At 42.6% G+C, this 57,671-nt stretch carries 54 protein-coding genes and 4 pseudogenes; 45 read left to right on the plus strand and 13 right to left on the minus strand.

The genetic code is table 11. The annotated features are described in order from the left end of the window. Both MBEAL2_RS09430 and MBEAL2_RS09435 read left to right on the plus strand, forming a co-directional pair. Nucleotides 1–901: phage antirepressor KilAC domain-containing protein (locus MBEAL2_RS09430; RefSeq protein WP_369405488.1), on the plus strand; the 901-nt coding region annotated here is incomplete at its 5' end. Between the two features lie 372 nt (nucleotides 902–1,273). After that, nucleotides 1,274–2,776, plus strand: a complete 1,503-nt coding sequence (locus tag MBEAL2_RS09435; protein ID WP_047152067.1) for a malate:quinone oxidoreductase — start codon at nucleotides 1,274–1,276, stop codon at nucleotides 2,774–2,776. A gap of 483 nt (nucleotides 2,777–3,259) precedes the next feature. Here the strand turns inward: MBEAL2_RS09435 and MBEAL2_RS09440 are convergent, their stop codons facing one another. Next, complete coding sequence (locus tag MBEAL2_RS09440) at nucleotides 3,260–3,457, minus strand: hypothetical protein (protein ID WP_047152068.1); 198 nt, start codon at nucleotides 3,455–3,457, stop codon at nucleotides 3,260–3,262. A gap of 454 nt (nucleotides 3,458–3,911) precedes the next feature. On the opposite strand from MBEAL2_RS09440, the pseudogene MBEAL2_RS32795 reads away from it, so the two are divergent. From MBEAL2_RS32795 to MBEAL2_RS09495, 12 genes and pseudogenes are all read left to right on the plus strand, one after another. Beyond that, a pseudogene (locus MBEAL2_RS32795) lies at nucleotides 3,912–4,250 on the plus strand (LytS/YhcK type 5TM receptor domain-containing protein); the annotation flags it as partial. A gap of 24 nt (nucleotides 4,251–4,274) precedes the next feature. Beyond that, nucleotides 4,275–4,451: pseudogene (locus MBEAL2_RS31720) on the plus strand (ATP-binding protein); the annotation flags it as partial. A gap of 214 nt (nucleotides 4,452–4,665) precedes the next feature. Further along, on the plus strand, nucleotides 4,666–4,866 hold the full coding sequence (locus MBEAL2_RS09450) for a cold-shock protein (protein WP_047152070.1): 201 nt from the start codon (nucleotides 4,666–4,668) through the stop codon (nucleotides 4,864–4,866). Between the two features lie 401 nt (nucleotides 4,867–5,267). Further along, the gene (locus MBEAL2_RS09455; RefSeq protein ID WP_047152071.1) at nucleotides 5,268–5,468 is read left to right on the plus strand and encodes a cold-shock protein; all 201 of its coding nucleotides are present in this window, start codon (nucleotides 5,268–5,270) and stop codon (nucleotides 5,466–5,468) included. Nucleotides 5,469–5,635: 167 nt separating this feature from the next. Continuing rightward, entirely contained in the window at nucleotides 5,636–7,060 is a 1,425-nt protein-coding gene (cshA, locus tag MBEAL2_RS09460) for a degradosome RNA helicase CshA (RefSeq protein WP_047152072.1), read from the plus strand. 15 nt (nucleotides 7,061–7,075) lie between these two features. Beyond that, a pseudogene (locus MBEAL2_RS09465) lies at nucleotides 7,076–9,155 on the plus strand (RNA degradosome polyphosphate kinase). A 107-nt stretch (nucleotides 9,156–9,262) separates the two neighbouring features. Next, nucleotides 9,263–9,526: a hypothetical protein gene (locus tag MBEAL2_RS09470; RefSeq protein ID WP_047152073.1), complete on the plus strand. Its 264-nt coding sequence runs from the start codon at nucleotides 9,263–9,265 to the stop codon at nucleotides 9,524–9,526. A gap of 278 nt (nucleotides 9,527–9,804) precedes the next feature. Further along, nucleotides 9,805–10,203, plus strand: coding sequence for a mercury resistance transcriptional regulator MerR (merR, locus tag MBEAL2_RS09475; RefSeq protein WP_047152074.1), 399 nt, complete (start codon nucleotides 9,805–9,807; stop codon nucleotides 10,201–10,203). A 460-nt stretch (nucleotides 10,204–10,663) separates the two neighbouring features. Continuing rightward, nucleotides 10,664–12,853, plus strand: coding sequence for a GH25 family lysozyme (locus MBEAL2_RS29130; protein WP_052947619.1), 2,190 nt, complete (start codon nucleotides 10,664–10,666; stop codon nucleotides 12,851–12,853). A gap of 203 nt (nucleotides 12,854–13,056) precedes the next feature. Further along, the gene (bioF, locus tag MBEAL2_RS09485; RefSeq protein ID WP_047152075.1) at nucleotides 13,057–14,289 is read left to right on the plus strand and encodes an 8-amino-7-oxononanoate synthase; all 1,233 of its coding nucleotides are present in this window, start codon (nucleotides 13,057–13,059) and stop codon (nucleotides 14,287–14,289) included. After that, entirely contained in the window at nucleotides 14,270–15,028 is a 759-nt protein-coding gene (locus MBEAL2_RS09490; RefSeq protein ID WP_082129863.1) for a 6-carboxyhexanoate--CoA ligase, read from the plus strand. Before bioF ends, MBEAL2_RS09490 begins: the two co-directional genes overlap by 20 nt. 52 nt (nucleotides 15,029–15,080) lie before the next feature. Next, the gene (locus MBEAL2_RS09495; protein ID WP_047152207.1) at nucleotides 15,081–15,527 is read left to right on the plus strand and encodes an SgcJ/EcaC family oxidoreductase; all 447 of its coding nucleotides are present in this window, start codon (nucleotides 15,081–15,083) and stop codon (nucleotides 15,525–15,527) included. Between the two features lie 212 nt (nucleotides 15,528–15,739). Here MBEAL2_RS09495 and MBEAL2_RS09500 read toward each other — a convergent pair whose 3' ends face one another. Beyond that, nucleotides 15,740–16,291 carry a general stress protein gene (locus tag MBEAL2_RS09500; protein ID WP_047152077.1) on the minus strand — a complete coding sequence of 184 codons (552 nt, stop codon included), beginning with the start codon at nucleotides 16,289–16,291 and terminating at the stop codon, nucleotides 15,740–15,742. A gap of 203 nt (nucleotides 16,292–16,494) precedes the next feature. Here MBEAL2_RS09500 and MBEAL2_RS31040 point away from each other — a divergent pair, with 203 nt between their 5' ends. Beyond that, the gene (locus MBEAL2_RS31040; protein WP_439644848.1) at nucleotides 16,495–16,650 is read left to right on the plus strand and encodes a lmo0937 family membrane protein; all 156 of its coding nucleotides are present in this window, start codon (nucleotides 16,495–16,497) and stop codon (nucleotides 16,648–16,650) included. Nucleotides 16,651–16,754: 104 nt separating this feature from the next. Here the strand turns inward: MBEAL2_RS31040 and MBEAL2_RS09505 are convergent, their stop codons facing one another. Beyond that, nucleotides 16,755–17,978, minus strand: coding sequence for an alpha/beta hydrolase family protein (locus MBEAL2_RS09505; RefSeq protein ID WP_236692746.1), 1,224 nt, complete (start codon nucleotides 17,976–17,978; stop codon nucleotides 16,755–16,757). Between the two features lie 227 nt (nucleotides 17,979–18,205). Here MBEAL2_RS09505 and MBEAL2_RS09510 point away from each other — a divergent pair, with 227 nt between their 5' ends. From MBEAL2_RS09510 to MBEAL2_RS09550, 9 genes and pseudogenes are all read left to right on the plus strand, one after another. After that, the gene (locus MBEAL2_RS09510) at nucleotides 18,206–18,745 is read left to right on the plus strand and encodes a PadR family transcriptional regulator (RefSeq protein WP_047152078.1); all 540 of its coding nucleotides are present in this window, start codon (nucleotides 18,206–18,208) and stop codon (nucleotides 18,743–18,745) included. Nucleotides 18,746–19,254: 509 nt separating this feature from the next. Further along, nucleotides 19,255–21,264, plus strand: a complete 2,010-nt coding sequence (locus MBEAL2_RS09515) for a sigma 54-interacting transcriptional regulator (protein WP_052947620.1) — start codon at nucleotides 19,255–19,257, stop codon at nucleotides 21,262–21,264. A 351-nt stretch (nucleotides 21,265–21,615) separates the two neighbouring features. Further along, nucleotides 21,616–22,967, plus strand: a pseudogene (locus MBEAL2_RS09520) (NCS1 family transporter). Nucleotides 22,968–23,058: 91 nt separating this feature from the next. Then, nucleotides 23,059–23,943: a polysaccharide deacetylase family protein gene (locus tag MBEAL2_RS09525; RefSeq protein ID WP_047152079.1), complete on the plus strand. Its 885-nt coding sequence runs from the start codon at nucleotides 23,059–23,061 to the stop codon at nucleotides 23,941–23,943. A 96-nt stretch (nucleotides 23,944–24,039) separates the two neighbouring features. Next, the gene (locus MBEAL2_RS09530) at nucleotides 24,040–24,408 is read left to right on the plus strand and encodes a hypothetical protein (RefSeq protein WP_052947621.1); all 369 of its coding nucleotides are present in this window, start codon (nucleotides 24,040–24,042) and stop codon (nucleotides 24,406–24,408) included. Continuing rightward, nucleotides 24,405–25,415, plus strand: coding sequence for a CobW family GTP-binding protein (locus MBEAL2_RS09535; RefSeq protein WP_047152080.1), 1,011 nt, complete (start codon nucleotides 24,405–24,407; stop codon nucleotides 25,413–25,415). Before MBEAL2_RS09530 ends, MBEAL2_RS09535 begins: the two co-directional genes overlap by 4 nt. Before the next feature lie 78 nt (nucleotides 25,416–25,493). Further along, nucleotides 25,494–25,880 (plus strand): amidase family protein, encoded by a 387-nt coding sequence (locus tag MBEAL2_RS33550; protein ID WP_269082458.1) that lies wholly within the window; start codon nucleotides 25,494–25,496, stop codon nucleotides 25,878–25,880. Then, entirely contained in the window at nucleotides 25,858–26,916 is a 1,059-nt protein-coding gene (locus MBEAL2_RS09540) for an amidase (RefSeq protein WP_269082460.1), read from the plus strand. Before MBEAL2_RS33550 ends, MBEAL2_RS09540 begins: the two co-directional genes overlap by 23 nt. Nucleotides 26,917–27,598: 682 nt before the next feature. Beyond that, entirely contained in the window at nucleotides 27,599–30,316 is a 2,718-nt protein-coding gene (locus MBEAL2_RS09550) for a M14 family metallopeptidase (protein WP_047152082.1), read from the plus strand. A gap of 62 nt (nucleotides 30,317–30,378) precedes the next feature. On the opposite strand, the gene MBEAL2_RS09555 is transcribed toward MBEAL2_RS09550, so the two are convergent. Next, the gene (locus MBEAL2_RS09555) at nucleotides 30,379–31,164 is read right to left on the minus strand and encodes an enoyl-CoA hydratase/isomerase family protein (RefSeq protein ID WP_047152083.1); all 786 of its coding nucleotides are present in this window, start codon (nucleotides 31,162–31,164) and stop codon (nucleotides 30,379–30,381) included. Between the two features lie 220 nt (nucleotides 31,165–31,384). Between MBEAL2_RS09555 and MBEAL2_RS09560 the strand changes: the two genes are divergently transcribed. The 5 genes from MBEAL2_RS09560 to MBEAL2_RS09580 are packed head-to-tail and all read left to right on the plus strand — an operon-like array spanning nucleotide 31,385 to nucleotide 36,683. Next, nucleotides 31,385–32,122: a FadR/GntR family transcriptional regulator gene (locus MBEAL2_RS09560; RefSeq protein ID WP_047152084.1), complete on the plus strand. Its 738-nt coding sequence runs from the start codon at nucleotides 31,385–31,387 to the stop codon at nucleotides 32,120–32,122. 46 nt (nucleotides 32,123–32,168) lie between these two features. Further along, entirely contained in the window at nucleotides 32,169–33,539 is a 1,371-nt protein-coding gene (locus tag MBEAL2_RS09565) for an FAD-binding oxidoreductase (protein ID WP_173427704.1), read from the plus strand. Next, nucleotides 33,536–34,837: a (Fe-S)-binding protein gene (locus tag MBEAL2_RS09570; protein ID WP_047152085.1), complete on the plus strand. Its 1,302-nt coding sequence runs from the start codon at nucleotides 33,536–33,538 to the stop codon at nucleotides 34,835–34,837. Before MBEAL2_RS09565 ends, MBEAL2_RS09570 begins: the two co-directional genes overlap by 4 nt. Before the next feature lie 27 nt (nucleotides 34,838–34,864). Further along, nucleotides 34,865–35,281 (plus strand): VOC family protein, encoded by a 417-nt coding sequence (locus MBEAL2_RS09575; protein ID WP_047152086.1) that lies wholly within the window; start codon nucleotides 34,865–34,867, stop codon nucleotides 35,279–35,281. A gap of 16 nt (nucleotides 35,282–35,297) precedes the next feature. Then, a complete protein-coding gene (locus tag MBEAL2_RS09580; RefSeq protein ID WP_047152087.1) occupies nucleotides 35,298–36,683 on the plus strand; it encodes a hypothetical protein in 1,386 nt (461 codons plus the stop codon). An 84-nt stretch (nucleotides 36,684–36,767) separates the two neighbouring features. Here the strand turns inward: MBEAL2_RS09580 and MBEAL2_RS09585 are convergent, their stop codons facing one another. The 4 genes from MBEAL2_RS09585 to MBEAL2_RS31725 all read right to left on the minus strand — a co-directional run bounded on the left by MBEAL2_RS09585 (nucleotide 36,768) and on the right by MBEAL2_RS31725 (nucleotide 38,787). Next, nucleotides 36,768–37,238, minus strand: a complete 471-nt coding sequence (locus tag MBEAL2_RS09585) for a DinB family protein (RefSeq protein WP_047152088.1) — start codon at nucleotides 37,236–37,238, stop codon at nucleotides 36,768–36,770. Nucleotides 37,239–37,357: 119 nt separating this feature from the next. Next, the gene (locus MBEAL2_RS29135; protein ID WP_082129864.1) at nucleotides 37,358–37,774 is read right to left on the minus strand and encodes a DUF3231 family protein; all 417 of its coding nucleotides are present in this window, start codon (nucleotides 37,772–37,774) and stop codon (nucleotides 37,358–37,360) included. After that, nucleotides 37,771–38,376: a DUF3231 family protein gene (locus tag MBEAL2_RS29140; protein WP_052947623.1), complete on the minus strand. Its 606-nt coding sequence runs from the start codon at nucleotides 38,374–38,376 to the stop codon at nucleotides 37,771–37,773. Before MBEAL2_RS29140 ends, MBEAL2_RS29135 begins: the two co-directional genes overlap by 4 nt. Before the next feature lie 246 nt (nucleotides 38,377–38,622). After that, nucleotides 38,623–38,787 carry a hypothetical protein gene (locus MBEAL2_RS31725; protein WP_161798196.1) on the minus strand — a complete coding sequence of 55 codons (165 nt, stop codon included), beginning with the start codon at nucleotides 38,785–38,787 and terminating at the stop codon, nucleotides 38,623–38,625. A gap of 205 nt (nucleotides 38,788–38,992) precedes the next feature. Here MBEAL2_RS31725 and MBEAL2_RS09595 point away from each other — a divergent pair, with 205 nt between their 5' ends. From MBEAL2_RS09595 to MBEAL2_RS09620, 7 genes are all read left to right on the plus strand, one after another. Further along, nucleotides 38,993–39,601: a trimeric intracellular cation channel family protein gene (locus tag MBEAL2_RS09595; protein ID WP_047152089.1), complete on the plus strand. Its 609-nt coding sequence runs from the start codon at nucleotides 38,993–38,995 to the stop codon at nucleotides 39,599–39,601. Between the two features lie 143 nt (nucleotides 39,602–39,744). Continuing rightward, complete coding sequence (locus MBEAL2_RS32800) at nucleotides 39,745–40,140, plus strand: aminotransferase class V-fold PLP-dependent enzyme (protein ID WP_052947624.1); 396 nt, start codon at nucleotides 39,745–39,747, stop codon at nucleotides 40,138–40,140. Beyond that, nucleotides 40,049–40,657 carry an aminotransferase class V-fold PLP-dependent enzyme gene (locus tag MBEAL2_RS30110; RefSeq protein ID WP_236692747.1) on the plus strand — a complete coding sequence of 203 codons (609 nt, stop codon included), beginning with the start codon at nucleotides 40,049–40,051 and terminating at the stop codon, nucleotides 40,655–40,657. The genes MBEAL2_RS32800 and MBEAL2_RS30110 overlap by 92 nt, the downstream gene beginning before the upstream one ends. Nucleotides 40,658–41,078: 421 nt before the next feature. Then, complete coding sequence (locus tag MBEAL2_RS29155) at nucleotides 41,079–42,359, plus strand: YsnF/AvaK domain-containing protein (RefSeq protein ID WP_052947626.1); 1,281 nt, start codon at nucleotides 41,079–41,081, stop codon at nucleotides 42,357–42,359. Between the two features lie 611 nt (nucleotides 42,360–42,970). Then, on the plus strand, nucleotides 42,971–46,249 hold the full coding sequence (locus tag MBEAL2_RS09610; protein WP_047152090.1) for a DEAD/DEAH box helicase: 3,279 nt from the start codon (nucleotides 42,971–42,973) through the stop codon (nucleotides 46,247–46,249). Nucleotides 46,250–46,885: 636 nt separating this feature from the next. Then, nucleotides 46,886–48,115, plus strand: coding sequence for a benzoate/H(+) symporter BenE family transporter (locus tag MBEAL2_RS09615; protein WP_047152091.1), 1,230 nt, complete (start codon nucleotides 46,886–46,888; stop codon nucleotides 48,113–48,115). A gap of 224 nt (nucleotides 48,116–48,339) precedes the next feature. Continuing rightward, nucleotides 48,340–49,044, plus strand: coding sequence for a 3'-5' exonuclease (locus MBEAL2_RS09620; protein WP_047152092.1), 705 nt, complete (start codon nucleotides 48,340–48,342; stop codon nucleotides 49,042–49,044). Between the two features lie 95 nt (nucleotides 49,045–49,139). Here MBEAL2_RS09620 and MBEAL2_RS09625 read toward each other — a convergent pair whose 3' ends face one another. Next, complete coding sequence (locus MBEAL2_RS09625; RefSeq protein WP_047152213.1) at nucleotides 49,140–49,604, minus strand: hypothetical protein; 465 nt, start codon at nucleotides 49,602–49,604, stop codon at nucleotides 49,140–49,142. A gap of 143 nt (nucleotides 49,605–49,747) precedes the next feature. Beyond that, on the minus strand, nucleotides 49,748–50,092 hold the full coding sequence (locus MBEAL2_RS09630) for a winged helix-turn-helix transcriptional regulator (protein ID WP_047152093.1): 345 nt from the start codon (nucleotides 50,090–50,092) through the stop codon (nucleotides 49,748–49,750). A gap of 121 nt (nucleotides 50,093–50,213) precedes the next feature. Here MBEAL2_RS09630 and MBEAL2_RS09635 point away from each other — a divergent pair, with 121 nt between their 5' ends. Next, the gene (locus MBEAL2_RS09635; protein ID WP_236692748.1) at nucleotides 50,214–51,158 is read left to right on the plus strand and encodes an NAD-dependent epimerase/dehydratase family protein; all 945 of its coding nucleotides are present in this window, start codon (nucleotides 50,214–50,216) and stop codon (nucleotides 51,156–51,158) included. Nucleotides 51,159–51,323: 165 nt separating this feature from the next. Further along, complete coding sequence (locus tag MBEAL2_RS09640; RefSeq protein WP_047152094.1) at nucleotides 51,324–51,635, plus strand: hypothetical protein; 312 nt, start codon at nucleotides 51,324–51,326, stop codon at nucleotides 51,633–51,635. A gap of 32 nt (nucleotides 51,636–51,667) precedes the next feature. On the opposite strand, the gene MBEAL2_RS09645 is transcribed toward MBEAL2_RS09640, so the two are convergent. After that, nucleotides 51,668–51,853, minus strand: coding sequence for a DUF6954 family protein (locus MBEAL2_RS09645; RefSeq protein WP_047152095.1), 186 nt, complete (start codon nucleotides 51,851–51,853; stop codon nucleotides 51,668–51,670). 204 nt (nucleotides 51,854–52,057) lie between these two features. On the opposite strand from MBEAL2_RS09645, the gene MBEAL2_RS09650 reads away from it, so the two are divergent. Further along, complete coding sequence (locus tag MBEAL2_RS09650) at nucleotides 52,058–52,609, plus strand: DJ-1/PfpI family protein (RefSeq protein ID WP_047152096.1); 552 nt, start codon at nucleotides 52,058–52,060, stop codon at nucleotides 52,607–52,609. Nucleotides 52,610–52,759: 150 nt separating this feature from the next. Here MBEAL2_RS09650 and MBEAL2_RS31730 read toward each other — a convergent pair whose 3' ends face one another. Continuing rightward, complete coding sequence (locus MBEAL2_RS31730) at nucleotides 52,760–52,915, minus strand: hypothetical protein (protein WP_161798197.1); 156 nt, start codon at nucleotides 52,913–52,915, stop codon at nucleotides 52,760–52,762. Nucleotides 52,916–53,109: 194 nt separating this feature from the next. Between MBEAL2_RS31730 and MBEAL2_RS09655 the strand changes: the two genes are divergently transcribed. The 3 genes from MBEAL2_RS09655 to MBEAL2_RS09665 all read left to right on the plus strand — a co-directional run bounded on the left by MBEAL2_RS09655 (nucleotide 53,110) and on the right by MBEAL2_RS09665 (nucleotide 55,149). After that, nucleotides 53,110–53,736 (plus strand): LysE family translocator, encoded by a 627-nt coding sequence (locus MBEAL2_RS09655; protein ID WP_047152097.1) that lies wholly within the window; start codon nucleotides 53,110–53,112, stop codon nucleotides 53,734–53,736. A gap of 37 nt (nucleotides 53,737–53,773) precedes the next feature. After that, entirely contained in the window at nucleotides 53,774–54,439 is a 666-nt protein-coding gene (locus tag MBEAL2_RS09660) for an HAD family hydrolase (protein ID WP_047152215.1), read from the plus strand. Nucleotides 54,440–54,741: 302 nt separating this feature from the next. Continuing rightward, nucleotides 54,742–55,149, plus strand: a complete 408-nt coding sequence (locus MBEAL2_RS09665; protein WP_047152098.1) for a GNAT family N-acetyltransferase — start codon at nucleotides 54,742–54,744, stop codon at nucleotides 55,147–55,149. Nucleotides 55,150–55,203: 54 nt separating this feature from the next. On the opposite strand, the gene MBEAL2_RS09670 is transcribed toward MBEAL2_RS09665, so the two are convergent. After that, complete coding sequence (locus tag MBEAL2_RS09670; protein WP_047152099.1) at nucleotides 55,204–55,500, minus strand: spore morphogenesis/germination protein YwcE; 297 nt, start codon at nucleotides 55,498–55,500, stop codon at nucleotides 55,204–55,206. Between the two features lie 306 nt (nucleotides 55,501–55,806). Here MBEAL2_RS09670 and MBEAL2_RS09675 point away from each other — a divergent pair, with 306 nt between their 5' ends. The 3 genes from MBEAL2_RS09675 (at nucleotide 55,807) to MBEAL2_RS09685 (ending at nucleotide 57,556) form a co-directional block, all read left to right on the plus strand. Further along, entirely contained in the window at nucleotides 55,807–56,100 is a 294-nt protein-coding gene (locus MBEAL2_RS09675; protein WP_047152100.1) for a WXG100 family type VII secretion target, read from the plus strand. A gap of 14 nt (nucleotides 56,101–56,114) precedes the next feature. After that, nucleotides 56,115–56,675, plus strand: a complete 561-nt coding sequence (locus MBEAL2_RS09680; protein ID WP_047152101.1) for a YfjB-related protein — start codon at nucleotides 56,115–56,117, stop codon at nucleotides 56,673–56,675. 77 nt (nucleotides 56,676–56,752) lie between these two features. Beyond that, nucleotides 56,753–57,556, plus strand: a complete 804-nt coding sequence (locus MBEAL2_RS09685) for a YfjC family protein (protein ID WP_047152102.1) — start codon at nucleotides 56,753–56,755, stop codon at nucleotides 57,554–57,556. Nucleotides 57,557–57,671 lie beyond the last annotated feature (115 nt).

The raw sequence follows: 57,671 nt of genomic DNA on the forward strand, positions 1-57,671 counted from the left end.
GGAGAAAGTCGTGTCTATAAAAACGAAATTTCTTTCAACAACTGCTTTATCAAAAGAGATAAAGATGGCAGGAAAGGACTTATTTAATTTACTTCAAGAGAATGGATGGATTGAACGTAAGGATGATACATGGGTATTAACTCAAAAAGGAATAGATAAGGGAGGAATTACAAAAACTGATACCAAAATAGGCTCCTGGATTGCGTGGCCAGAGGAAATTAAAAATGAGTCTCTGTTTAATAAGAAGGAAGAAGAAACTAAATTACTAAATGCAACTTATCTAGCCCAGAAATTCAATATTTCCAAGTTTCGACTAAATCCTATTCTTTCTGAATTAGGGTGGATTGAAAGAGAAAGAAAAGGATGGATTTTGACTAAACTTGGGCAATCAGTGGGTGGAAAACAGTTTGAGCATGAAAAAACTGGAATCCCTTTTGTATGTTGGCCTCAAAATATTTTAGAAAATAAAAGATTACTGGAAACATTTAAAGAAGTACAGGGCGAAAACCAGGAAGAGAAAATAGAAGAAACAGTAGGAGAGGTTGGTTTTAGGGAAAAGTTTGAAGCAAAATTGAGAACAGCAGATGGGCACTATGTACGCTCAAAAGCTGAAATGCTTATAGATAACTGGCTTTATATGTCTGAGATAGTTCATGCTTATGAACGTAAATTGCCTGTAGAAGAAGATGTATATTGTGACTTTTATCTTCCGGTTGGCAAAGTATATATAGAATATTGGGGACTAGAAAATGACGAGAAGTATGCTAATAGAAAAGACAAAAAGATTCAAATATACAATAAGTATGGATTTAACCTAATTGAATTGAATGATACAGATATACAAAATCTAGATGATGTTTTACCAAGAAAACTTTTAAAGTTTGGAATCCAAGCATATTAAAGGGACTAATAAGTAACGGTACTCCAACCAACCCCCTCTGATGTAAGTTTAGTCATTTTCTATCATAGGAAAGAGAGATAGAATTGGAAATTAAACGGCTCATTTTTTATGTGATCAAACTATTGAAAAATGGCTCAATATTAAATTATCAAATACAACAGGTGGCTTTTTTATTGCCCATTATTCAGAGAGTATGCGTTTTGCAATACCCTCTATTATATAATTGTAAAAAATATTTTTAATCTGTAAATAATAGTGATAAACTATTATAGAGTTATAATTGATCCAGAAAGGGTGTGTGACTAGGTCGCGCCTGGCTTGCTGTGGCGCCTACATCCTTTCTGCAAATCTTAGGGTAGAAGGACGGTAAAAATGAGTAACAGACAAACTACAACAGACGTTATCTTAATTGGTGCCGGAATCATGAGTGCGACTTTGGGAACACTACTGAAAGAATTAGTACCGGACTGGAAAATTACAGTGCTTGAGAAGCTCGCAAACGCAGGAGAGGAAAGTTCTAACGAATGGAATAATGCGGGAACGGGGCATTCAGCACTGTGCGAACTTAACTACACCGTCGAAAAACCGGACGGATCCATAGATATTAGCAAAGCTGTAAAAATTAATGAACAGTTTCAGCTTTCAAGACAGTTTTGGTCTTATCTTGTAAACAGCAATCTGATACGTAATCCGCAGGACTTTATCATGCCATTGCCTCATTTGAGTTTAGTAGAAGGGGAAGAAAATGTAACGTTTTTAAAAAAACGTTTTGAAGCGCTGTTAAACAATCCCCTGTTCCAAGGGATGGAATTTTCCGATGACCCTCGAAAACTGATGGAATGGATTCCGCTTATTATGAAAGACCGTAAATCGAATGAACCTATAGCGGCAACAAAAATCGACTCTGGAACTGATGTCAATTTTGGCGCTTTAACACGCATGTTGTTTGACCACTTAAAGAATAAAAACGTCGATATAAAATTCAAACATAATGTTGATGATATTAAACGTACTAGCGACGGCTCGTGGGAATTGAAAGTGCGTAATGTCGATAGCGGTACCGTCGAACGCCATACTGCAAAATTCGTCTTTATCGGCGGTGGCGGAGGAAGCCTGCCTTTACTGCAAAAATCCAATATTCCTGAAGGAAAACATATTGGAGGATTCCCGGTAAGCGGACTATTTATGGTGTGTAATAATCCGGATGTTGTAGCGCAGCATCATGCAAAAGTATACGGTAAAGCTAAGGTTGGTGCTCCTCCAATGTCTGTTCCGCATCTTGACACAAGATTTATCGACAATAAAAAATCGTTGCTCTTTGGACCGTTTGCCGGCTTCTCACCAAAGTTTTTAAAAACCGGTTCAATGTTTGATTTGTTAGGTTCCGTAAAACCGAATAATGTCTTAACTATGTTGGCAGCAGGCGCAAAAAACGTTCCATTGACAAAATACCTGATCCAGGAAGTTATGTTATCGAAAGAAAAACGCATGGAAGAGTTACGCGAGTTTATCCCGAACGCCAAAAGCGAGGATTGGGATATAGTGGTAGCGGGCCAACGTGTGCAAGTTATCAAAGATACTGCCCGCGGCAAAGGAACGCTTCAATTTGGTACGGAAGTTATTAGTGCCGCTGATGGCTCGATAGCTGCATTGCTCGGCGCTTCTCCGGGTGCTTCTACCGCCGTTTTTGTCATGCTTGAGTTAATAAAAAAATGCTTCCCGCAACATATAAAAGCTTGGGAACCGAAAATAAAAGAAATGATTCCTTCTTATGGCGTGTCACTATTGGAAAACCCAGATCTTATCCATGAAATTCATACTTCAACAGCGCAGACGCTTGGCTTAGCGGGTAAAAAACAGTACGCATACGCATAGAGACGGTCCTTATTTGTCACGACCATGCCGGATACAGGGGGAAGAACATCTCTACCCACTGATATAAACCAAAGAGGTGCTGGACCATAAAAGAGGCTGCTAGGTTTTATCTAGCATGCCTCTTTTCTTTCCTATTCAGGAATTTATTGGGAGCATAGGTAGCCTCTTTAATATAAAGGAGATAACTTAAATACAACTGTATTTGTACTCACTCTTCAACATCATAGCCTAGATTTTTATGAACTATCTTCGCACTCAATCCTTGTTTATTCATGAAACCACTAAAATCCTCACATAGTAAATTACAGCAAAACTCATTTATAGCAAGTGGCATCCAAATCCTTTGTTCACGCATATTTTCGACCCAAGCATACCGAGACCCAAGCAACCAAATCCCGAAGGATAAAAAACATATATTTTCCCCTGACTTACAATTATGTACCGGTTTTAAAATTCTGAATATTTTAAGGGGCGTAAAAGAATTTATTTATAACTAAATTTAAATTGGGATGATTGTTTTAACTCCTCTATTCGTTCGTTAATCAGTTGCACCTCGTAATATAACCCAATACGTTCTGTCCAATATACTGGTTGAAATATCTTGGATTTAATTTCTTCCTTTAATAATACCAATACCTCAATGTCATTGATGGCGATTAATTCTTTAATGAACTCTTCCAATTGCTTAATCCTCCTGACTACAAGGAATATTTTGTAACTATCATATTGTAGTAAACGTTTTCCATTCAACTGGAAATATAATACAGGAAAAATCTATAAAGGCAGATGAAAAATCTCATATAGGACAGGAGTTATAACACAAGTATGAATAGGTAGATGCCACTTTCTGAGTGGATACGTTTTAAGCCAATATACTTTAATAACGTCGGAGTATTATATGGGGGATTAACCATTTATATGGGCTTTTTCTTCATTCGAATAATCCTTAAGTTTAATATAATTCATGATATAATACAATAAATCGCAATCTTATATATAATTTTTCTTTTTATAACTGAGCAGATAGTGATAATAAAGGTTCGTAACTTTTTGCTATTCTGAAATCTCAGTGATACTAAGAGGAGTATAACGCATGGCAAGTTATTTGATCGTCAATGTTGCCCTGTTTTTGTCGATGGCATTTATTATTCATTATTATATTTGTAAGGAACCCGTTTTCAAACATTCTCCACTAAAGTGGAGGTTAATTCTTGGTTTTAGTTATGGATGCGTAAGTATGGTTCTCATGTTTTTTCGTTATCAAGTTGAGAATGGGTTAGTTGATCTTAGACACCTTCCTATTTTATTAGCTGCTTTCTATGGGGGATGGGCTTCCGCTATTCCTGCATGGATTGTCGCGTCTGTGGCGCGATTCTTTTTGCTTAATCAATTAGGCAGTTATTCTATACCTATTCTTATTCTCGCGCTAGACGCTATCATGGGAGTCGTGCTTCCTCAAATGATTCGGTCTCACCATTTCAAATGGGTTATAACACGTATTCCTAAAGATAGAATTAACAAACTGGGAGAGCCGTTTTATAGTTTGAAGGAAAAAGGGACAGGGCTGGGGATTACTATCTGTAAAAAGATCATTCAAAATCATAATGGAGATATTTCGTTCCATAGTAAGTTAGGGGAAGGGACAGTCGTACATCTTACATTACCGTTGAGCTAGAGGATTTAACAAAGTGGCCTTTTTAGAAAATCAAGAAATACTAAGGGTAACTTATTATGAATGGTTTGATTCCTATCGTGCAGATGATAGAAGAGATGTGCGTTTCTGAGAATTATTCACCCATCAAGTGTTAAAAAATATTAACCTGGGTAAAATAAATTAAGAAAGATTAAGTATAAATTTGTGTGTTTTTACATGCTAGGAGGCGATAAAAATGGAACGCGGTAAAGTAAAATGGTTTAACGGTGAAAAGGGCTTTGGATTCATTGAGCGTGAAGGTGGAGAGGATGTATTTGTGCACTTTTCAGCGATTCAAGGTGAAGGATTTAAATCATTAGACGAAGGGCAAGAAGTTGAATTTGACGTCGAAAATGGTCAACGTGGACCGCAAGCGGCAAATGTACGTAAAGTATGAGTAACGAAACAGTAAACAGACCCTACTTTCAGGGTCTGTTTACTGCTTCACTTGTGGTAAAGTAAAGACCCCTACTCAAAAAAACAGTAGGGGTAAGCATATTACAAGTAAAATGGTTTCTATTAGTATAGCACTATCCTTGAAAATACATACCTATTAGTTCTTGAACCTCTTTGGATGGCAACCAAAGCAGCCCTTCTAGTTTTATTCAATTTAATTGTTGTTATTTGGAAATGAATGTGCTATACTACATTTAAGACTTAATCATGTATTGATATTTATAATTCACATGTTATCAGGGGTTATATTTTCAGTGTGTATGTGACCCGTGATAATATGTGAATTTTTATTTTCTACGGCAAATATCAGCAGCATATTAACTAAACTTTTGGAGGTTCTTCATGAACACAGGTACAGTAAAATGGTTTAACGCAGACAAAGGATTTGGCTTTATTGAATTTGAAGGTGGGGACGATGTATTTGTACATTTCTCTGCCATTACGGGAGATGGCTTCAAATCTCTTGAAGAAGGACAACGAGTAAGCTTTGATATTACGCAAGGAAACCGTGGCGCTCAAGCTGCCAACGTTGTTAAGTTATAAAAGAATAGCAAAAAAGGCTGCTGACAACATCATGTTAGCAGCCTTTTTTGCTAAATAAAATAAGATGATTTCATTTTTGGAGCCTCTACTTCAACGTCAAATGTATGCATAGTACCAAGTAGTTTGGATTATTATAAAATATAAACAAAGAGAAGGTGTTTTTGAGTATGACAACATTTCATGAACTAGGTATAAGCGAACCCATACAAAGAGCGATTACGGCCATGGGTTTTGAAGAAGCGTCTCCCATCCAGGAGAAAGCGATCCCGATTGCCTTGACAGGGAAAGATATTATTGGACAAGCACAGACAGGTACGGGTAAAACAGCAGCCTTTGGTATACCGATTTTACAAAAAATTGACACCGATAATGAATCGGTTCAAGCCATTGTCATCGCACCTACCAGAGAATTAGCCATTCAGGTTTCAGAAGAGATAAACCGCTTGGCGAAATATACGGGGATCCGTTCCCTCCCTATTTATGGGGGACAGTCCATTGAACGTCAAATTAAAGCGTTAAAAAACCGTCCGCAAATCATCACGGGAACACCAGGCAGACTACTGGACCATATCAAACGGAAAACGCTGAGGTTGCATCATATTTCAATAGCTGTACTGGATGAAGCAGATGAAATGTTGGATATGGGATTCCTAGAGGATATTGAGCGAATCCTCAAAGAGACACCGAAAGAAAAACAAACCTTATTGTTTTCTGCGACCATGCCGCGACCTATTCAGAGTCTTGCAGAAAAATTCATGAACCATCCAGAAATCATTAAAATTCAAGCGAAGGAAGTCACGTCTCCAACAGTGGAGCAAGTTTATTATGAGGTAAGCGAGCGTCAAAAGTTTGATGTTCTTTCCCGTTTGTTGGACGTTGAAAACCCAGAATTGACGATCGTATTTGGACGAACAAAAAGGCGGGTAGATGAATTAAATGACGCATTAAATAAGAGAGGATACATGGCCGATGGCTTACATGGGGATCTGAATCAGAATCAGCGGGATGTTGTGATGAAGAAATTTCGTGAGGGAAGCATCGAAATTTTAGTTGCGACAGACGTTGCTGCCAGAGGGATTGATGTTTCAGGGGTGACGCATGTCTACAATTTTGATATCCCTCAAGATCCAGACAGCTATGTTCACCGCATCGGCAGAACAGGTCGAGCGGGTAAGACAGGGGTAGCTGCCACCTTTGTTACGCCGAGGGAAATCGGTCAGCTTCGGACCATCGAAAAAGCTTCAAAAAGCAAAATACATCGCAAATCGGTTCCGACCGTTGCACAAGCCATGGAGTCAAAACAACAGGTAGCGTCAGAAAGGATCATTCAATTAGTTGAAGAGGGTCACCATTCACAGTTTAAGCAAACAGCAAGCGAATTACTCGATCAGTACGATTCAGTTGCCTTAGTTTCAGTTGCCTTGAAGCTGCTGACAAAGGAACAGACAGATGCAGCTATTCAGCTTACTGCAGAAGAACCTCGCCCTTCGAAGAAGCCTGAAAGGAAAGCAAGAAGGAACTATAATGAAAATAAAGGGTTTACGGGAAGAAGCAGAAAAGGTAAGCGAGGGTCCTCTAGCTCATCGTTATAAAGAGGAGATGCTAGAATGAAAGAAAAAACAAATGAAATCGTTGATTTAAGTAATCCGGATTTTTATAACAATAGGGAATTAAGCTGGCTAGCCTTTAATGAACGAGTTCTTCAGGAAGCGATAGACCAGCAAAATCCCTTGCTTGAGCGATTAAAGTTCCTGGCTATTTTTAGTTCTAATTTAGATGAATTTTTTTATGGTGAGGGTAGCCGGGTTAAAAGGCCAGGCTAAGGCTGGATTCAATAAACCGGAAAATAAAGCAGGATTAACCCCCAAACAGCAGTTGGCTCGAATTTCCCAAGAAAATCATCGTCTTGTTAGAATGCAATATGATACTTATCGTCAAAAACTTTTACCAGAACTTCTGGAAGAAAAGATTCGTCTTGTTAACATACTAGATATAACAGAAGCCCAGCACCATTATTTAGAACGGCTATTTGATGAAAATATTTATCCTGTACTTACTCCGATGGCCATTGATGCTTATCATCCGTTTTATATGATGTTAAATAAAAGTATTAATCTTGCAGTATCAATAGGAAGAAATGGAGAAGAAGGAAACAAACTTGCTATCGTACAAGTTCCTGCTGTTCTTGACCGATTTATCAAATTACCAAACGGGGAACAAAATGATTGTTTTATTTTGCTTGAAGAAGTAATTAGCCACTTTATCCATAAATTATTTAAAGGATATGTTGTGCGATCCATTTCAGAATTCCGCATTACACGTAATGCTGATTTGATTATCCATGAAGAGGGAGCAAGGGATTTATTAAAGGAAATCGAAAATGAATTGAAAAAGCAAAAGTGGGGGGAAGCTATCCGGTTAGAAATAACGCAAAATATGGATAAGGATATACTCCGTTATTTACTGAATGTCCTCGAAATTCATAAAAATGACGTATACATTGTAAATGGCCCGCTTGATTTAACTTTTCTGTTCAAGTTTTACGGCAAATTAGCCGATGAGAGGGAACATCTTATTTATGAATCGTACATTCCTCGAATACCGGAAGCTTTAATGGAAAATCATACTATTTTTGAGGTTCTCTCAAAAAAAGATATACTTTTGCACCATCCTTATGACTCCTTTGCCCCCGTTATCGATTTTATTGTTCAAGCAGCTGAAGACCCTTATGTTCTCGCCATTAAACAGACGCTGTATCGGGTTAGTGGGGATTCGCAGATAATTGAAGCATTAAAAAGAGCAGCGGAAAACGGAAAACAAGTAACCGTTCTTGTTGAATTGAAGGCTCGTTTCGATGAAGAGAATAATGTTCAATGGGCCAGAAAATTGGAAAGAGCGGGCTGCCATGTCATTTATGGAGTAAATAATTTAAAAACACACAGTAAAATCACGCTGGTGGTTCGGCAGAAAGAAGGAAAAATAGAGAGATTTGTTCACCTGGGGACAGGTAATTACAATGATATGACAGCTAAAATCTATACTGATATGGGCTTATTAACTTCCAATCCGGAATTTGGTGTTGATGCAACCGACTTTTTCAATTATTTAAGCGGCTACCTTGAAAAGCCAGCCTTCCATCATATATCAACCTCGCCGTTTGATATTCGAGAAGATTTAATTCAATTAATCGACCGAGAAATCGACTCTCATAAAAAGTCAGGAAACGGAAGAATTATTGCACAAATGAATTCCATTACCGATAAGTCCCTTATTATGAAACTATACGAGGCATCCCAGGCAGGAGTGGAAATTGATTTAATCGTAAGAGGAATTTGCTGCCTTCGCCCTGGAATTAAAGGGGTAAGCGAAACGATCCGGGTCCGTAGTATTGTTGGCAGATTTCTTGAACATAAGAGGATTTATTATTTTTATCATGATGGAAAGGAACAAACATATCTTTCCTCTGCTGATTTGATGACTCGTAACATGGAAAATCGTGTGGAAATTCTCTTTCCGATTTGTGCTCCCTATTTAAAGCAGTATGTGAAAAGAATTCTAGATATAATATTAAACGATAATGTAAAGGCACGCCAACAGGATCACTGTGGTCGGTATCATTATGTAGAACGGGGCCATAACGAAGAAGTAATCAATAGTCAAAAGATGTTATTTAATATAGCATATTAGGCATTAATTATAAACAAGATAGCAAATTGGATTTAATGCTGCTGACAACATCATGACAGTAGCTTTTTTATTGCTAAAATAGGATGAAATAAAAGGGATGCTATCATATGGCTAAAATAAATGAAGTCAGGTTAACGGAAGCTGAAAAGAAGTTAATCGAATGGTTGCGAGAAGAAATGTATGTTGATACGTTGCTTGATATACATACGGGCATCCAAAACGAAGCCCGGGAACTGGCTTGGCTGGCGCAGGGATCTTTGAAGAAATTTCCAGACGAGGCAGACAAATTGGCAATTAGAAGTGCAAAAATGCACCAGTTTACAGAAATAATAAAAGAGGCCAGTATTGCCAATATAAATCAGAAAAGCTAAATTACATCCAAAACCCTACCACAATGGGATGAAATTATTTAGTGCCTCATATCATTCAAAGTATAATAAACGTTTTCCATAATATCAATTTCTAAAAAGAAAACCAGTATTTGGTCACATTCAGCCGAATACTGCTTTTTTTTCATCTCAATTATGTAAAAATAGTGGGGTCATTCTAAAAGTCTTGGGGTAGTAAATTTTGCTGTAGCCATATTAGATTTAGATAATAACAGGTTATATATATAAAATATGAATATAATGTATGTGAGGTGAAAAAAGTGGAATTTCGTATTGGAGAACTGGCTGAAAAGTGTAGCGTTAACAAAGAAACCATTCGATATTATGAACGGATAGGTTTAATCCCGAAACCTTCTCGTACCGATTCGGGATACCGGATGTATTCGGAACAAATGATTGACCGGATAAATTTGATTAAACGTATGCAGGAATTAGGGTGTGCATTAAATGAAATTGAAAAATTGCTAACTCTTTTTGACAAAGATGAAGTGAGATGCAAGGATATGTACGATTTCATTGTCCAAAAGTTAGAGAACATACAACATAAAATTGAAGAGCTTAAAAGAATTGAACAGATACTCTTGAATCTAAAAGAAGAGTGCCCTGAAAATAAAGATATTTATGGATGCCCTATTATTGACACATTAACGAGAAAGTAATACGTATTGTCTTTTGTAATAGGTACCAAACATAGTTAAGGAAAAAGATCTATAGCTATAACGGGGGTTACCATAAATAAGCAGGAAATTGATATAAATGAAAATTTGTTAAAGGCAATATTCGTTTTCCTCCTCCGTTGTTTAATTCGCTTTATTTTAAACGTAGACAAATCAACTGTAAATGTTTGGATTTCCACATTTTTTGCTAGTATATTTTCTCTATTATTATATCGTTTGGTTGAAAATTATTTTCCATCATTTACACCTTTAAAAGACAACAGGTTCTCTCTCTTTTTGTAGTATGATTACGTAGGAAAAACATGTTTCATGCCAAAAGCGTGAAGGGAAGGGAAGAGAGAGCCTGAAGACGTTTCATAGATTTAAAAATCTAGTATTATCATTCATACTAATACTAGCCACCCTTAGTTTATTCATCACGAATATTTATGCAGCGGATAATTTGAAAGGTGTTGATCTTTCTCATTGGCAGGGGAACGTTGATTTTGCGAAAATAAAAGCGAGCGGTGTCCAATTTGTTTATGTAAAAGCAACGCAAAGCACAACCTTCACAGATCCAACGTTTGCTACTAATGTAAAAAATGCACGAGACGCCGGCATGCCGATCGGAGCCTATCATTATGCAAAACCAACCGCGCCTTTGAACCTGACCGAGGCGAAAAACCAGGCGACATTTTTTGTCAACACAATGAAAAACAGCGGGTTAACGGATTTTGGTGATGTGATGCCAGTTCTGGACCTTGAAGAACCTAGCACTGTTGGAACGTTAACAGGTGATGATTTAGCGGCATGGGCAAGAACGTTTGTCGACACCGTAAAACAGCAAACAAATCGCCAGGTCCTTCTTTATACAGGTTCGTGGTTTATCGATCTGTATGGAGGTTTTAACGGGAAACTATCCGATCTTCCACTATGGGTTGCAGACTACCAATCTAGCACATCACCAACTCTACCACCAAAGGGCGGCTGGACAGTGTGGACAGTTTGGCAGTACACAGATAAAGGTAGTGTGAACGGAGTAACAGGTACCGTTGATTTAGATGAGGGTCCCGCATCGCTCGAACAGCTTCGCGGCTATATCCCTCCTGGTGCTGCAACTGGTCTTGCTTCGTCAAATGTCAGCTATAATAATGTTACACTTTCTTGGAATGCGACAAGTGCAACGGATAGCTATCTTGTCACAAGAGACGGTGTTTCTGTCTATAGCGGAACAAATACAAGCTTTACCGACAACACCGTATCACCAAAAACAACCTATACATATAACGTCATCTCAAAAAATGTATATGGAAAGACGACAAGTGAAAATTTAACCGTTACAACCAAAGTCGCTCCGCCGGCGGTACCCGCGAACTTTACCGGGATAAGCACGTCAAATACTATATCTTTAACATGGAATCTAGTAACCGATGCAGATAATTATGTGATAGCAAGAAATGATGCTGTTGTTTATACAGGATCTGCCACTACATTTGTTGATTCAAATCTATCACCGAATACAAGTTATACTTATTCTCTTGTTGCAAAAAACGTTTCTGGTGTGAGCAGTGGTACAACGACAACCATTGCGACAAAGCCACCGATTCCAGACAATATAGAAAACCTAACTGCAACAAGTACAACCAACAATGTTTCACTTTCCTGGAATCCATCCACTTATGCTAGCAGTTATGACGTAATAAAAAATGGAGACGTGATTTATTCAGGATCATCAACATCCTTTACAGACAACGCATTAACGGATGATACAGCGTACACCTACCAAGTTGTAGCTAAAAATAGTTCTGGAGAAAGCCCGCATAGTGAGACCACAATCAAAACAAAAATTGCCATCCCAGCTGTTCCGACAAACATCAAAGGATCAAGCAGTTCAAACGCTGTTACCCTTTCATGGCCGGCAGTAGCGAAAGCTGAAAACTATGTGGTCAAACGAAAGGGCAGCGTGATTTACACCGGTCCGAACACAACTTTTACGGATTTAAATCTTACAGGCAGCACAAGTTATACCTATGAAATCGCTGCGCAAAATGTTTCCGGAACAAGCAATGCGGCATCCATTGTTGTCGCAACCAAAACGCCAATTCCCACAACCCCAACTGGAGTTACGGCAACAAGCACGACGAATTCCGTTTCTCTTTCATGGGCACCTTCAAAGTATGCAACCAGTTATAAGGTGATAAGAAGCGGCGTTGTTCTTTATCAAGGATCTGCCATAAGTTTTAAAGACGTAAATGTAAAAGCAAACACGCTCTATACGTATACCATCACGGCGAGCAACGCTCAGGGGGCAAGCCCGCCTGTTACTAAAAAAATCGCAACAAAGCCCATCACCTATATAGTAACAGCAAAAACAACCTATGCTGCTTACTACAGCGGTAATAGGGCAAAAGTGACGGTAACCGTAAAAACAAACGAAGGAAAAGTTGTGAGCGGCGCAAACGTGGCCATGACGATTAAATCACCGAGCGGATCTGTCACAACCATGACAGGAAAAACGGACGCAAGTGGAAACTTTATTTCTGTCTACACCACTGCAAAAAAACCAATCGGAACTTATATTGTAACCGCCAAAACCATATTAAACGGTGTGAATCTTCCGATTGCAACCTGTACGTTTAAAACCGTTTACTAAAAAAACTGCCATTTGGCAGTTTTTTTTCATCGTTCTGCGTTCTGCGGTTTCCTTTTTCAAACGAACCACTCTTGATTCAGTGGATGAATTTCGTTCGCTTTGGTATACTTCCACTAATATTGTCAGAAGCTTTTGGATGTGATAGCGTAGTTATTGTCAACCTAGCATTTTTTTGAGTTAACAATTTATCGGAGGTGTTGGAAGTGAGTGGCTCATCCTATACATATGAGGAACCTGCAGAGAAAAATAGATCCTATCTACAAGAAGCGCTAAACGAGTTAACGAAAAAGGGATTATATCGACAATTGCGACGCATAGAGAGCGCGGCTTCCCATCGGGTTATTATGGAAGGCCGTGAGATGCTGATGTTTGCTTCTAATAATTATCTTGGATTGGCAAATGACCCTAGACTAATCCGGGCCGCTTGCCAGGCAATCGAAAAGTATGGCACAGGATCTTCGGGATCACGTTTGACTACGGGGAACACGATATTGCATGAGCAACTCGAAGAGCGTCTCGCCCATTTTAAAGGCACCGAATCGGCTATTGTTTTCAATACGGGGTATATGGCAAACATCGCAGCCTTGACTTCGTTAGTCGGTGAAGGTGATGTGATCTTCTCGGATGCTTTAAATCATGCAAGCATTATCGATGGCTGCCGCCTTTCGCGGGCACAAACGGTTATTTATCGTCATTCCGATATACTGGATTTGGAGGAGAAATTGAAAGCATCATCTCATTTTCGCCGGCGGCTCATTGTGACAGATGGTGTGTTTTCAATGGATGGAAACATAGCCCCGCTGCCGGATATTGTGTCTCTAACGGAAAGATATAAAGCCTTTGTTATGGTGGATGATGCCCATGCCACAGGGGTGTTAGGCAGCAGCGGCAGGGGAACAGCCGATCACTTCGGGTTAAAAGATAAGATTTCTGTTCAATTAGGAACGTTGTCCAAAGCACTGGGAGCAGAAGGTGGGTATATTGCCGGGAAGAAAGAGTTGATTGACTTTTTGCTGAATCGCGCAAGACCGTTTATTTTTTCTACTGCCCTATCTCCCGGTGTAATGGCAAGTGCCCTCGAAGCCCTGAATATTGTTGAAAATGAACCGGAACGAAGGAAGAGATTACATCATTCTAGTTTGTACGTGCGGCAAGAATTGAGCAGAATGGGTTTCCGGGTCCTGGACGGCGAAACTCCCATTCTTGCTGTACTCATAGGAGAAGCAGAAACTGCTGTTGCTTTTTCTAAGAAACTGGAAACGAATGGGATATTTGCTCCTGCCATTCGTCCCCCCACGGTTCCAGCTGGATCTTCTCGTATTCGCATTACGGTGATGTCCACCCACACGGACGAAGATATTAAAGAATTAATCGAGTCGTTTGGGATAGTAGGAAAGGAAATGGGGGTGATAAATAATGGAAGAAGCATGGTATAGCATTCGAATGAGGGCGGCCGAGGGTGGTGCCCATGAGACAGGGGGTCGACATATTTCTGGTGCTGAACGCCTGGCACGTCGTGAACAGCTAGAAACGTATGCAGCGGAGTTGATTCAACGTGCTTTTTCACATAGCCGGGGTGAGTCTGATTTCGTAAATATTTCCATAGAAAAGCTGCCCTCCTCCATCCTAAAAATCCCTCCTCTTGCACTCTCTACCGAATCGGTGCAGGATGAGGCGGAAGGAAGGGAAAAAGCGGGGCAAATTTTAAAGCAAATAGGGGTATCTGATCCCGCGATTGGAAAAGGCTTAGCTCTCCTCCAAGCAGCAGCAAATTATCGGGGGGCGATCTTGATTCATGGAGAAACTGGAGAAAGGGTAGATGATCGTGGCATAAGAGGAGTTCGAGTATCCCGGATGGATTGGGATCATGATTCCTATTCTAAATGGGCCGAAGAGCATCATCACTTTTGCTCTTCCCGAATTGCAGAAGCCATCGCTCTAGCTTCCAAAGTTTCACATTCCCCATTTACTTTAGCTGAACTGTGCTGGTCGGATGATCCGGATTATATCACAGGGTATGTGGCGAGTCCTCAAATCGGATATAAGCGAATTACACATTTGAAAAAGGTGGGCAATTCATCCGGGGGCCGAATCTTTTTTGTAAACAAAGATATTGATCTGGATTCATATATTCGTTATTTGGAGTTAGAACCCGTATGGATAGGTAAGAAATAAAGACATGGTGCGGGGGAATGCTATTAGAAATAGTAACGAAAAGGGGAAGAAAATGTATCTTACCATAAATGAAATCCAGGCACTATATCAACAACTACTGGAGGCATGGAACAACCGAGATGCCCGTGCAATGGCTGATCTGTTCACAGAGGATGGCGAGAGTATTGGTTTTGACGGGAGCCAGTCGATTGGACGTGAGGAGATATTTGCGCACCTCAAACCTATCTTTGAAGACCATCCTACTGCTCCATATGTAAGCAAAGTTAAAGGTGTACGTTTTCTGGGTTCTGATGCAGCCATTTTACGGGCAATAGCAGGTATGGTGCCTCCGGGACAATCAGATATCAACCCTAAAGTCAACACACATCACACGCTCGTTGTCGTAAATAGCGAAGGGAATTGGCGTATTCAACTTTTTCAGAATACCCCGGCTCAGTTTCATGGAAGACCTGAGTTAGTCGAGCAAATGACAAGAGAGTTAAGAGAATTACTTACGTGAGTCCATAGTTTAACTCAGGTTCATGATTTTTTGCAATTCACTTCTTTAAGGTAAAGCAATTAGAGGAAGCCGAGCATTTATTTGTGGATGTAAAAGATGGTGTGGAAGCACAAAACTACCTGGAGGAGTAACAATACAGAAAAGAGGCTGACTCGAAAAAGTCGATTTTCAACGACCTTTTGAGTCAGCCTCTTTTTGTCTTTTTATGAAGACTACAGATTTTTGTCAATGTCACGACTGGCGATGATCTGGTCGCCCGTATATCCAGCATACATATGAGAATTAAGCGTGTTATTTGTGCGGAATGTATCATATACGCCCGTCCCCCGCGATGCATCCGCGTCTACGAGAACGAGAATCTCGCCTCTGTTGATATATTCCTCGTATTCTCTCGCATGCTCCTCAGGAATCCCCATACCTACAAGTGCACCAACAAGTCCACCTGCTCCGGCTCCGATTGCCGCACCTCCAAGCGTAGCTGTGATCGGTCCTGCTGCAATAATGGGTCCAATTCCGGGGATGGCGAGCGCGCCAATTCCAACGAGCAGCCCTGTTAGCCCTCCAAGTACACCACCGGTCGTTGCCCCCGTGGCAAGCCCTTCTTCCATTTTTGTATCTGTTGCATCCTCAATATCACGCACTTCATCTTTATCTTTTGCAATCACAGAGATGTCTTCCGAACGATAACCTTGATCCTTTAACGATTGAATAGCACGAACTGCTTCTTCATGAGTATGAAAAACACCAACTATTTTTTTATCCATTCGATTCATTCCTCCCTTTCGTATCCGTAGCGGATTAACCACGCTATGTATTTACCCTTTTGGCAGCATAAGCTAAACAAATGCTTGTCATCATCCGCGAGGTTTTCATCTTCGTTTTTATTCCCGTTTATCCCTTTCTGACAAAGGGTAAAATGTAGTATCAAGCAACTAATTTACGGCTGAACAGGAAAGGAGAGAGGATTGTGGGCATTTTAAATACCATTGCACTAGTGCTTCTTGTACTGTGGCTTATTGGGTTTGTTATGCATATTGCAGGGGGAATCATTCATGTTCTCCTTGTCATCGCTGTAGTGATGTTTCTTATAAACCTGGTAACCGGTCGCCGAGGACGCGTTTGAATAAAGAAAAATTCCAATAAAAAAATGCTGCCGCAGCAGCATCGAATTCATGTATCTGAAACTCAAAGGGAGGCTTACCTCCCTTTGTTCTTTTCATTATATAGTTATCTTTGCAAAGAGAGCTGTGATACTTCGTTATTTATATCCAGGGTCTCATCCAGCCACTCAAAGACACGCTGGTTATAAAAAAGCAGTGCACCGAATTGGCAGTGTTCCTCAGCAGAGTCTTCCGCAGTGAAAAGCATGAACGTTTTAGGACAGGTAAGAGCATCATACAGTTTCTGTGGCTGGCCAGCGAAGAAATGATCGGCTTCAGCTTCGCACACCAGCATGGGGCACTTAATTTTATGTGCTACACCCTCTAACGTTACAGGCTCTGTTTTTTGGACGAGTTCGGAAATGGACTCAGCCTTATACGTGAACATTCCATTTTCGATGGCCCAGCGGACATTCGTGCTTTTTTCCATTAGTACTCGAATGAACTTCTCCATATAGTCCGGATTGTTTAAGTCCTCATCGCGTCCCTGGTGGAACTTGCGGCCCATCTCGCCGAATTGATTGGAAAACAGGCCGTCGTTAGCGATACAAGCGGCTATGCGGTGTTCAAAGGCTACCGCGCGAGGCGCTAAACATCCTCCAAGACTGATACCCATCAGTGCCATGCGTTTTGGGTCCACTTCAGGTCGAGTCAGTAAGTAATCGACTACCGGTGTAACAACCTTTTCCCAATCATGGCGAAATGGGAGATGCTGCTCGCGAATGACAGCCCCTTGTCCCGGGCCTTCGAAGGTAAGGCAGTTGTAGCCACGCTGCAGCGCCGCCGCCGCCACCTCAAAATAAAGTTCTTCCCCTGTAGAGTCAAAGCCTCCGTGAACAAGCAAGGTTGGCCGTGGCGACTCATCCACACGGTAGAAATATCCCGGCAAATAGGTTCCTTCATAAGGAATTTGCACCTGTTCAACTGGCATATCCATTAATTTAGTTGCCTGGCGAAACGTACTCCGGCTTTTGCCCCATGTTTCTAAGATACGCGGGTCATTCGGATTTCCATGCAGAAAAAATTCCGCGGTACGGTAGTAATTAGAAGCTCGCAGGAAGGACTCCCGGGCACTGACCCGTTTACCCCGCTCCAAACTCTCGGCAGCTAAAGCATGAATTCGTTCAGCAGTTTTATACCATTCGGTATACCAGCTTTCAAAATTGCCTTCTTCGATCCGATAGGCGGTTGACAGACATTCGCCAATATCCGCTCCTCCGTAAGGGGCATAACTCAAAGCCCGTAACAACTCAAATGAAAATGTGTGATCTTGAAAAATTAGTTTCATCATAAAACCTCTCCTTTATGATTTGTTGTAAGTTCATATCATTACTATATTCCAAAAAAATATAGGTTAAATTTAACTTAAATCAAAAATAACATATAAGATTTTTTAAGTCAATGAAAACATAGGTTATTTTTAACCTATGTTAACTTTGCTTGATAAACGAGAAAAATAAATATATATTAAAATGAACCTATAATAAATTTGTCTACATGATAAAAGGAGTTGTTTTCATGAGCTCAATCCGTTATGCGATGCTTACTTTACTGGCGCGCGAGCCACTTAGTGGTTACGATATTAAGCAACAAATGAACAATCGAATGGGCCCTTTTTGGAAAGCGGGGAGCAATCAAGTGTACCCTGAATTGGCCAAAATGGAGGGAGAAGGTTTGGTAAAGCTGTATGGGTTAGAACAGCATGCCTACCGCCCCGTCCGAAAACTGTATGAGATCACAGAAGCCGGACGTGAGGCATTAATACAGTGGACGACAGAGCCTACAGAGCGTGAAAACATACGCGATGAATTCCTATTGAAAGCTTACAATACCTGGCTTGTCGAGCCCGAAAAGATGATCATCCGAATTGAGGAAAAAAAGAAGGAACATGAAGAGAGATTAGCCGCCTATTTGGACAAAGTAGAGGAGCTTACCCAATTGCTTGATTCATCCAACAGCAAGGCTCCTATTGCCTCCAGCCTCTCTGTAGTTGAATTCGGCGTTCAATATGAACGTCTGTATATAGAATGGTGTGATAAGTTAATTAAAAAACTTTAAAGGCAAGCAGATCTTTCAAACATAAAACTAAAATAAACCCCCGGTATCACGGGGGTTTATTTTAGTTTTCACTATCTCTTAACTCCAATCTTCCGTTTCTATAGGAGATATCCAGGCGGTGTAAATGGGGAACAGCGTCTTCCCTGTAGTAGACTGTCAAACCATTTATTTCCTTTACATAGTCTCCATTTTTTAACTCATCCAGAGTTAAATTAAAGTTGGACAGCCCTCATGTACTTTTCTCTTTGTATCCAATTCGAACCCCGCTTTTCTTCCGCCTTTTCATCAGCTGCTGAAGAAATTGGCTTGCCTCATTCGAAATATCCATAGAAGAAGTCACCTCCAACCGTTTGGTTTTTAGTATAACAAATAACTTGTGATAAAATGGTTATAGGTGAAAAGCACCGATTTAAAATATCGTTTTAACCGGAGGCAGATAAAAAGCATAATAGCTAATTGTATAATAAAGTATAGATTTACTGTTGGTTATTAGAATGAGGTGAAGCATTTTGAATATAGATTCTATTCTTCATAGAGACTTTAAAACGATGATGGAACACGAATGGAGCAACCAGCCGGAACTTCTCTCTGACTTGGGAAACAGCATCTGCATCGTATTCGACAGGGACAATAAAATCGCCGGTATTGTAACCAGGGAACACCCCCATACACTTATCCCTCCGGGTATTTTGATGGCAGAGGAGCTGGCGAATCCAAAGGCGGATTGGGAAAACTATACCGTTACTATTTTTCTCGATTCAAAAGGAACGGTGCTGGGGTGGGTTAACCGTGATGAACTTTATAGGCATTTCTATCATCAGTATCGGGCAATTCTATCTTCTCTTCCGCATGAAGTAGTGGTCATTGACAAGAGATCCCAGATCGCTTTTGTCAACGAGCAGGTCTTAGAATCCCATGAATTAGATCCTGTACAGACAGCTATAAGAGAGCCAAATGATCTCTATCCCAATTGTACCCTCGAAGAAGTCCTGCATTCTCCCTCAACAGGTATGGTCGTAAGAGTTACCGATAATAAAGAAGGCATTCTCACGCAAACCAAAGTTATGGACAGGAACGAATGTATCGGAGCCATTCAGGTTTGCTGGGAGGCAGAAGCCATTGAGAATATTGCCATGCAGCTGAATCAGTATGCGAATATGGCGATGGATTTGAAAGCCATTTTTGAATCCAGCTACGATGTCATCTATGTTTCTGATGGGCAGGGGAAGACCCTCCGAGTTAGTGCTGCCTGTGAGGAATTGTGGGGATATAAAGCGGAGGAGCTCATCGGAAAGACAGTATATGAATTAGAGAGAATGGGGGTTTATAAACCGTCCATTACGAGGCTGGTACTGGAAAAAAGAGAGAGAGTCCAGGTGATTCAAACGACGAAGACCGATAGAAGGCTTATGGTCGTAGGAACGCCGATTAAGGATGAGAGTGGCAATATTGTCCGCGTGGTCAATGCTTCAAGGGACATCACGGAAGAAAGCCAGTTAAAGTCGGAATTGGAAGATATGAAATTGTTAATGGAAGGATTTAAGCAGGAATTAAATCATTTGAGACGGATAGCGCTGGAAAGTGATACGCTGGTTTTTAAAAGTGAAAGAATGGAAAGTGTAACCACGCTGGCCCGCAAGGTTGCCGGGGTGGATTCAACTATCCTCATCCAGGGAGAATCCGGGGTCGGGAAGGAGGTTATCTCTTCCTATATTCATGAACATAGCGAACGTAAGAATAAGCCATTCATTAAAGTGAATTGCGGTGCCATTCCGGAAAATCTGTTGGAATCGGAGTTGTTCGGGTATGAAAAAGGGGCTTTTACCGGAGCTTCCAAGACGGGCAAGCCGGGATTATTTGAATTGGCTCATGAAGGTACCCTGTTTTTGGATGAAATCGGGGAAGTTCCTTTATCGCTTCAAGTCAAATTATTACGTGTCCTGCAGGAAGGGGAATTTGTCCGCGTTGGAGGAACAAAGCCGCTACGGGCGAATGTCCGCATTATTGCTGCGACCAATCGAAACCTGCAGGAAGAAACCAGATTAGGTAATTTTCGTGAGGACCTGTATTATCGTTTGAATGTCATACCTATTTTGATTCCCCCATTGCGTGAAAGAAAAGAAGATATAGTATCCTTAGCGCTATTTTTTATCCAAAAATTTAATGACAAATATAAGCGGGATAAAGTGTTTGCTCAGGACGTATTAGAAGTACTGCAAAGCCATTCCTGGCGAGGAAATGTACGGGAACTCCAAAATATTATCGAACGGTTGATTGTTACGACGGACAATCCGGTTATTAAGGTCGAACACCTTCCCGACGCCTTTACAGCTTCCCGTGCATTTCCATCCGTTCAGGTGAGTGATATTATGCCGATGAAAGATGCCATAGATCTGGTGGAGAGACAACTTCTGGCTTTAGCTAAACGGAAGTACAAAACGACCGTAAAGATCGCGGAAGTTTTGGGTGTAAACCAGTCAACAGTGAGTAGAAAAATCACAAAAATGAAGATTGAATAAAATTATGCACATATGCATTATTGTTATGCGTACGTGCATAATTGTTTTTAAGTCTTCTGTATTCGTTTTCACTTTCTTTTATATTCTGAATTATTAAATACGAACTATGCGCCTGCGCATAGTTTTTTCTATGGTAAATTTATAAACCTTACCAGGCAAAGGTTCTCCCCCTTCTAATAGTTTGGCATGAAATTTGCTTTGTTAATATAAGCGTAAGAATCACGAAGGGGAAAGGAGGTCTTTTACATGCCAAAAACAGACGGAAATAAATTAATTACGCCGGACATTGTGCCTGTAAAGAGTAACAGCAGAGTCATAAGCGGTTTTGGCTTTTTTAACATCTGGGTTGGAATGGCTGTTATTATCGCAACATTTCAGATTGGAGGAAATGGAATCGACTCAATGTCCATTTGGGAAGTTGCATCAGCTATTTTTGTTGCAAACCTAATGATTGCTATCATTGCCAGTCTCAGTGGAGATATTGGCATTGAACATGGTTTGTCTTTCGCTACCTACCTACGGGCACCATTTGGAATAGCTGGCGTCCATTTGCCTGCTGTTAGCCGTGGCATTGTTGCTTCAGTATGGTTTGGTATTCAGACGTATTTAGGAGCCATTGCCCTAAATGCCTTGTTTGCTAAGATGACTGGCTTTGACTCATGGTTAACCTGGTATCTTCTCTTTGCGGTCGTTCAAATCATTAATACGGCAATGGGAATTAAAGCAATAGACAAGTTAGCCATTGTAGCTGCACCCTCTATTATTGTTATCTCCATCTGGATTTTATTTAAAATGATGGGGATGGCAGAAGCAAAAGGAATTAATATTGCTACATACCATGGGACAGCACATACAACAAGCTGGTTTTTAATCATGGTAGCAAATATGGGGTTTTGGTCCGCTCTAGCTGTTGATATTCCAAACCTTACCCGTTATGTTAAGGCTCCTATGGGGGAAAAGGGCTGGTTTAAAAGAAATTGGAGCAGTTTTTGGCCGCATATCACAGCGCTTCCCTTTGTACAAACTTTTATGGGAATCATCGGTGCCGTTAGTGTACTTGGTGCCAACAATTGGAATCCAATCGAAGTAATTCAAGGCACGGCAAGCGGTTGGTCTTATGTCATTCTTCTTATTATGGTTATTCTGGCTCAGTGGTCTACAAATACAGCATCGAACCTTATTCCGGCAGCTTTGACCTTCGTAAATGCAGGGGCAAGCATCCGGATGTCCATGGTAACCGGTATTGTTTTAGCAGGCGTAATCGGAACTATTGTGCAACCCTGGTCCATCCTTGACCAGCTGTTTACGTACCTTGCTACTATGGTGCCATTTTATCTGCTGTTGCCGGTATTATCATCTGTGATTACTATGTGATTCGCAAAAGACGTCTTAACGTCCACGATTTATATAGCGAAGACGGCCAATTCCGCTATGATGGAGGCTGGAATCTGGCAGGCCTGCTAGCATGGGCGATAGGAGGAGGCGCGGCGCTTTACTTCATGGAATACATGTATCTTGTTGGCTTCCCGCTTGGTTTTATTTCTTACTATGTATTAATGAAAGTATGGTATTTAAACAAACATAAGCAAGCGGAAATAGAATCAAATTACTCCGATGAGTATTTAGGAACTACGGTCGGGCGTGATTGGGATGTTATGCATCAGAATTCCCCCGCTTCTTCGGAGCATGCGGCTTCAGTATAAGTACAACGCATTAATTTATTTGTAAACTGTATTCGCAATCTTAAAATGATTCCTAAAGATGTATAATGAAAAAAAGGAGCTGTGATGATATATGACAAAGAAAAAAGAAATTCTAGTTGCATATGGGATTGATGTAGATGCTGTAGCCGGTTGGCTCGGTTCCTATGGCGGGGAGGATTCGCCGGACGATATTTCCCGGGGATTGTTTGCCGGTGAAGTCGGTGTTCCGCGCCTGCTTAAGCTCTTCGAAAAATATAATTTAAAAACAACCTGGTTTATTCCGGGTCACTCTATTGAAACTTTCCCCGAGCAAACAAGAATGGTAGTGGAAGCCGGCCACGAAATCGGAATCCACGGATACTCTCATGAGAATCCAATTGCGATGACGCAGCACCAGGAAGAAACCGTTCTATTAAAATGTATTGATCTAGTAGAGAAGGTTTCCGGCAAGCGTCCAACCGGTTACGTTGCCCCCTGGTGGGAATTCTCCACAGTAACCAACGAACTTCTCTTAAAGCACGGGATTAAATATGATCACAGCTTAATGCATAATGATTTCCACCCATACTATGTGCGGGTAGGAGATACGTGGACCAACATCGATTATGAGAAGAGCGCAGAAGAATGGATGAAGCCGCTCGTACGAGGGGAAGAAACGGAATTGATTGAAATCCCTGCCAACTGGTATGTGGACGACCTGCCTCCGATGATGTTCATTAAGAAATCTCCAAACAGCCATGGTTTTGTAAATCCGCGCGATATTGAGCAAATGTGGAAGGATCAATTCGATTGGGTATATCGCGAGCATGACTATGCGGTATTTCCGATGACGATTCATCCGGATGTGAGCGGCCGCCCGCAAGTGCTTCTCATGCATGAACGCTTGATTGAATATATTAACAGCCATGAGGGTGTGCGCTGGGTAACGTTTGATGAAATTGCCGATAATTTTAAGGCCCGTTCCCCAAGAAAATAGTGCTTTGAAGCGGGAAAAGCAATAGAGAATACAGGGATGGCTGATTTGTAGGAGACAATCAGCCTCCCTGTATTATTTTATATAGAAGGTAGGAAGATGGCGATGTGCGTATTATGTAGCGGTTCTGTGCTGCAAGTCCATTGGACAGACCGTAAAAATAGCAGTTCAGATCAGTTAACGGCTCAAAAAGCAGGGGAAGCTCAGCGCTCCCGCATCCGGGAACGGCATATCCGAATCCGCCAGAGTAACAAAATTCTAGGGGTGTACGGCCTTAAATTGAGTGATTGGACAGGAAGTAAATATATTTTGAATGATAAGAAGGGACGTACAGAAATCGTTCAGGATCTGGGTGCGCTCTGGGCAATAGCCGAAAAGCTTCTGGGAAAACCAATTGATCCGCTGGATCCCGTCCTGATGGAAGTCCTGGCATCCCAGCAAGCCGACTCTCAAGGAGATAAGCAATGAGCAAAAAGCGCAGGATAACGATTGTCACTGGATTTCTTGGCAGTGGGAAAACGACGCTTCTTACACGTTTACTTAAAGATCCGTTTCTAAAAAATGCAGCTGTATTAGTGAATGAATTTGGAAAAGTGGGACTCGACCACCATCTTTTACGCAAAATTGATGAAAAAACTCTCCTTATAGGCGGCGGGTGTCTCTGCTGTACAGTAAGAGAAGACCTTGTCAACTCCCTTCGCGAGCTTCTCAATAAAGATCATAGGGGAGAAATCGAACCGCTGGAACGGGTCATTATCGAGACGAGCGGCCTGGCTGATCCGGCTCCGATTTTGTTTACAGTGCTTACTGATACGGTACTGCAGCATCATTTTACCATTGATCAGGTAATTGTAACCGTTGATGCGGTCAATGGACAACTTCACCTCGACAGGCAGCCTGAGTCGATGAAGCAGGCAGCCGTAGCGGACAAAATTATCATCACGAAGACGGATATCGCTTCGCCAGAGGAAGTGCAGCAGTTAGTTGCCCGGTTACATGCTCTTAACCCTTCTGCCGAAATCATACAATCGGTTCTTGGAGATGTGGATTGTACTGAACTATTTGTTCCGAATGAAAAGGCAAAAAGCGGTCACCTCATTCACTATGATGAATCTCCACCGGGAAACCATGCCCCTAATACCCGCTCCATTTCCCTTACTTTCGATCAGCCGCTGGATTGGAATGCTTTCGGTTTATGGCTCAGTATGCTGCTGCATGCAAGAGGCCAGGATGTGCTGCGGGTCAAAGGGATGGTTGATGTGGGTGAAGAAGGGCCGGTGATTCTGAACGGGGTGCAGCATATTATTCATCCGCCTGAGCATTTGGATAAATGGCCGAATGACGATAAGCGTTCCCATGTCGTCTTCATTATGCGTTCGATTAACCCGGAAGAAATCCTGCGGTCCCTTCATGCATTCCAGCATGTTCTTGGTTCGCGAGCTTCCATTAGGGAGACGATAGAAGTTCTTCAATAGAGAACAAACAAAATAAAGATGAAAAGCTCAATAACGCACTAAGTATGTTTTACATGTAAAGTCGGGAGGAGAGTTAAAATGTCAAACCAGGATATCCTGAAGCTGGATATTGCATCCTTATCATCTAAAATTAAAAATAAAGAACTATCACCTGTAGAGATTACCCGGCAGCTTTTAACGCGAATTGAAGAACTAAATCCTTTACTTAATGCTTTTATAACCATTTCCTCCAACGAAGCCCTCGATTCTGCAAAGAGAGCAGAAGAAGAAATTATAAGTAGAAATTGGAAAGGGCCGCTGCACGGGATCCCAATCGGACTTAAAGATTTGATTTATACGAAGGGAATTCGAACGACCATGGGATCGAAACTGTATCAAGATTTTGTCCCGGACTTTGATGCAACGGTTGTGCAGAAATTAAAAAAATGCAGGCGCTATTATTATCGGAAAATTAAATACACATGAGTTTGCCTACGGTTCTACGGGGGATGTTTCCCATTTTGGTCCGGCGCGAAATCCATATGATTTAAATAAAATGACAGGTGGTTCAAGCAGCGGTTCTGGAGCAGCTGTCGCTTCAGCGTTATGCTTTGGAGCGCTGGGTACAGATACCGGCGGTTCGATTCGCATTCCCGCTTCATCCTGCGGAATTGTAGGGATGAAGCCCACCTTTGGAAGAGTAAGTAAATATGGGGTGCAGGCTTTAGGGTACACGCTGGATCATGTTGGGCCAATGACGAGAACAATAAGAGATAACGCCCTTTTATTAAATGCTTTAGCAGGATATGATGAACAAGATTCCTACTCCATTCAACGTGAGGAAGAAGATTTTACACGCTATATCGGAGAAAGTATAGAGGGAAAAGTGATAGGAATTCCTTCGACTTTCTATTTCGACTCTCTTGATGATGAAGTACGAAACAGAATAGAAGAGGCAGTAGCCGTTTTTCAAGCAATGGGAGCGAAAACGGAGACGGTTGATATGCCTAATCTTTCCGATGTTTCCTGGGCTCAGTTGAAAACAATCCAGAGTGAAGCGTACGCTGTTCATGAGGAACATATGAAACAAGAAGTGAAGGAGTATCACCCGGAGGTGCTAGAACGCCTCGTATCAAGCGCTGAAGCCAGGGGCTATGAATATGTAAAAGCCCAGCAAATTCGTCAGCGCGCTTTGGAGTCATTTAAGAAAACTTTTGAACGTGTTGATGTATTGCTAACGCCAACCCTTCCTATCCTGCCTCCTGAAATCGGGCAGAGGGAAATCCAGGTAGGAGGACAAAATGAACCGGTTCGCGCTGCGTTACTGCGTTTAACTGGTCCGACTAATCTTACCGGGCTGCCCAGTTTATCTATCCCCTGTGGTTTTTCGACGAGCGGTTTGCCAATTGGAATGCAGCTTATCGGTCCATCTTTTAGTGAAGCTGTTTTATATCAGTTCGGCGCTGCCTTTGAGGGTGCAGCTACTATTTCTTCATTAAAATGGGAGATTGAAAGAGTGTAAGAACTTACGTTGGGGAGCAAAGATGTTTGCTAGCACGTATGCAAACATCTTTGCAAACCATTTATCTTATCCAATTGTCTTTGTTCCTCCCCTCTATTGCAGTCTATCTTTATTTCTCTCCACTAACAGTAATGCCTTTTCTATTTTCTCTTACGAACGCCCGCAAAACTAAGATTCGCTGCTTAGTATTCAATCGAACCCAGTACCCCGCCCGGACCTTCATGTTCCCGCCTCCTTCCCATAATGACTTCTTCGGTGCTATTCTTCCATTGACAAAATCCCAGCGGAAATCTTTCATGATTAGGGAATGTAATAAAGCCTCCCGTTTATGTGCCGGGTAGAGATTCTTGATTTCCTGTCTGAATTTATACAAAAAGACATTTTTCGTGTGAATAGGACATATTTCTTAAAAAATTCGACATTGTTCGTGTTGATTAGAGCAATATACCCTGTTACATTATGTGACATATATTTCTTTTGTCATACTTTTGATAATTATTACCCTGTGTAATCTTTAGTCAAACAAGAAAAAGAAAATAACATATCATACTTCAGCATGATTTTCCCGTATCTAATGCTCGGGCTTACAATACAATCTATTGACTTGAACTATCATTATAGAATAAATTTAAATATACAGATTTTTTCATAATAATACAAAAACAGAAGAGGGGGAACTGGCATGCTTAAGAGAAGAGTCTCATTGCTGCTCGTCATGCTTATGCTGCTTTCCGTTATGGCCCCTGCCGTTTACGCGCAGGACAAGCCAGGCAAAGCGGATAGCGGTATCCAGCTAAAGGTGAGCAACCAGCTTGTATCAATGACAGAAGCAAGAGAAATTGAGGTTCAAGCTGATTTCGGAACAAAAGCAGATCTAAGTCAATTAAAGTGGACATTCGGTGGAAAAGACCTCAGCGAATGGAAGCAGTGGAATAAGGACGCCAAAAAATATACAGGTGCTCCATACATTACATTTGCAAGTAAACCTGCATACATAAACGGAACAACAAAGATTAAAGCGAAAATTAGATTTGACCTTCTTTACGGTACAGTAGACCTGTCACCTAGAAGCATACGGGTTTTATACCCTGAATTGATTGGTACATACGACCTTGCCGTTGAGGATACCGGGTCACACCAGATTGCTAAAAGCCCGCTGAAGCTGAATGTATACGATAACTACTTAAAGTATGATGAGCTTAAGCCTGAAATTAACAAAATATTTAAAGATGCGAAAAAAGATAGATACCTTAGCTATGAATCTATCGGAAAAAGCGTAGAGAACCGGGACGTTCATTTTGTAGTCCTGGCAAAAGATAACAAATCCGTGGACAAGTACTTAAATGAAATTGCTCCACAGAAGGTAGAAAATCCTGCGGAGCTGCAAAAGAAGCTAGCGAATGGAACGCTTGGGGATTATAAAATTCCCGTGTGGTTCAATAATATCCATCCTGATGAAGCCCAGGGTGTCGATGCGATTGTAGAGCTTCTGAAAGACTTCGCCACGCAGGATCAGGTATCGTATATGACGACTGATGAGCAGGGGAAGGAACAGAAGGTAACAATCAACACGAAAGATGCGCTGGATAAGGTCATTCTTTTATTTAACTTTACTGAAAATCCGGATGGAAGATATCACAATACAAGGCAGAATGCGAACGGGTTTGACCTGAATCGTGATAACGCCTATCAGACACAGCCCGAAACAAGAATCCTGGCCAGGGAAATGGCGAAATGGATGCCTATTTCTATGATTGATTTCCATGGCTACTACAAAGAGTTCGTTATTGAACCTTGCACCCCGCCGCATAATCCAAACTATGAATATGATTTGCTGATGGATGGCATGGTTAAACAGGCCCATGCCATGGGAAATGCGGGAATAGCCAACACAAAATATGATAGCTACCTTGTTCCACTCGAAGGATGGCCGGACAAATTTGATGATGCGACCCCTTCCTATACGTCTACGTTTTCGATGTTTTTCGGGGCGATGGGACATACCGTTGAAGTCCCCGAATTGAACGAGGAATCATTCAAAGCACAGGTTGATGTTGGCCTGGGTGCTGTGAAATTTGTAATGGACGGCAAGGACAAGCTGTTTAATAACCAACTTGAAATGTATAAGCGCGGTGTTCTTGGCGAGGACAATAAGGCAGTAGATAAATGGTTAATTAATGCAAAGGGTGAACAAATCGGCAGACCAAGAGGGAACAATCAGAACTTCTTCCCGGATTATTATGTGCTGCCTGTAGACAAGAAGCTACAGAAGAACCCGCTGGAAGCCTACAACATGGTAGAATACTTACAGCGAAACGGAGTAAAGGTTGAACAGACGACAGAATCAGTAAAAGTAGGAGACAAAACGTATCCGGCAGGTACCTATGTCGTACCTATGCTGCAGGCGATGCGCGGATACGCGAATACCGTGTTGTACGATGGAGCAGATGTCTCCGACTGGAATGAACTGTATGCCGAAATTCTAATGAACTTCCATGACCTGCGTGGATTTAATAGAGACGAAGTGAGAGTGAAGGGCGCATTTGATGGAAAGACGGAGAAAGTAAAGGATGTCAAGATTCCTGGAACAACGGTTCAAGGCAATGCGGCAGCCTATGTTATTAAGAATACAAACAATGATGCTATTAAAGCCGTAAACAAACTATTAGCAGAAGGTAAAACAGTCAAGCTAATAGAGTCACTTGGCCCTGAATATGAAATCGGTGACTACCTTGTAGCGAAGAAAGATTTGGAAAGCATTAAAAACGATTTCTATTTAGATGTTGCAGCTTTCGATAATGGTGCAAAAACGAAGGGATTAACACGTCCTAAGGTGGCTAATGTCGGCTCTGCAAGCACGAAATTTGTTCTTGAACAATTGGGATTTGACGTCGTCAAAGATGTAAAAGATGCAACCGTGATTGTGGATGACGCAGGAAACGTTGCGAAAGAGGAGATAGCGAAAGGAAAGTCGTATATCGGAATTGGCACATCCGCACTGGAAGGTGTAAAGAAAGGAAACATCCTGCCAGGGTTTGATTATTCGCAAACAGCGGGCAGCCGGGCTGACCATGAAGGGCTGCTGCGTGCTAAGGTTGTGCAAAACAGTGAGATGACCGGTGGATATGATAATGATGAACTTCTTTATGTTGCGACAGGATCCTGGATTACCAGGGTACCTGAGCAGGCTACGGTTTTAGCGAGAGTCAGCGATAAGGATAACTACTTCGTTGCGGGCTGGTGGCCAGGGAAGGAAGGGCTTAAAGGGCAGGTACTCGCTCTAACAGAGAAAGTAGGAGATGCAAACGTCACGTTGTTTGCCAATGACATCACGCACAAAGCCCATTCCCAGAATAGCTACAGATTTCTAGCGAACACCATTTTTGCTTCTACGAAATAAGATAGCAGACAAAAGGCCGCTCTTTTAAAGGAGCGGCCTTTTGCTTGCATATAGTAAACTTATTATCCCTTAAAGTTAGGCGATCTTTTCTCCAAAAAAGCAGCAATCCCTTCGATTCCTTCCGGTGTTTGCGCCGCATTCGCTATGGCCTGGCTTTCATTCTCGATTTGCGTTTCCAGCGTCTGATTGCATCCCATATGAAGCAAGCGTTTAGCTGCACCGAATGCAGCCTTTGGCCCGTTTGCCAGTTGCTCTGCCAGCGCGTTTGCCTGAGTAAGCAGCTCGGAATCCGGTATAACCTGTGTCACAATCCCCAGCTCATAAGCGTCCTGTGCTGAGAGCACCCGGTTCGTTAAAGTAAGTTCAAGCGCACGTTTAAACCCAACCATCCGCGGCAGGAAGTAGCTGGACGATAAGTCCGGGACCAGGCCGATCTTCGTGTACGCCATAGTAAAGCGGGCCGACTCAGCAGCCATAACAAGGTCCGAGGCAATCGCCAGGCTCATTCCACCCCCGGCAGCGACCCCATTGACTGCGGCGATAACCGGGGCATCCATCCGGGTAAAGCGGGAGATTGCTGCGTTAAGATATGTAGTTACTTCCCGCAGGTGACGGGATAAATCTGAGCCCTGCTCGGAAAAGCTTCTTATGTCGCCGCCGGCACTAAAAGCCTTTCCGGCACCGGTTATGATGACAGCCCGTACTTCAGGTAATTCATTGCACTGCAAAGAGGCCTGCATTAAGTCTTTTGCCAAAGCAAGGTTCATAGCATTGGCGGCTTCAGGGCGGTTGAGCGTAATGGTTGCGATATTATCCTTTACATCAAAGGTAAGTGTAGTATAACTCACTGGGAGTCCCTCCTTTTTATTATTTGAGTGAACGCTCGCTCAATCAGGACACACCTTAATTATATAATATTTTCTGAATCATTCAACACAAATGTTTGGCAAATTGTTAGAATTGGTTGACAAATAGGGGTAGGTTCGAATAAAATTTTTACAAAGTCCAAGTGTCCAGACCACCTGACCGCTAGTATGGGATTTGGGTAAAGGAGGTGAACGGTTTCTTATGAAATTAAACCAAATTAAGAAAGTACGGGTTTACGAGCAAGTCATAGAACAGATCAAGGTATCCGTAGAAGAAGGCTATATACAGCCCGGTGATAAATTGCCTTCGGAACGTGAGCTGGCCGTTCAACTATCGGTCTCAAGGAGTGTCATTAGAGAAGCGATGAGCGTACTGAACGCCAGTGGAGTTTTGGATATCCGGCCCGGGATTGGCGTCTTCCTTGCTGAAGATGAAGCACAAATGCTCATCCAGCGAATGAACGGTTTCCTGACCAAGAGCAGCGTAAACCTAATGGAGTTGTTGGAGGTCCGCCAGGGGCTTGAGGGACAGGCCGCTTACCTGGCAGCTGAACGTGCGACTGAAGAGGACCTTGAGAAGTTAAACAAAGCCCTTAAGCAGTTAGAGAAGGCGGCTGCCCGGGGAATGGTGGCGGCGAATGAGGATTTCGCCTTTCATGCGGCCATCGTGTCAGCGAGTAAGAATGAAACCATTATCGATATGATCCAATTGTTATCTGACCGGTTTCTAGAGGGACTTAACGAAAGTCGAAGCCAATCGTTGTTAACCCCGCACAAGGCTGAAAAAGTAATCCAGGAACATTATGAAATCTATCAGGCTATTATTGAGAGGGACAGTGAACGGGCAAGGGAAATGATGCTGCGCCACATCCAAAACGTAAAAGATTCCTACGAACAGCATAGAAGAGAGGGAATTGACTATCACACTATCCAAAGTTAAGAGGTGAAAGAAAGTGGAGCCACGCCATATAGATGAAATCAAGCGGATGATTACGAGGGGCAGAGTACTGACGGAAGAGAGCGATCGATACAGCTATTCATTTGACGGCTCGTTCGGTACTTATTTGCCTGAGGCAGTCGTACAGGCAAAGGATGTACAGGAGATAGCTGAACTTGTAAAGTACGCCAATCGGGAGCTCATTCCGATTTGTCCGAGGGGGCAGTCTACTTCTCTGAGCGGAGGGCCGCTGCCGGTTAAAGGCGGGATCGTTCTTGACTTGTCTGTCATGAATGACATACTGGAAATCGATGAAGAGGACCTTGTCGCTGTCGTGTCGCCCGGTGTCCTGACTGCGGCAATACATAAGGCTGCGGAAGGCAAGGGACTGATGTACCCTCCCGATCCGAGCAGCTCGCACGTATCAACGATAGGGGGGAATCTGGCCGAGAACTCAGGCGGGCCGCGGGGATTAAAGTATGGGGTGACGAAAGATTATGTCATCGGGCTGGAGGTCATCACACCGCAGGGAGAAATCATTCAAACAGGCGGCCGGACGGTGAAAAACGTGACAGGGTATGACCTGACTAAGTTAATCGTAGGTTCTGAAGGTACGCTGGGGATTATTACGAAAGCCATCCTGCGGCTTATACCCAAGCCCCCCGCTTCAGAGACGGTGATGGCTATTTTTGATAGTTTAGTGGATGCAGGAAGAGCGATATCGAAGATTCTATCTTCCGGGATTTTACCGTCCAAAATGGAGCTTATGGATCAGGCTTCCATTGTCGCTGTAGAGAACTATGAACCTTCAGGCTTGCCCCGGGATGCAGAGGCGATGATTCTTATTGAGCTTGACGGGCATCCTGCAGCGGTTCGTGATGAGGCGAAGCAGATTTCCGATGTATGTAAGGAAGTCGGAGCAAGAGAAGTGCGCGTTCCAACAACACAGGCAGAAAAAGAAGAGGTATGGAAAGCAAGAAAGCTCGTTTCACCTGCGATCGTCCGGATTAAACCGACCAAAATCTCAGAGGATGCCACCGTACCCCGGAGCAAAATCCCTGAGATGTGCCGCCGCTTACAGGAGATTAAGCAGAAATATAATGTCCACCTTGTTGTTTTTGGCCATGCTGGAGACGGCAACCTCCATCCTAACATTATTGCTGACAAATCAGACAAAGAGGAAATGAAAAGAGTGGAACAGGCGGTAACTGAAATATTTGAAGCTGCTATTCAGCTGGGTGGAACATTGTCAGGAGAGCATGGCATAGGAACGATGAAGGCACCCTTTATGGAGATGGAATTAGGGACTGCCGGCCTCGACATGATGAAAAGAATCAAACAAGCCTGGGACCCGAACAACATTATGAATCCGGGAAAGATTTTTCCTGAACCAGGGCAAAAGTTGGTGTTAAGTGAATGATTGAAAATCTGGATGAATTACGCAAAGAACTAAAATATGAAAAAACAAACCAGTGCGTGCAATGCGGATACTGTCTCCCAGCCTGCCCCACCTATGCGACGATGGGGAAAGAAACGCATTCGCCGCGCGGCCGGATTAATCTGGTGAAAATGGTTGGAGAAGGCAGAATCACGGACCTTTCTGTATTAGAGGAACCGCTTGATTTATGCCTGGGCTGCCGTGCCTGCGAAACAGTTTGTCCAACGGGCGTTGAATACGGTGCCATCCTGGAAGCAGCCAGAGCGGCGATTACACGGCGAAAGAAGTTTTCTTTTCCGGTTCAGACATTGCGTAAAACATTATTCAGAAAGGTATTTCCCAGCCGCAAGGCGATGAAACTTCTCGGCAATTCTCTCTGGTTATATGAAAAAAGCGGCATTCAGAAACTGGCAAGGAAGTCCGGCTTAATGAGCAGACTTCCTGCCCATCTAGGAGAATTTGAAGCGATTACACCGCCGGCTGTTTCTCCATCGGAGCGCTCAAGCCTGCCTTCCTACACCCCGGCAAAAGGGGAGAAAAAGTATACGGTAGCTTTTTTTGTTGGGTGTGTCATGGATGCGATGTTCAGGAAAATTAACCAGCTTTCTGTCAAGCTGCTGGCTGAAGTGGGGTGTGATGTCATCGTCATCCCGAATCAAACGTGCTGCGGGGCGCTGCATGCCCATGCAGGAGAACTGGACGAAACTAAAGTGTTAGCTAAAAAGAACATTGCTTCTTTTGAGCAGGAGGAAGTTGACTTTATTGTCAATAATGCAGGCGGCTGCGGAGCCATGCTTATCGAATATGATCACCTGCTGGCGGATGAACCGGAATGGGCGGAACGGGCGGAACGATTTGCAGAAAAAACAAAAGATATTTCCCAAATTCTTGCCGAATGTGGAGGAATTAAAGGCCTGGAGCGGCCTCCTGAAAGAGTGACATACCAGCGGTCCTGTCACATGACGAACGTTCAGAAGGTGACAAAAGAGCCGCTTCAATTAATTAAAGACGTACCGAATGTGGAGTTTATTGAGATGAAGGATGCTCCAATGTGCTGCGGCTCTGCCGGGATTTACAACCTTGTTCATTATAAGGCTTCCATGGACATCCTAGACCAAAAGATGGAGCGTGTAAAAGATACAAAGGCAACAACGATTATCACAACGAATCCAGGCTGCCTGCTTCAAATGAAATTAGGGATTGAACGGGAAAATGTAAAAGCCAATCTGCGTGCCGTCCACTTAGTGGAATACCTTGCTGAAGCAGCAGGAATTTCCTGAAATAAATCAAAGAATGGGGAAAAGAAGATGATTAAAAAAGTAGAGCATGTGGCACTCATTGTTACAGATATGGAAAAATCCATAGCCTATTATTCCAGTATGTTTGGGTATCAGCTGCGGACAAGAGGCCAAAGCCCGACGCGCGATATGACTTTTATTTACCATGAAAATCAGCCAGGATTTGAAATAGAGCTAATAAAGGATCTTCAACCGATGGGCGATTACTCAGATAAAAGCATTGTGAATCACTTAGCTTTCACAGTTGAAAATATCGAAGACGCAATACAATTTTATCGCGAGAAAGGGATTCAATTTAACAGCGACAAACCGAATACCGCTGTTGACGGGGCAAAAACGATTTTCTTTTATGGCCCGGACCGCGAGCTGCTTCAATTCGTTGAACCTAACGAAGAAAGAAAAAAGTTGTTAGATCAGGCTACGTAAAAAGGTGGTTTGACGAATGGAAGCATCTACAAGCAATGTAATGCTTACCAAAGGCAAAGCAGGGGTGAAAGGCTGGCTCATTCTTGCCATGTGTTTGGTCTATTTACTCTATTTCTTTCTCGACTCGTATATAGTAAAGCAGCTTCTCGTCGTCATGGCCATCGTTGTCTTTATAACGAGTCTATTAACAGCGAAAACAGTCCCGCGTTACTTTAGTATGGTTATGTTTATACTAGGAGTCGCTTTCAATCTTCTGAAAGAGAATAGCTGGGAAGAGATTATGAATGGAATTACATCGAATCTTCCGCTGCTTACCCTTGTCATCCTGGTTCCATTACTATCGATTCCACTGAAGATTGGTGGTTATTTTGGGTCGATTCATTACTATATGGAAAGATTGGGGAAACTTCCACAAAGGATGTTTGCAAGCATCTCTTTCTTTATTTTTTGTATGGGGCCCATCCTGAATTTAGGTTCTATTCGTGTCTTGCATGAGATGATCGCTGATTTGAAGCTGGACTCTAAGCTGCTAGCGAAGGCCTATTTGATTGGGTTCTCTACCGTCATTTTATGGTCACCTTATTTTGCTTCTGTCGCCATGGTTCTTTTTCAGTTACATGTTTCCATTTATGTTTACATACCCTTAGGGTTATCCCTGGCTTTTGTTCAGTTAGTGATAGGGAATGTACTGTTTTGGCTCGGGACAAGAAATATCGAGCCTCCAATCGAAATGGAAAGTGAAGAACATAGCGAGGAAAAAGAAGTTCATAGGAAGAAACTTCGAGGGCTCTTATGGATTTTGCTTACTCTTATGGGAACGATCTTTTTAATTGAACATTGGACAGGATGGCCCATGCTCGTGCTCGTCAGCTTAATTGCCATTTCGTTTCCTGTTGTGTGGTGTTCATGGAAGCGGAAATGGAACCAGGTCCATCCGCATGCGGAGGATTTTAAAATCCATGCTACGTCTGCTATGAATAACGAAATTGTCCTTTTTATCAGCGCGGGATTATTTGGGAAGTCGCTGGTAGGTACGCATTTTGCCTCTGGCATTCGAACCTTTTTTTATGAATTATCTATGACATCATTTCTCCTGTTCTGTATTGCGATTTTCACGATCATTCTTGTAACTACGTTTATTGGCATCCACCAGATTGTAACCGTAACGGTTTTAATTAGCCAGGTCGATCCGATTCAAATCGGCACGACCCCTGAGGTGCTTGCTCTTCTATTCATGATTTCCTGGTCGGCTTCTTCTGTGGCAAGTCCGGTTAACCCGCTGAACCTTTTGGTGAGCGGGTCTGTGAAGCGACCTGCCTTACAAGTCGGCATTATGTGGAACGGTGCTTACTTGCTTTCTATGTTTGTCGTTGGTTGTCTGTTTGTCTACTTCCTTCATTAAAAATCCCCTTAAAATAGAGCCTGAAAACCTACTAGGTTCGGCAATCTATTTTAAAGGGGTATTTTTTATCATAGATAATCCCTTTTATCTCTGGTTCAGGCGCTTAAGTATGTTAACCGTGTTAAAATGCATTCCCTCATGGTACAAGGTGAAGTTTACAAACTCCCCTATTGTGTTTAATGTTAAACCGCTCCCTGTTGTAAATGGCTTGGCAACCTCTTCATTCAGCCGGTTTTTTAGGACTGCCTGAATACGCCCTGGCTGTTCTCTTAACATTTGTGTTAATTCATTCATCGATGGAGGCTGTGCATTCCATTCTGATGGCTTTGTACCTCCTCCGAATAAATCCGGAAAATAGCCGGGCAGCTCCATTGGCTCTTGTGCAAAGTGAAAGGAAAATCTCTCGGACACCAGGTACAGATGTCCAAGATTCCAGCGGATATTGTTGTTAAATCCGTCCGGTATCGCATCGATAACGTTTTCATTGACTCCTTCTACAGCACTAAGAGTACGGCTGCGTATAAATTCAAGCTGTTTGAACAAAAAGCTATCCATAGTATCCCCTCCATTTTCCTGTTTGTCCCATTATAACATAGAATAGGAGGAGGATTGACAGTGAAAGGATCATAATATCGGATGCACTCCGGGTCTTTGCTATTTTTCTTTACTGTTAATTAAACTCGTGCCAACTCTTTACGGTCATCTGCTTGCGGGGGTTGCTCCATCCAGCCATTATGAATCATAATGTTAGCTCCATCTTCTGCATACACTTGGGTTTCTGTAATAACACGCTGGTATTGTAAAGCTAAATCTTTTCTCATCGATACTGACATTCCAGCACCGTAAAAGCCTACCGCTGTATTAATCAACATCAGTGCATGATACATCATCAATTTGTCTGAAAAGGGCGGAACCGTGGAATTGGTTACTTCTGATTCCCAATGTTTAGGTGCGGGCAGGTTGTTGTTATGTAAGATTGAACTAAAAGCCTCGATGTGTTTAAGACCAATGTCAGTTCCCCTTACCATAAACACCCGAACTTCCTTCGACTTAGCTGCTTGACTAAAGCCAAGTAGTAATGCTCGACTCATGATGGTTTTTTTAAATTGAAGAAGATATCGCTAATTTCTATCGAGTTTAAAGGTCTCTTTCCTTCAAACCAACCGTTTAAAAAGGATTGCCGCTCAACAAAGTCAACTTTTTCTGGTGTTGCAATATAGGGGGGTCTTGAGTAAAGTCCCTTAGACAACAGAATATTTATGGTTTTTTGGTACAATTCCATGGAAGATTGATTACATTGGACGTAATAATCACGAATATCTGAACGGGTTGAGCTAGCCAATGCAAGTGCATACCCGGTTAAGCCATGAATGGTCATTTCAAGTAAATATTCTAACCAAAACGTGTCTGCAAACAAACGGGGTGCTTGTAGATTCAGATCTTCATCTGTGAATCCGTAAGGAATAGGATAGCTTTCTTCCTTGAAAATCCCGGTAATGGTTTGCACATGAACTTTCGCTAAGTCCAGGGCGTATTCAAAAACGGCTCGGATTTCACCATCCTCAACCTTTTCCAATATGTATTTAATTACACAAATCGCCATACTGTCGTTCATGTAATTTGTCCACAGATTTGCTATTTCTGGTCCGGTTAATCGGATGCTATGCTCCATTTCCTGTTCCATATGTTCCATGTTAATTTTTATACCTCCGTATTCGTTTACATAGTTATTACATAAATCGCCAGATAAAAACCATGTGTTTTCGTACCTTAATTTCTCCGCTAAAATGTTTGTTTATACTGTCATTTTTTCTCGTCTTATAACTTGAGCATGGACATTCTAAAATTTTTGGAGGGAGTTAGGGGTTAATGTGTTAACGTTTAAAGTCTGAGGGGTTGTCTATTTCTGCCTGCCTTTTTAAGGTGGGCTTTTTTCATGCTAACGTTCTATGGTAGCAACGGTATGCTTCCCGCACACAGGCATTGTAGATGCGGCGGGCGACTCAAACCGCTTCGCCAATGCATCGACCTGAAACGGCTGCAGGCGGAGCGGGAGTGTCAGGACAAAGGAAGGTGAGGTTCTTTTTTTCGTCTGTGCGCCCATGGAAGACCTCCTTTCGCAGAATAGCAATACGAACATATATTTCTATTATATATCACCTGTTTTTATTACGTATAAAGTGGTTTGTGGAAATCCACAAATGAACAACGTTTTTTTCGTTCAATTCGATATAGGATGAAAAGCGCTTACAACTTTATACTTCGATTTAGCATTATTGATAATGACTTCTGGGTAAGAGGCGATTAGCATGACATGGGATCTGTTAAATATTATCGCAATTATTGCATTTGCTTTTAGCGGTGCAATTGTTGCGTTACAGGAGAAGTACGACATCTTTGGCGTTTATGTTTTAGGGCTGGCTGCATCCTTTGGCGGCGGCTATATCCGAAGTGTGCTAATGGGTACACCGGTTAAACCGATATGGGAGCAGGGAATCTTACTTTATACCGGTTTATTAGCCATTACCATCATCTACATGCTTCCTAAGAAATGGATCCATTCCTGGAACCGTTGGAATGACTTTTTTGACGCGGTAGGATTGTCCGCTTTTACAATACAGGGAGCTGTTTTCGCCATGAGTTTGCACCTGCCTCTTGGCGCCGTTGTCCTCTCATCCATCGTGACCGGAATCGGCGGCGGAATGCTCCGTGATGTGTTGGCCAGACGAAAGCCAATGATTCTGCAGCAGGAAGTGTATGCAGTATGGGCGATTCTCGTTGGCTTCGTTATTGGTTTAGGGTGGGTAGACAAGGATAGCCTGGTTGAAATGTACAGCCTCTTTGTTATTGTCACGGTATTGCGTATGCTTTCTATTGTATATAAGTGGCATTTACGATTACGCGAACTGCCAAATTAGATACATGATTTACCGGGAACGGGAATTCGTTGATTCAACGAGGCCTGTTCTTTTTTATTTATATTTTTATGGGGAATTTTGTTAGAATAGTGGGGTAAGCATTAATATTCTGCAAAATATTAAACATACAAGGAGAAATAAATATGAGCAAAGCCATTCAAGCTTTTCCCATTTCTGAAGTCCGCCAGCAGTTTCCTGCATTAAATCGCCTGTATAATGGCAAACCGGCTGTTTATTTAGACGGTCCCGGCGGTTCGCAAGTCGTTAAATCCTCCATGGATGCCATGTATGCCTATATGGCAAATGGCGGCGCTAATCTTCATGGTTCTTTTCCTTCCAGTCAGGAAACAGAAGTGGTGATAGCCGAATCGAAGCAGGCTGTTGCAGACCTGTTCGGAGTAAAAGTAGAAGAAGTTGCTTTTGGAGCAAACATGACGACCCTTACGTTTGCCATCGCCCGCGCGGCTGGGGGCAGATATCCTCCTTTGTTCCGCCTACAAATTTTTCGGCCCGCATATCGGCATTGCCGTCATTCGTGAAGGGCTGTTCGAACAGTTGGAACCTTATAAGCTTGCTCCTGCCCCAGCTTATATCCCGGATAAGCTGGAGACAGGTACCCAAAACCATGAAGGCATTGCCGGCATCAAGCCGGCGATTGAGTTTATTGCCTCTCTTGGTACAGGAAGCACACGGAATGAACAGATTCGTTCCGGGCTTGAATTCATTGAGGTGTATGAGAATGAATTAGCTTTAAAACTGCGAAGGGGCTTATCAGATATAGACGGCGTCACGTTATATCAAGCAGGGGAAGATGTGCTCAAAACGCCTACTGTTGCCTTCCGTGTTACTGGATTTGAACCGAGAGAAATCTGCCGGAGAATGGCTGAAGAGCACGGTGTTTTCATTGCTGATGGGGATTTCTACGCCACGACACTTGCAGATAAGCTTGGCATTAATCAAAGCGGCGGCTGGATTCGCGCCGGTTTTGCCCCTTACAATACAGAGGAAGAAGTGGAACGCTTGATAGAAGGTATTATCCAAATTGTGAATGAATAATTGTAGGGGGGAAACAACAATGGCATATTACGCAGCTATATTAAAAATGCTGGACCCGATTAAGAATAAAGAATTTCGTATTACTCATTAAAAACTGCGTTTTTACAGGGATAATCAAGGATGTAGTACATAATTGTAAGTGAAAATTGGTGAGGTGCTACATTTTTTAGCTCGTAGCAAGGTACAAAACCCGGAAAACAGCCGATCTGGCTACTTTTTTTATTTTTTAATTCGGGAAATCGCCAGGAAACACCCTGTTTTACCGGAAAAAAATGATGTACCTAGCCTAAACAATTTACAAAAATTTCATCTTTCATCGGGTTGAAGCCTCACACACCTGGGTAATTATAGAAAGGAAATAAATGGTTTTTATTTCCGCTAGTTCATGTGTAGAGTTCATTCATTTTGGGAGGGACAAGAAATGGGAAAACAACTGGTCGGAACGTATCATTCAGAGTTGGAAACGATTGATGCCATTGATGGTTTAAAGTACCAAGGATACCAGCCAACAGACATCACGGTAATCGCACAGAATCAAAATGCGGTCCCTAAGGTAGCCGCTCGTACGGGCGCACGGGTAGAATCCGGCATGCCGGTCAATACCTTAACCGGTGCGATGATGGATAGTTTTTTCACCCTCATGACAGGCGGAATGATGAGCAGCCATAGTGGGCTCGCAGCAAAACTCTATGAAATGGGCATCCCAGAATTTATGGCAAAGCGTTGTGAATCTGAATTGAATAAAGGGAAAATCTTGGTGATGGTGGATACGAACCTGGTTTCTTCAAGCCTCACCTACAGTACGGGTACAGACAGGCCCAATGAGGCTGATGTACAAAGGCAGATTCGCCTTCATGAGGAACAGCTTGCGGTAACCAAGGAGCGCGTACAAGTCGGTGAGGTGCAGCTGCGGAAAGAAATTGTGGAAGAACAAAGGACCATCCTTGTTCCACTCATGCGTGAAGAGATTTATGTGGAGCGTCGTCCTGTCGTTGATGGTACCGGTACCTTCGATGCCACCCTCATGGCTGAGAACGAAATGATCCGTGTCCCTATTATAGAAGAACGGATTCAGGTTACAAAAAGACCCATCGTTGTTGAGGAAGTCATTATCGGAAAACGAAAAATCCAGGAGACCCAGCAGGTACAGGACACCATTCGGAAAGAAGAAGCTCATATTGAACGTTTGGCTGTGCCTTCTGTTTCAGAAACGATAAACACCACGAACATCCTTACGGTAACAGACAATAAAGAGGAAGGAATCTCTATTGGTACAGTCCCTGTTATTCAGGAAAATCAGGACATCCCTAACCTCCTAACAGTACCAGAGAGTAAAGAGGACAAGGCCTTACTTGTTCCTTCAAGCCCTTCAATTTCCCAAGAGGATCGAGAGATTTTAGACGTAGCAAATGAAATCATCAACGAAACGAAGGAAACGGTACAGGAGACAAAGGAAGCCGTTTCGGATGAGCAATCGACCCCTTCTGCCGTTCAGGGGAAGAAAAATGCTTCGATTTCAGCTGACAATAAGAAGGGGGCAGCAGCTGTTGAGCGCTCGAAGGCAACCGTTCCATCAAATAAAATCATGGCCATTTCGCCAACTAACAAGGAAGAAGAAAGCGACAACAAGCACGCGAACGCTCCGGTTGTTAGGGAAAATAAAAACACCACAAATCAGGAGAACAAGAAAGAGAAAGACTAATTCTTCCCCTTTTGGCATGCTTTTTTAAATAAAATCGAAAGAGTTTAAGATATTCATGTCCGATAACGTTAGTGAAAATAAATCAATAAAATTCTCAAAACGATTAATGATAACACCAGATAAACAACGTAAAAAAGTGGGAAGCATTCGTTTCCCACTTTTTTTGATATTTAGTGTGTTTTTAGGCTAATTTACTTCTGTTGTTTTTATTTATAAAGGTAAGTCTTTACCAATACGTGGAAGATCTGCTTTTTTGCATTTATAAATTTAGGTGTTCAAAAAAGTACACTTTTACGAACAATCGCATCTCTCACATATTCTACTGATTTTTACGTTCGTAAAAATATGAAATTAATTTGTGAACAATAATTGGCTGCTTTTTGATGTCTGATAATCTCGGCTGCAGAAAAGGTATCCCTTTTGCTGTCTAGTTCTTTACATTTCCGTTCCTTATGATAAGATGCACATAAAACTCTACATACTTAAATCTAGGTTTGCCCTTTAAGGAGTGTCCGAATGATAGAGCAAGATGTGTACCTTTCAATCAAATAAGGAGAAACTGACACAAAACAAAATAGAATACCTATTTCCTATAAGGAAGGATTAAAGCAATGAGCTTTCAGTTGACCCAACAGATTATTAAATCGTTGTGCGGCCAAATCTCTTATGAAAGAGGAGAAGCCTATTACCAAGCTGGAAAAGTAACTTTGACAAATTACATCCCGGAAACCACTATCTACGAAGCCACGGTCAAAGGAAAGAGCAGTTTCCAGGTTACCGTTAAAATCAATCGAAACGGGGATGTGGATGCGGAATGCACCTGTCCCACGCTTGATTCTTACGATAATTATTGTCAACATATTGCGGCGGTCTTGTTGAATATCATGGATATTCGACAAGAGGGATTCTCCGGGGGAACCGGGTATGTCGAACCCCGATTTGCCGTTTCTACAGCTAGAACCTCTGGGACTTCGGAGGGGGATCTTCAACTGACCAACAGCATGCTGGGACTGTTTGGTGACAAGCCGCTTCGTCCAAGGAATACCCGTGCACTCTTCGATACAAGGGCACTCCTTGATGTGTTGTTCACCTGCAGACCCTTCCCTTATGGTTATCGGAAGTACATGTTTGGCATTGAAATTAAGGTCGGGCCCAAACGACTGTACACTGTACAGAAAATAAGAGAATTTCTCGACCGAATCGACCCGAGAGAAGCCTGTACATTCTCCAAGTATTTCACTTACAACCCGGAGCTCCACAGCTTTCAAAAAGAAAATGATGCCGTCATTCGGCAGTTAATCCATATTTATCACAACGAAAAGATATACAGTGAAACTTCGAGCCTTTCTTCCGTTCATGCTAACAGTATGAGCGGTGATCGTATGCTTCTGGTTCCTCCTTTCTCATGGGAAACCCTTCTTCCCTTGCTTGCCAAGGCTCCGTCAGTGCAGCTTGAGCACGGTGACAGCACATACAATGGGATCCATTTATCCGATGAACCGATTCCGCTCCACTTTGAGTTTGACCAAGCAAAGTCCGAAGGCTATCAATTGGATATCCAGGGTTTGGAAAGGATTACCGTTATGGAATCGTATGGTGTCGTCCTTTCCGAAGGAAAACTGCTGAAGCTGCCGACCGAGCAATGCAGACATCTCTCGGAGCTGAAGCAAATGCTCGAAACTTCCCGCAAGCACCAAATTCAGATTCCGCCGGAGCAAATGGAACCATTTATGGAAAAGGTTGTACCTGGTCTGATGAAGCTGGGCAGCATCCACATCGCTCAAGCCGTTTCCAATCGCATTATGCAAACGCCGCTAAAAGCCAAGCTGTATTTGGACCGGGTGAAGCATCGACTGCTTGCCGGACTGGAGTTTCGTTATGGTGATATTGTCATCAATCCCTTAGAAGGACACGATCAGAAGCGCAGCATCGATCGCATCCTTATGCGGGACGGGGAGCGGGAGCGACGAATCCTGGAGCTTATGGAGCAAAGTTTGTTCTCCAAGACGGAAGGCGGATATTTCATGCATGACGAAGAAGCAGAATACGATTTTCTGTACCACGTCGTTCCACAATTAGAGAAGCTGGTGGAGGTATATGCCACCTCCGCCGTGAAAATAAGGCTTCATACCGGACATACCACCCCGAAGGTAACGGTGGACATAGCCGAAAGACCCGATTGGCTGGAATTCCAGTTCGATATGGATGGGATTCCTGAAGCGGACATCCGCAAACTGTTGGAATCCCTTGAAGAGAAGCGCAAATACTACCGGCTGCCGAACGGAGCTTTATTACCACTGGAAAGCGCGGAGTTTCAGGAAATCATCCGCTTCATGAACGGAATGGGCATTCGCAAAGGAGATGTGAAGGGAACAAAAATCCTTTTTCCGGTGGTCCAAGGACTCCATTTGGTGGATTCCGAGAGACAAGGAAACGCCGTCAAGCTGGGTAAATCGTTCCGCAGGCTCTTGGAAAATATGCGGAATCCGGACAATCTGGATTTCCCCGTACCCGACAGTCTGGAACCCATACTTCGGGATTACCAGAAGTATGGGTTCCAATGGCTGAAGACGCTTGCCCACTACCGTTTCGGTGGCATCCTAGCAGACGATATGGGGCTTGGGAAGACCCTGCAAAGCATTGCTTTTATCGTTTCGGTGCTGCCCGAAATCAGAAATCAGAAGCTGCCGGCGCTGATCGTCTCTCCCGCTTCTCTGGTGTACAACTGGCAAAATGAGCTGAAGAAATTCGCACCCGAGATTCGGGCTGTCATCGCCGACGGCAGCAGAGCGGAGCGGAGCAATGTTCTGAAGGATGTATCCCAGGCGGACGTCATTATTACCTCTTATCCACTTTTGCGTAGGGATATCGAATTGTATGGTGGGCAATCATTCCATACTCTGATCTTGGACGAGGCACAGGTCTTCAAGAACCATGCCACTCAGACCGCGAAGGCGGTGAAAGGGATTCAGGCCCAATATCGTTTTGCCCTTACCGGAACTCCCGTGGAGAACAGGTTAGAGGAACTTTGGGCTATCTTCGACGTGGTGTTCCCGGAGTTGTTCCCAGGTAGAAAGGCATTCAACGACTTATCGCGGGAAACCGTGGCCAAACGGATCCGTCCGTTTCTGCTGCGTCGATTAAAGACCGACGTGCTGAAGGAACTGCCGGAGAAAATCGAGTCACTACAACCCTCCGAGCTGTTGCCGGATCAGAAGAAGCTGTACGTGGCCTATTTAGCAGAGCTGCAGCAAGAAACAGTGAAACATCTGAACAAAGGGTTTCAGAAAAACCGGATTAAAATCCTGGCTGGCTTGACCCGACTTCGACAGTTGTGCTGCCACCCTGCCCTGTTCGTGGAAGGATATGCCGGAAGCTCGGCCAAATTCGAGCAATTGATGGAGATTATAGCGGAATGCCGAAGCGCGGGGAAACGGGTATTGGTATTCTCACAATTTACCAAGATGCTGGGCCTAATCGGGCGGGAACTGGGCTATGAAGGCGTGCCGTATTTCTACCTGGAGGGCAAAACCCCTACTTCCGAGCGCGTAGAGCTGTGCAGCAGGTTTAATGAAGGCGAACGGGACTTGTTCCTCATCTCATTAAAGGCTGGCGGCACCGGGCTGAACCTGACCGGAGCGGACACTGTTATCCTCTACGACTTATGGTGGAACCCCGCCGTGGAGCAGCAGGCAGCTGATCGTGCACATCGCATTGGGCAAAAGAACGTAGTGCAAGTAATCCGCCTTCTCACCCAGGGCACCGTGGAAGACAAGATGTACGAGCTCCAGCAGAAAAAGAAGAACTTAATCGAGGAAGTAATCCAGCCGGGCCAGCAGGAATTGTCCGCCCTGACCGAGCAAGATATCCGGGAAATTCTGATGATATGATGAAACGAATCAAGAGGAAATCCTAAAAATACAAACCGCGATGAAAGAAGCCAAAGATCGAAGAGCTATAGTAGGCAATATTTTATCTTTCAGGGTTTAAAAACTGTGAAAAAAGGAAAGGATAGAGTTATTGGTTAATGCCTTACTAATGGATTTCAAAAAAATGTAGTAAACATATTTATCAACACTACTAAAAATGTTTACCTACTACTGATAAGATTTTGAAGTGCCATTTTAACACAAAGTATGCCAAGATTTACAACTTAACGATAAGGGATGAAACCCTCTCTGCTATTGCAGCAGTGTAGAACGTGACTTTCTTTCGGATTTTCCTAGAAGGATTTGAATCATTGCGTTGATAAACGCCTTCTGACTGTATGAGTAGTCATTTAAAAAGCAAATCAGCTATCTATGTAAAATTTATATAGAAAATCCGATCTATTCTCCCTATAACAAGGTCCGCTATTTTTAGCGGGCTTTTGTTATTGGATAAGAAAGCATATATTGCCTGAAGCTTAGTTCTTCGTTAATTTATAACCAAAACGCATAGAAACTATTCGAAACATGCATTTTAATTATGGTGTAAGCTGCTATACACTTTTTAGTGTAGAAAAAGAAAGGACGGAGGGATTTAGATTGTGGAAACAAAATGTAGTTGAACTTCCCCGGCACCTGTCCGTTGGAAATATATCGAATGGGCTGGTTTCCTGGATTTTTGGCGCAACGGGCCCGTTGTTAATTGTTTTACAGGCCGCTTCCAAAGGAAATTTAAGTGCAAGCACCATTTCCTCATGGATTTTTGCCATTTATGGGGTAGGTGGGCTGCTAACGCTGATTTTATCGTTTTATTACCGCCAGCCTATCGGTTATGCCTTTTCCATTCCGGGAGCGATTTTAGTTGGAACATCGTTGTCACACCATGCTTATAATCAAGTCATTGGTGCCTATGTGGTCGTAGGAATTATTACACTTATCCTTGGGTTATCAGGTGCGATATATAAGTTGATGAAAATTTTGCCGATGCCGGTTATGATGGGAATGGTATCGGGCGTTCTTCTTCCTTTTGGAACCGATGTTTTTCATTCTGTTCAAGAAAATCCTCTGCTTAACGGGATTCCGTTGTTCGTTTTTTTCCTGTTTTCCTATTTTCGAGGACTCGCTCAAAAATTCCCGCCTATCCTTGGGGCCATTCTTTCTGCGATTATTATGCTGTATATTGTGCCCGGTGTTCATTCGGGCGAGGCCAGTTTTTCTGTAGCTAAACCCCACATCTACATGCCATCCTTTGACATGGCCACGATGGGAGAGCTTGTTCTTCCGCTTGTCCTTACCATTATTGCGATTCAAAATGCACAGGGGATTGCTGTTTTGCAAAGCGCAGGCTATAAGTCACCTGTCAATTCTATGACTTCGTGGAGCGGGATCGGTTCGATTGTGAACAGTTTTTTCGGCGCACATTCGGCCTGTATTGCCGGTCCGATGACGGCCATTCTTGCCACTGACGAATCTCAGAAGAAGGAACGGCGTTATGCAGCAGCCGTTGTACTTGGGCTGTTGTCCTGTTTGCTGGCGATATTTGCTCCCTTCGCTGCTTCGATTCCCCATCTTGTTCCGGCCTCGCTAATTAAACTGCTTGGCGGATTAGCGATGATTGGTGTTTTGATTGATTCATTACACAAGAGCTTTTCCTCGGATTGCAAAATGGGTGCATTGTTCTCTTTTATGATTACGGTGTCGGGGTTTTCTATTTTCCATATTGGAGCTCCTTTTTGGGGATTAATTGGGGGGACTCTTGTGTTTTTGCTTTTGGAAAGGAAGAACCAGAAGCAAACAGAACAGGCGGCAGATGGAGAGCAGGTTGCGTAGGAGCAGCCTGGGCTTGCCATTTATTTTATGTCCATCATTACAATTGCTTATCGCTAGTTTGACTAGCGATTTTTTTGTTTTAGAAAATTTGTATGGAATAGTAGAAAAATCCGGTGAGAAAGGAGACAATAGAAATAGCCCTCGTTAGGGAGGAAATGGATAAAATTAGAACATCGAGGCATGTTATAACATATGCCAATTTGAGTAAGGTGGTTGCAATTATAATGAACTACATTGTTCTGGATACCGAAATAAACGGACGTGTATGGAAGAGCGAGAATCCAATGGAAGTCATATCAATCGGTGCAGTAAAGATAAGGGAAGAAGACTTAAACGGCGGCGATTTAAAGAATGACTCCTTTTATGAATACGTTAAACCGATTTATAAATATACAGATTACGCCCGGAAATTTACCGGAATACCGAAACAAACCATTGCACAGGCGCAATCCTTTGCTTCCGTTATAGAGAAGTTTAAGCAGTGGGTTGGGCATGAAGAACACGTATTTATCGGGTGGAGCGATTCAGACAAGCTTGTTTTAGTACGCGACAGTAAAATAAACAAAATCGAGGAGGACTGGGTTGATAACTACATTGACTTACAGGCCTACATAAAAAGGTGGATACCTGAGGCAAATAATATGCAGGTGTCTTTACGGAACGCCATTGAATTATTTAACCTGGAATGGACGGGTGAAGAACACGATGCGCTGGATGATGCCGCCAATACGGCTAAAATATTTAAGCACCTATGTAAGGGGATTACGGGAAATATCGTTCAGGAGTTCATGAGAGGCACTACGTGTAAACTGTTTAGAAAGTGCGAGCAATGCGGGAAGCTTTATCGGCCAAAATCAACCCGGATAAAGAAAGCAAAGAAATGCAATAAATGTTACCGGGCGGCGATGAAGGCTAAACAAGGAAGCTAAAGCCTTGTAAACCGGGGCTTTTTTTGATGCTTATCTTCCTTTCTGAAACAAAAAGGCCGGTGAGCATTTCACCTGCCTTTATCTGTATTTATGCTTTATATCGTATATTCTTTGTATGTGCAGTAGAAAAGCTGACGCTTGATCCTCCCTTTCTCGCCGATAAGCCGGTACCAGCATTCTTCATTATAAAGAGAGTTTGAAATTGCCTTCCCCACAATATACGACAGATCAGCATCCTCTTGTTCCTTGTCTTTTTTTATTGCGCAGGAGAGAGCCAGAACGAGGTATGGTTTATCTTCTGTAAGCTCAAGAAGCTGGAGATGATAAAACCCGTGCTCTTTTTCGTTGAATCCCCTTAAGATTCTTCCAAGGCTTTCCTTTATTGCGACTTCGTGTTTTGTTGCTTCTTTCCAACAGGATATAAGAGGGTCATAAAGTGAGAGCGTCACGATAAAATGCCGCTCATAGTCTTGAGGACGATACTCTTTTTTACAAGCGTCTTCTTTCTCCTGGGGTAAGACAACAAATTTCTTGTAGTTGTCAAAAAAATTTCCGCTCATAAAATCCCCTTTCCCTTCAGCATTTATACAAAGATGAATAATGGCATCGTTCTCATTTTTCATAAAATCATTATCGCATACTTTTGCATGCGCAAAAACAGGTTTATTTTACAAATGAAATAAATGCGTTGACAAAGGCAGAGTCATTTTTTATCCGCAATGCCCAGCACGTCCCATGCATTCCCCCAGGCTTTCATTGCATCAAAAACAGGGCCAAGCGTCTGCCCCTTTTCTGTGAGCGAATATTCCACATGGGGTGGAATTTCTGAGTAAATCACCCGCAGGATAATTCCTTCCTCCTCTAATTCTTTTAAGCGCAGTGAAAGAGTGCGCGGGCTAATTCCTTTTAATGATCGCTGCAGCTCACCGAACCGCCTCGGGCCATGGAACAGGTCTCTGAGAACAAGAAACGTCCACTTGCCGCCAATCACACTCATCGTTTTCTCAATAGGGCATTCAGGATGGTTGTGTTCAGAGTATCCAAGCATGTTATTCCTCCAATACTATTCAAAAAGATAGTTACTATACAAAATATCCGTACTTTTCAGTAAAAAGCACTTCATTTATTATAGTGCCTACAGGATTCTATAGTAAATAGAGAGGATGGAAATGATGAAAGCCATTGTTTTTGGAGGTACCGGATTTATAGGAGGGCACGTTGTTGAACAACTGAATTTGGCAGGTCATCAGGTGACGGCAACTGTTCGTCATACGAGCAATACAACGTTTTTGGAAAGCCTGGGGGTTCGTGTCGTCAAACTCGACTTCTCGGATAGAGCGGCAATTGGAAACGTGATAGAAGGGCACGAAGTTGTCTATAACTGTACAGCCGATGCAAAGCTGCATACCCACATTAACCTGAATGCTCCGGTGGAAATAGAATTAACAAAAACACTCATTGAAACGGCAGCCTTACACGGTGCCTTCCGGTTTATCCAGCTCAGCACCATTGTCATCTACGATTTCCGAAGCGGTGAACCGATTGAGGAATCGTATGATTCACAACCGGAGTATTTAATACAGCGGTTGGGGCTTGAAAGGGAAAAAGCCGCCGAGGAAGCAGGGCGAAAAGCAGGAATAGAGACGATACTGTTACGTCCGGCAAGCACGATTGGGGTGAGGGATGTTTCGTCCTTTTTTGCAAGGCTGTTCATGGCACATGCCAGTGACCAATATCCGATGGTTGGCAGTGGTGCTACGAAGGTGTCTCTTGTTGATACGCGCGATGTTGGCCGGGCGATGGCCTGGCTGGGAACATATAACAGGCCTCAGCATGACAATGGTATTTATCTGCTTAAAGGATTTGATACAACGTGGAAGGAACTAAAGACAGAAATCGACCGCGCAGCCGGAAGGGTTGCAAAAATAGTACATATACCGGAAGCCCTAACGGACGAGCAAATGATGCAATATAAACTAACCCCATTTGCCATAAAAACGTTTACGGTCAATCGAATTTGGGATGATAATAAAATACGAAAGCTGGGATTTAAGACAAACTATTCAATCGCAGATGCAGTGGAAGCAGCGGTTAAAGACATAAGCAGCCTTTAGGAGAAACGTATTGGGGGCTAAAATGAATACAAAAACAAATATATAGTTTATACCTATAAAGTCTATATGAATCATATATTAGACCTATATAAAATTAATCGATAAGATTAATATAATCATGTGAATTACGTTCACAACCAATAAAATACTTGCAGGTGATGATAAATGAATGAACAGTTACATGAACGATTCGAAGAGTTGCTGCAGCAGTGGAAGCGAAACCAGCAGGCTAACATTTTAGAAGGGGCTGAAGATGAGGCGACCCTTCTAGAGCATCGTTTTTATAAATTTATCGAAGAATTTACCCAGTGGTTTAAAACAATTAAGAAGCCTGACAGTCTGGAGGACGCGTTGGAATTGCCCGAGATTCAGGAGATAGCCCGGCGATTGCCAACCCCGCTTTATCTCCCGTTTGAAAATGAATTGGATCTTTTGATTGATGGAATTGAACAAGAAAACGATGAAAAATATGATTAATTCTTTCCATGAATTAGCTGGCGAGCACTGGATTAATTTTTTCGTTTAAGAAGCAGTTGTAAAATAAGAGTAAGTATTCCGTAGATCGCAGCTGTCGCTAGCAAAGTAACAATTCTTTCTTCAAGTGAACCGTCGGCTAAAATAATAGGGCCGAGTCCAAAAAACGTGACAAGGATATACAGGGGAATAAAGAGTAGAAGCAGTATCCATTTTCCCACAGGGCACCTCCTGCTGGGTAGTTTCTGTGTTTCATTATATGCTTCGAAAGTTTTTTGCGATTCCCTTTTAAATCCAACTAATTTTCACATGCTTTTCTACTTGTAGAGAAGGAATAGGGACATCAGTATAGAATCAGTAGTAGGCACCATGAGAATGAACTTTACCTTTCGTACCGTTAAAATTCTTGAATGGGGGTTATGTTTATGAGCAAGAAGGTACTGATTGTGACAGGAGATGCGGTCGAGGCACTTGAAATTTTCTATCCATATTATCGCTGTTTAGAAGAGGGATTTGATGTAACGATCGCTTCCCCTTCCGTAAAAAAGCTGCAGACAGTAACCCACGACTTTGTAGAGGGAATGGAAACGTATGTAGAAAAACCGGCATATGGTATTGATTCTCACGTGGCTTTCGCTGATGTTAACCCTGAAGAGTATGATGGCTTAATTATTCCGGGAGGACGGGCGCCTGAATACATTCGCTTAAACGAAGCCCTGCCAGGGATTGTCCGCCACTTCTTTGAGGAGAACAAGCCGGTTGGTGCGATCTGCCATGCGGCACAGGTGCTTTCTGTTATTCCGGATGTGATGAAGGACCGGGAATACACTGCATACATCGCCTGCAAACCGGATGTAACGGCATGCGGAGCGACCTATATTGATGAAACGCTGCATACGCATGGAAATCTTGTATCAGGCCACGCATGGCCGGATTTGCCAGGGTTTATGCGGGAATTTATTAACTTGATGAAATAGCTATAGGTGTTATCACCGGTTTAAAAATTTAGAGCCAGCAAAAAAGCCTCCAGCCGAAAAAATCCGGCAGAGGCTTTTTTTTGGGGGCAATTGGCTTTGTATGCGTGGCCTGACACAAGACTACTTGCCGCTTTCGAAGTCACTGACAAGTTATTTTTCTTCTTCTGAAAAAACTTCTACACATCCGTAGCCGAGATTTTCCAATCGTACTCTTTCATTTTCAGCTTTTATTGCCGAAGTGAATACATCGCTTTCACTCCGTTCCCCGGTTTCTTTGTCCGTATATCGTACAACAAACATAGCCATCACCTTTCCTCTTATTTACATAGAAAGCAGCACGCTTACCTTAGTGAACATTGTTTCCGCTTCTTGTTTGTTTCATCCTCAAGAAGATTGCCCGGGAATCGTATAATGTTTATGCATACCAAAGTATTTGTTATACACCCCGGATTCCATGATATGATAAGGGTAATATTCATTCTTTTGGAGGCTGAGATGCAATGGGAAGTTTTTATGTTTTTATCCTTATGTCAATCCTGCTCATTATCTTACCTGGTCCTGATACTGGGTTAGCCACACAAAACACCATTACTTATGGAAAAAAAGGCGGAGTGCAAACGGTTTTTGGCATCACTTCAGGTCTTATCATCCACACTTTAGCTGCGGTGTTTGGCCTTTCTGCTCTTATCGTAAAATCTGCTTTTTTATTCTCCACCTTTAAATATATTGGTGCAATCTATCTCATTTATTTGGGTGTCGTCTCTTTATGGTCTTTAAAGAAGAAAAGCGGCGTTTCTTCAGATGACAGCATAAAAACTAAATATCAAAGTAAATCTGCCTTCCGCCAGGGATTTATTACGAATCTCCTTAACCCTAAAGTGGCAGTTTTCTTCCTTACTTTTCTCCCGCAATTTCTCAATCCGGGAAGCAAACCTTTCCTGCAGTTTCTTATGATGGGTATAACTTACACCGCTTTGACGATTATATGGCTCTTACTGTATGTTTATTTAATCGATTCCATTAATGCATGGATAAAAAAAGCGTCTACCCAGCGTGCCATTCAAGGAATTTCAGGGCTTGTATTAGTGAGTTTCGGAATAAGACTTGCGCTTGAAAAAAGACCATAGTTTAGAGATATCACAATTTATAAGGAGATGAACAATGATAAAAGCCATTGTGTTTGATTTTGATGGGTTAATTATTGATACGGAAACGGTCTGGTATGAAGCCTTTAGAGAAGTAGCAAAAGAATATAATATAGACCTTCCTTTAGAAGAATTCGCAAAATGTATTGGCACTCATGATGATGTCCTTTATGAATACTTCGAGCAAAAAGTAGGCATAGAAATAAATAGAGCCGAAATCCGAAAAAGAGCAGGGGAAATACATAGGCAAAAAATGAAACAAATACAGGCCAGGGAGGGGGTTGAACAGTATATAACAGCAGCGAAAGAGCTGGGGTTAAAAGTAGGGCTGGCTACCAGTTCTACCAGGGAATGGGTGGAACGGTTTTTAAACGAACTTAAACTATATGAGCAATTTGAAGTCATTAAAACCCGGGATGACGTTGAAAACGTAAAGCCGGACCCTGAGCTGTATACAAAGGCGGTAGAGGCTTTAGGCGTTCAGCCGCAGGAAGCGATTGCTTTCGAAGATTCCGCTAACGGAGCAAAAGCAGCCATTGCCGCAGGCCTGCAATGTGTCATTGTTCCGAACGAGGTGACAAGCTCACTCATCTTCGAGAAATACCATTTGCGGATGAGTTCGATGGGGGATATGAGTTTGAAAGATGTGATTTTGAACATTGAACAGGGGTACTGCCCGCAATAGATACTAAGTTTTCCCAGGTTTGGCCATTCTGATTTATGTGCTATTCAAGCTTCTATAGCAAACATTGTGGAGCCGTGCAGACGGCTCCATTCTATTTTTTTATCCGCTATTCCAAGTGAACAGTGGAAGGTTCAGCTTTTTTTCTTTTCTCATTAAAGTAAACTGTGTGAATGGTTTGCAAAGTGCCTAAGCGGTTTCGTATAGTATAACATTTCTTTTAAAACGTGTTCACCTTATTGGGGAACGGTTTAACTGTATGGTAACCTAATAGGTAAGGAATAAAGAAACAGGGGGGAAATGGGATGGAGTGGATGAAAGACGGTTACTTGATAAGCGATGATAAGAAGTTACTTGATATAGAGGCTATCGTCACCTTACTTTCGAAAAGCTACTGGGCTTCAGACAGGCCACAGGAGGTAATTGAAAGAAGTATAGACAACTCCATTAGCTTTGGCGTGTACTATAATCAGGAACAGGTTGCCTTTGCCCGGGCCGTTACAGACAAAGTTGTATTTACCTGGGTTATGGACGTGATTGTACGGGAGGACTTCCGTTCGCAGGGGATAGGAAAGAAACTCATAGAGTGCCTACTGGAACATCCGGATATAAAAGAGACAAAAGTTTCCCTTGCCACGAAGGACGCGCATACACTCTATGAGAAGTTTGGTTTTGAGAGGCAGGAATGTATGAGAAGAGGTCCTTCTTTTTAACTCGCCATAAATAAAAAACGGCAGAGTATGTTTACTCTGCCGTTCAAATTTAGTCTAGTGTTTCAAACACGTTTTCTCTGCTCTCCAGCCGTTTACTTTCGATTCGTTTGCCCAGCTGCACGAGTGATTTGATGAGCGCGAGTCTCCGAACACTAAATTGCCGATAAACAGAACCAACCAGAAGGACAAATATTCGGGCTGGTCATTCACTGGCATAATAACATTAACAAAGTATATCCACATACCAACAATAAAAGGCAATTGGATTAGGCCAACTACCCGCATGTTCCAGCGCCAGAATAAAAACGGTGAGATGCTTGCAAAAATCATAAATATGACTAAAACATCCATCAGCGTTCCCTCCTTTTCTGTCCTTTTCCATAGGCAGTGAGAGCAACACACTTACCGGTGTAAGCGTTTACTGAAATTATAACAAATTATTTGAATGTTTTGAAGTATTAAAAAGGTAAAAATGAAAAAAATTCTTTAAAAATTCACTTGACGAAACTATTAAGGATAAAAGACCTGGCAAAATAAGCCCTTTTATCCTGTTTCGTTTTTATTTTTTCCCCTATCATAACAGTATAATAGTTACTGGGAGACGAGAAAGAAGAAAGTAGACTAGATGAAAAACAAAATAACAGGATGTGATAAGAAGTGGATACGAGCCGGGTCATCGCACTTTCAAATCTTTATCGTGAAGCAGCTGATAAGGTGCTGGAAAGCCAGAACAGAATAAAGGGTACGGTTGACTGGAATGGAGCCGATTGGAAAGGGGAGCGAAGAGAGCAATTTAACCGTGAATACGAGGAGACGGTGGAAGCATTTCACCGCTATGCCCGGGACCTCATGGCAACAAGTGAGGAACTGCAAAAGGTTGCCGTTAAGATGGAGGAAATGAAAAAAGAATTGGCAAAGCAGGCGAACCCAAAAGCCGAAATTCGAGTATAGAAGGAGCGGAAGCGATGGCAAAGGAAATCTCTATTGACTTAAATAAGGTCCGCAGCATGGCTGATGATTTTGTACGGGAAATCACTCAGCTAGAAAGCTTGACTCGGCACTTAAATAAACAAATGAGAGATTTATTATATTATATCGAGGATCCGCAGTACATAGGATGCATGGCCGGTGTGCTGGCAAGTGATAGTACGAGGGAAGCGGGAAACCGTCTCGTTCACCGCCTTTCTGAAAACGAAATCTATATTCGGAAGACCGCCCGTCGTATCGAACAGGAAGACAGTATCCTCGGGAATTTGCTCAAGTTTAATAATAAAATATCCGGTCTGGCGCAAGCTGGGGGACACGCAGCGTTCAATTTGATTGATCACTCCCAATTTTGCCATGTGGCCAGAGGACTTCAGAGTCCGAAATACTTTCTTCAATATAAAGACAAGCCTTTAAAAGAACTTGTCTACAAGCATGGAACGAGATTTTTGCCGGGGGATATACTGGGTTTTACGATGAAAGAGGGGATGAGCGCAGTGAAAAGCCATGTCGGTAATTTGTTGAAACAGGGGAAACGGTAGAAAAAGGCTCCGCAGAAGTATAGGGGACAGCAGGGCCTTTTCTGGAAAACATTCCTTTGGATAGGGGGGATTGATTGATGGCAATTACGCTAAGTATTGAAGAGCTTGTTTACTGTTTTTATAGTGAGGGGTTGTTCGAGCAGGGAGCCGCAGCGAAGCAAGCGTATTTTGAAGGCCTGTCGGATGAACAGATGGATTTGTTGTTTCAAGCAGCCTGTCGTTCTTTATTATCTAAAGACTACCTTATATATGAACAGCACCGCTTCTCGTTAAAGAAGGAAATCGCTGATATTATATGTGCGTTGAATTTCTCGCCTCTTTCTTTAAAAGTATCCAGGTTTATAAAGGAAGAGGATACAATATCTGTTCATTTCTCCGGAGAGAGGATATACTGTCATTCTCTTATTTATGAAGGTCAGGTTCACGTTTTTGAGGCGATTACAGGGGAGGAAGTCCCGGGAATTGTCGGTCGTTATTTAGGGATAGCGGACCGCCCTGTCAAGAAAGAACCGATCCTATCGATAAGCCAGCCTGAGTTTGAATCCATGCTTTCCATGCTGGATGAGGATTCGGCTCAAGTACCGGTTTACCTTCAATCAATGGGAGAAGATGCCCCGAGTATTGAGAGGTTCGCCGGTGATATGGTGAGCAACAGCGGCTATATGGACAGCATTTTATTTTTGCAGTTCAACGAAAAAAGAGAGCCGGTGCTCTCGGATATACTATTTACCATAAAGGGAGAGTCCGATTCCTGGGCAATTTCCAGGGCGAAGGATAATAAATATATGGTTAATGCGTGTAATTGTATGAGCCTTAGGACTGCTATCGAGAAGATTATCACTGCTATTGACCCGGCGCTCTGCCAATCGCAGCGCCTCTAGAGAATACATACATAGCGAGGAACCGCTTTACGGATGAAACTTCTGAAAAAAAAACGGACGGCAGAGTACAGGTCGAGACTTTGTGAGTCCGTCTCTCCATTTCTGGGTAAGGGTA

This window comes from Aneurinibacillus tyrosinisolvens (assembly GCF_001015055.1).
In the GTDB taxonomy this organism is placed as follows: domain Bacteria; phylum Bacillota; class Bacilli; order Aneurinibacillales; family Aneurinibacillaceae; genus Aneurinibacillus_A; species Aneurinibacillus_A tyrosinisolvens.

Excerpts from the sequence above, each read along its gene's own strand:
- MBEAL2_RS09565 (WP_173427704.1), top strand. The coding sequence starts at position 32,169 with ATGATTACGAGGGGCAGAGTACTGACGGAAGAGAGCGATCGATACAGC.
- MBEAL2_RS09455 (WP_047152071.1), top strand. The coding sequence starts at position 5,268 with ATGAACACAGGTACAGTAAAATGGTTTAACGCAGACAAAGGATTTGGC.
- MBEAL2_RS09490 (WP_082129863.1), top strand. The coding sequence starts at position 14,270 with ATGGAAGAAGCATGGTATAGCATTCGAATGAGGGCGGCCGAGGGTGGT.
- MBEAL2_RS09580 (WP_047152087.1), top strand. The coding sequence starts at position 35,298 with ATGGAAGCATCTACAAGCAATGTAATGCTTACCAAAGGCAAAGCAGGG.
- MBEAL2_RS09550 (WP_047152082.1), top strand. The coding sequence starts at position 27,599 with ATGCTTAAGAGAAGAGTCTCATTGCTGCTCGTCATGCTTATGCTGCTT.
- MBEAL2_RS31730 (WP_161798197.1), bottom strand. The coding sequence starts at position 52,915 with ATGGCTATGTTTGTTGTACGATATACGGACAAAGAAACCGGGGAACGG.
- MBEAL2_RS09595 (WP_047152089.1), top strand. The coding sequence starts at position 38,993 with ATGACATGGGATCTGTTAAATATTATCGCAATTATTGCATTTGCTTTT.
- MBEAL2_RS09470 (WP_047152073.1), top strand. The coding sequence starts at position 9,263 with ATGGCTAAAATAAATGAAGTCAGGTTAACGGAAGCTGAAAAGAAGTTA.
- MBEAL2_RS09680 (WP_047152101.1), top strand. The coding sequence starts at position 56,115 with ATGGCAAAGGAAATCTCTATTGACTTAAATAAGGTCCGCAGCATGGCT.
- cshA (WP_047152072.1), top strand. The coding sequence starts at position 5,636 with ATGACAACATTTCATGAACTAGGTATAAGCGAACCCATACAAAGAGCG.
- MBEAL2_RS09495 (WP_047152207.1), top strand. The coding sequence starts at position 15,081 with ATGTATCTTACCATAAATGAAATCCAGGCACTATATCAACAACTACTG.
- MBEAL2_RS09500 (WP_047152077.1), bottom strand. The coding sequence starts at position 16,291 with ATGGATAAAAAAATAGTTGGTGTTTTTCATACTCATGAAGAAGCAGTT.
- MBEAL2_RS09650 (WP_047152096.1), top strand. The coding sequence starts at position 52,058 with ATGAGCAAGAAGGTACTGATTGTGACAGGAGATGCGGTCGAGGCACTT.
- MBEAL2_RS09525 (WP_047152079.1), top strand. The coding sequence starts at position 23,059 with ATGACAAAGAAAAAAGAAATTCTAGTTGCATATGGGATTGATGTAGAT.
- MBEAL2_RS09640 (WP_047152094.1), top strand. The coding sequence starts at position 51,324 with ATGAATGAACAGTTACATGAACGATTCGAAGAGTTGCTGCAGCAGTGG.
- MBEAL2_RS32800 (WP_052947624.1), top strand. The coding sequence starts at position 39,745 with ATGAGCAAAGCCATTCAAGCTTTTCCCATTTCTGAAGTCCGCCAGCAG.
- MBEAL2_RS09510 (WP_047152078.1), top strand. The coding sequence starts at position 18,206 with ATGAGCTCAATCCGTTATGCGATGCTTACTTTACTGGCGCGCGAGCCA.
- MBEAL2_RS29135 (WP_082129864.1), bottom strand. The coding sequence starts at position 37,774 with ATGAGTCGAGCATTACTACTTGGCTTTAGTCAAGCAGCTAAGTCGAAG.
- MBEAL2_RS09635 (WP_236692748.1), top strand. The coding sequence starts at position 50,214 with ATGATGAAAGCCATTGTTTTTGGAGGTACCGGATTTATAGGAGGGCAC.
- MBEAL2_RS09535 (WP_047152080.1), top strand. The coding sequence starts at position 24,405 with ATGAGCAAAAAGCGCAGGATAACGATTGTCACTGGATTTCTTGGCAGT.
- MBEAL2_RS09685 (WP_047152102.1), top strand. The coding sequence starts at position 56,753 with ATGGCAATTACGCTAAGTATTGAAGAGCTTGTTTACTGTTTTTATAGT.
- MBEAL2_RS09435 (WP_047152067.1), top strand. The coding sequence starts at position 1,274 with ATGAGTAACAGACAAACTACAACAGACGTTATCTTAATTGGTGCCGGA.
- MBEAL2_RS29155 (WP_052947626.1), top strand. The coding sequence starts at position 41,079 with ATGGGAAAACAACTGGTCGGAACGTATCATTCAGAGTTGGAAACGATT.
- MBEAL2_RS29140 (WP_052947623.1), bottom strand. The coding sequence starts at position 38,376 with ATGGAACATATGGAACAGGAAATGGAGCATAGCATCCGATTAACCGGA.
- MBEAL2_RS09560 (WP_047152084.1), top strand. The coding sequence starts at position 31,385 with ATGAAATTAAACCAAATTAAGAAAGTACGGGTTTACGAGCAAGTCATA.
- MBEAL2_RS09610 (WP_047152090.1), top strand. The coding sequence starts at position 42,971 with ATGAGCTTTCAGTTGACCCAACAGATTATTAAATCGTTGTGCGGCCAA.
- MBEAL2_RS09530 (WP_052947621.1), top strand. The coding sequence starts at position 24,040 with ATGGCGATGTGCGTATTATGTAGCGGTTCTGTGCTGCAAGTCCATTGG.
- MBEAL2_RS09670 (WP_047152099.1), bottom strand. The coding sequence starts at position 55,500 with ATGGATGTTTTAGTCATATTTATGATTTTTGCAAGCATCTCACCGTTT.
- MBEAL2_RS09655 (WP_047152097.1), top strand. The coding sequence starts at position 53,110 with ATGGGAAGTTTTTATGTTTTTATCCTTATGTCAATCCTGCTCATTATC.
- MBEAL2_RS09450 (WP_047152070.1), top strand. The coding sequence starts at position 4,666 with ATGGAACGCGGTAAAGTAAAATGGTTTAACGGTGAAAAGGGCTTTGGA.
- MBEAL2_RS09585 (WP_047152088.1), bottom strand. The coding sequence starts at position 37,238 with ATGGATAGCTTTTTGTTCAAACAGCTTGAATTTATACGCAGCCGTACT.
- MBEAL2_RS33550 (WP_269082458.1), top strand. The coding sequence starts at position 25,494 with ATGTCAAACCAGGATATCCTGAAGCTGGATATTGCATCCTTATCATCT.
- MBEAL2_RS09630 (WP_047152093.1), bottom strand. The coding sequence starts at position 50,092 with ATGCTTGGATACTCTGAACACAACCATCCTGAATGCCCTATTGAGAAA.
- MBEAL2_RS31725 (WP_161798196.1), bottom strand. The coding sequence starts at position 38,787 with ATGGGCGCACAGACGAAAAAAAGAACCTCACCTTCCTTTGTCCTGACA.
- MBEAL2_RS09620 (WP_047152092.1), top strand. The coding sequence starts at position 48,340 with ATGAACTACATTGTTCTGGATACCGAAATAAACGGACGTGTATGGAAG.
- MBEAL2_RS09505 (WP_236692746.1), bottom strand. The coding sequence starts at position 17,978 with ATGATGAAACTAATTTTTCAAGATCACACATTTTCATTTGAGTTGTTA.
- MBEAL2_RS09575 (WP_047152086.1), top strand. The coding sequence starts at position 34,865 with ATGATTAAAAAAGTAGAGCATGTGGCACTCATTGTTACAGATATGGAA.
- MBEAL2_RS09625 (WP_047152213.1), bottom strand. The coding sequence starts at position 49,604 with ATGAGCGGAAATTTTTTTGACAACTACAAGAAATTTGTTGTCTTACCC.
- MBEAL2_RS09665 (WP_047152098.1), top strand. The coding sequence starts at position 54,742 with ATGGAGTGGATGAAAGACGGTTACTTGATAAGCGATGATAAGAAGTTA.
- MBEAL2_RS09570 (WP_047152085.1), top strand. The coding sequence starts at position 33,536 with ATGATTGAAAATCTGGATGAATTACGCAAAGAACTAAAATATGAAAAA.